The organism is Pontibacter chinhatensis, from assembly GCF_900113285.1.
GTDB lineage: Bacteria > Bacteroidota > Bacteroidia > Cytophagales > Hymenobacteraceae > Pontibacter > Pontibacter chinhatensis.
In genome coordinates this window covers 576,714-634,384 of record NZ_FOOT01000002.1, presented here as the reverse complement: position 1 = coordinate 634,384, position 57,671 = coordinate 576,714, and the positions used below count along the sequence as shown (strand labels likewise).

General features: G+C 53.7%; 47 protein-coding genes and 1 pseudogene (2 of these 48 cut by a window edge). 31 read left to right on the top strand and 17 right to left on the bottom strand.

Translation table 11 applies throughout. The features are described 5' to 3' along the window. Nucleotides 1–46, bottom strand: the 5' end (the start) of a protein-coding gene (locus BM040_RS07845; RefSeq protein ID WP_245756136.1) for a C40 family peptidase. The gene continues 581 nt to the left of window position 1, outside the view; the window shows 46 of its 627 coding nt (coding positions 1–46); the start codon lies at nt 44–46; the stop codon falls past the left edge of the window. A gap of 71 nt (nt 47–117) precedes the next feature. Between BM040_RS07845 and BM040_RS07840 the strand changes: the two genes are divergently transcribed. Then, entirely contained in the window at nt 118–1,521 is a 1,404-nt protein-coding gene (locus BM040_RS07840) for an FAD-binding oxidoreductase (RefSeq protein ID WP_092099947.1), read from the top strand. 103 nt (nt 1,522–1,624) lie between these two features. Here BM040_RS07840 and BM040_RS07835 read toward each other — a convergent pair whose 3' ends face one another. Continuing rightward, entirely contained in the window at nt 1,625–1,810 is a 186-nt protein-coding gene (locus BM040_RS07835) for a hypothetical protein (protein WP_139217779.1), read from the bottom strand. Nucleotides 1,811–1,933: 123 nt separating this feature from the next. Continuing rightward, complete coding sequence (locus BM040_RS07830) at nt 1,934–2,827, bottom strand: alpha/beta fold hydrolase (RefSeq protein WP_092099945.1); 894 nt, start codon at nt 2,825–2,827, stop codon at nt 1,934–1,936. Between the two features lie 718 nt (nt 2,828–3,545). On the opposite strand from BM040_RS07830, the gene BM040_RS07825 reads away from it, so the two are divergent. Both BM040_RS07825 and BM040_RS07820 read left to right on the top strand, forming a co-directional pair. Further along, entirely contained in the window at nt 3,546–4,898 is a 1,353-nt protein-coding gene (locus BM040_RS07825; protein ID WP_092099944.1) for a UDP-glucose dehydrogenase family protein, read from the top strand. A gap of 8 nt (nt 4,899–4,906) precedes the next feature. After that, nucleotides 4,907–5,869, top strand: a complete 963-nt coding sequence (locus tag BM040_RS07820; protein ID WP_092099943.1) for a UDP-glucuronic acid decarboxylase family protein — start codon at nt 4,907–4,909, stop codon at nt 5,867–5,869. An 85-nt stretch (nt 5,870–5,954) separates the two neighbouring features. On the opposite strand, the gene BM040_RS07815 is transcribed toward BM040_RS07820, so the two are convergent. Further along, nucleotides 5,955–7,193 (bottom strand): tetratricopeptide repeat protein, encoded by a 1,239-nt coding sequence (locus BM040_RS07815; protein ID WP_092099942.1) that lies wholly within the window; start codon nt 7,191–7,193, stop codon nt 5,955–5,957. Nucleotides 7,194–7,302: 109 nt separating this feature from the next. Between BM040_RS07815 and BM040_RS07810 the strand changes: the two genes are divergently transcribed. The 11 genes from BM040_RS07810 to BM040_RS07755 all read left to right on the top strand — a co-directional run bounded on the left by BM040_RS07810 (nt 7,303) and on the right by BM040_RS07755 (nt 20,109). Next, on the top strand, nt 7,303–8,217 hold the full coding sequence (locus tag BM040_RS07810) for a M20/M25/M40 family metallo-hydrolase (RefSeq protein ID WP_092099941.1): 915 nt from the start codon (nt 7,303–7,305) through the stop codon (nt 8,215–8,217). 1,154 nt (nt 8,218–9,371) lie between these two features. Next, on the top strand, nt 9,372–11,630 hold the full coding sequence (locus tag BM040_RS07800) for a sodium-translocating pyrophosphatase (protein ID WP_092099939.1): 2,259 nt from the start codon (nt 9,372–9,374) through the stop codon (nt 11,628–11,630). A gap of 92 nt (nt 11,631–11,722) precedes the next feature. Then, nucleotides 11,723–12,265 carry a hypoxanthine phosphoribosyltransferase gene (gene hpt, locus BM040_RS07795; protein WP_092099938.1) on the top strand — a complete coding sequence of 181 codons (543 nt, stop codon included), beginning with the start codon at nt 11,723–11,725 and terminating at the stop codon, nt 12,263–12,265. Between the two features lie 121 nt (nt 12,266–12,386). Then, nucleotides 12,387–12,983, top strand: a complete 597-nt coding sequence (locus tag BM040_RS07790) for an adenylate kinase (RefSeq protein ID WP_092099937.1) — start codon at nt 12,387–12,389, stop codon at nt 12,981–12,983. A 19-nt stretch (nt 12,984–13,002) separates the two neighbouring features. Then, nucleotides 13,003–13,995 carry a GTPase ObgE gene (obgE, locus tag BM040_RS07785; RefSeq protein ID WP_092099936.1) on the top strand — a complete coding sequence of 331 codons (993 nt, stop codon included), beginning with the start codon at nt 13,003–13,005 and terminating at the stop codon, nt 13,993–13,995. A 303-nt stretch (nt 13,996–14,298) separates the two neighbouring features. Next, a complete protein-coding gene (locus tag BM040_RS07780) occupies nt 14,299–14,877 on the top strand; it encodes a nucleotide exchange factor GrpE (RefSeq protein ID WP_092099935.1) in 579 nt (192 codons plus the stop codon). A 3-nt stretch (nt 14,878–14,880) separates the two neighbouring features. Further along, nucleotides 14,881–16,023: a molecular chaperone DnaJ gene (gene dnaJ, locus BM040_RS07775; protein ID WP_092099934.1), complete on the top strand. Its 1,143-nt coding sequence runs from the start codon at nt 14,881–14,883 to the stop codon at nt 16,021–16,023. A gap of 588 nt (nt 16,024–16,611) precedes the next feature. Beyond that, entirely contained in the window at nt 16,612–17,523 is a 912-nt protein-coding gene (locus BM040_RS07770; RefSeq protein WP_092099933.1) for an ABC transporter ATP-binding protein, read from the top strand. Next, nucleotides 17,516–18,877 (top strand): ABC transporter permease, encoded by a 1,362-nt coding sequence (locus BM040_RS07765; protein WP_092099932.1) that lies wholly within the window; start codon nt 17,516–17,518, stop codon nt 18,875–18,877. Before BM040_RS07770 ends, BM040_RS07765 begins: the two co-directional genes overlap by 8 nt. A 93-nt stretch (nt 18,878–18,970) precedes the next feature. Then, a complete protein-coding gene (locus BM040_RS07760) occupies nt 18,971–19,855 on the top strand; it encodes a ChaN family lipoprotein (protein WP_092099931.1) in 885 nt (294 codons plus the stop codon). 32 nt (nt 19,856–19,887) lie between these two features. After that, nucleotides 19,888–20,109, top strand: coding sequence for a hypothetical protein (locus BM040_RS07755; protein ID WP_092099930.1), 222 nt, complete (start codon nt 19,888–19,890; stop codon nt 20,107–20,109). Nucleotides 20,110–20,189: 80 nt separating this feature from the next. Here BM040_RS07755 and BM040_RS07750 read toward each other — a convergent pair whose 3' ends face one another. After that, the gene (locus BM040_RS07750; protein WP_092099929.1) at nt 20,190–20,537 is read right to left on the bottom strand and encodes a HesB/IscA family protein; all 348 of its coding nucleotides are present in this window, start codon (nt 20,535–20,537) and stop codon (nt 20,190–20,192) included. A 160-nt stretch (nt 20,538–20,697) separates the two neighbouring features. On the opposite strand from BM040_RS07750, the gene BM040_RS07745 reads away from it, so the two are divergent. Further along, on the top strand, nt 20,698–21,246 hold the full coding sequence (locus tag BM040_RS07745; RefSeq protein WP_092099928.1) for a DUF7935 family protein: 549 nt from the start codon (nt 20,698–20,700) through the stop codon (nt 21,244–21,246). A 224-nt stretch (nt 21,247–21,470) separates the two neighbouring features. Here the strand turns inward: BM040_RS07745 and BM040_RS07740 are convergent, their stop codons facing one another. From BM040_RS07740 to BM040_RS07725, 4 genes are all read right to left on the bottom strand, one after another. Further along, nucleotides 21,471–22,559, bottom strand: coding sequence for an aminotransferase class V-fold PLP-dependent enzyme (locus BM040_RS07740; RefSeq protein WP_092099927.1), 1,089 nt, complete (start codon nt 22,557–22,559; stop codon nt 21,471–21,473). Between the two features lie 18 nt (nt 22,560–22,577). After that, complete coding sequence (gene serA / locus BM040_RS07735; RefSeq protein WP_092099926.1) at nt 22,578–24,470, bottom strand: phosphoglycerate dehydrogenase; 1,893 nt, start codon at nt 24,468–24,470, stop codon at nt 22,578–22,580. A 133-nt stretch (nt 24,471–24,603) separates the two neighbouring features. Beyond that, nucleotides 24,604–25,740, bottom strand: coding sequence for an N-acetyl-alpha-D-glucosaminyl L-malate synthase BshA (gene bshA, locus BM040_RS07730; protein WP_092099925.1), 1,137 nt, complete (start codon nt 25,738–25,740; stop codon nt 24,604–24,606). Nucleotides 25,741–25,815: 75 nt separating this feature from the next. Then, complete coding sequence (locus BM040_RS07725; RefSeq protein WP_245756135.1) at nt 25,816–28,764, bottom strand: serine hydrolase domain-containing protein; 2,949 nt, start codon at nt 28,762–28,764, stop codon at nt 25,816–25,818. A 423-nt stretch (nt 28,765–29,187) separates the two neighbouring features. Here BM040_RS07725 and mutL point away from each other — a divergent pair, with 423 nt between their 5' ends. The 4 genes from mutL (at nt 29,188) to BM040_RS07705 (ending at nt 35,629) form a co-directional block, all read left to right on the top strand. Further along, nucleotides 29,188–31,047 carry a DNA mismatch repair endonuclease MutL gene (gene mutL / locus BM040_RS07720; RefSeq protein WP_092099923.1) on the top strand — a complete coding sequence of 620 codons (1,860 nt, stop codon included), beginning with the start codon at nt 29,188–29,190 and terminating at the stop codon, nt 31,045–31,047. Nucleotides 31,048–31,175: 128 nt separating this feature from the next. Continuing rightward, the gene (locus BM040_RS07715) at nt 31,176–31,955 is read left to right on the top strand and encodes a rhomboid family intramembrane serine protease (RefSeq protein ID WP_092099922.1); all 780 of its coding nucleotides are present in this window, start codon (nt 31,176–31,178) and stop codon (nt 31,953–31,955) included. Nucleotides 31,956–31,961: 6 nt separating this feature from the next. Next, on the top strand, nt 31,962–32,867 hold the full coding sequence (locus tag BM040_RS07710; RefSeq protein ID WP_092099921.1) for a rhomboid family intramembrane serine protease: 906 nt from the start codon (nt 31,962–31,964) through the stop codon (nt 32,865–32,867). Nucleotides 32,868–33,025: 158 nt separating this feature from the next. Beyond that, nucleotides 33,026–35,629, top strand: coding sequence for a BamA/TamA family outer membrane protein (locus BM040_RS07705; protein WP_092099920.1), 2,604 nt, complete (start codon nt 33,026–33,028; stop codon nt 35,627–35,629). A 1,004-nt stretch (nt 35,630–36,633) separates the two neighbouring features. Here BM040_RS07705 and mdh read toward each other — a convergent pair. Both mdh and tilS read right to left on the bottom strand, forming a co-directional pair. Then, nucleotides 36,634–37,572 (bottom strand): malate dehydrogenase, encoded by a 939-nt coding sequence (gene mdh, locus BM040_RS07700; RefSeq protein ID WP_092099919.1) that lies wholly within the window; start codon nt 37,570–37,572, stop codon nt 36,634–36,636. 167 nt (nt 37,573–37,739) lie between these two features. Next, entirely contained in the window at nt 37,740–39,074 is a 1,335-nt protein-coding gene (gene tilS / locus BM040_RS07695; RefSeq protein WP_092099918.1) for a tRNA lysidine(34) synthetase TilS, read from the bottom strand. Nucleotides 39,075–39,206: 132 nt separating this feature from the next. Between tilS and BM040_RS07690 the strand changes: the two genes are divergently transcribed. From BM040_RS07690 to BM040_RS07655, 8 genes and pseudogenes are all read left to right on the top strand, one after another. After that, nucleotides 39,207–40,889 (top strand): OstA-like protein, encoded by a 1,683-nt coding sequence (locus BM040_RS07690; RefSeq protein WP_092099917.1) that lies wholly within the window; start codon nt 39,207–39,209, stop codon nt 40,887–40,889. Between the two features lie 71 nt (nt 40,890–40,960). Beyond that, nucleotides 40,961–41,788, top strand: a complete 828-nt coding sequence (locus tag BM040_RS07685; RefSeq protein WP_245756134.1) for an outer membrane protein assembly factor BamD — start codon at nt 40,961–40,963, stop codon at nt 41,786–41,788. Nucleotides 41,789–41,799: 11 nt separating this feature from the next. Further along, entirely contained in the window at nt 41,800–42,129 is a 330-nt protein-coding gene (locus tag BM040_RS07680; RefSeq protein WP_092099916.1) for a DNA-directed RNA polymerase subunit omega, read from the top strand. Between the two features lie 9 nt (nt 42,130–42,138). Then, nucleotides 42,139–43,342: pseudogene (gene coaBC, locus BM040_RS07675) on the top strand (bifunctional phosphopantothenoylcysteine decarboxylase/phosphopantothenate--cysteine ligase CoaBC). Then, nucleotides 43,335–44,240 carry a type IX secretion system protein PorD gene (gene porD / locus BM040_RS07670; protein ID WP_092099915.1) on the top strand — a complete coding sequence of 302 codons (906 nt, stop codon included), beginning with the start codon at nt 43,335–43,337 and terminating at the stop codon, nt 44,238–44,240. Before coaBC ends, porD begins: the two are co-directional and overlap by 8 nt. 73 nt (nt 44,241–44,313) lie before the next feature. Continuing rightward, nucleotides 44,314–44,544: a hypothetical protein gene (locus BM040_RS07665; protein WP_092099914.1), complete on the top strand. Its 231-nt coding sequence runs from the start codon at nt 44,314–44,316 to the stop codon at nt 44,542–44,544. A gap of 837 nt (nt 44,545–45,381) precedes the next feature. Further along, nucleotides 45,382–47,079: a DNA repair protein RecN gene (gene recN, locus BM040_RS07660; RefSeq protein ID WP_092099913.1), complete on the top strand. Its 1,698-nt coding sequence runs from the start codon at nt 45,382–45,384 to the stop codon at nt 47,077–47,079. 88 nt (nt 47,080–47,167) lie between these two features. Beyond that, entirely contained in the window at nt 47,168–47,980 is an 813-nt protein-coding gene (locus BM040_RS07655) for an enoyl-ACP reductase FabI (RefSeq protein ID WP_092099912.1), read from the top strand. Nucleotides 47,981–48,420: 440 nt separating this feature from the next. Here BM040_RS07655 and BM040_RS07650 read toward each other — a convergent pair whose 3' ends face one another. Together BM040_RS07650 and BM040_RS07645 are read right to left on the bottom strand one after the other, a co-directional pair. Further along, nucleotides 48,421–48,792, bottom strand: a complete 372-nt coding sequence (locus BM040_RS07650) for a cupin domain-containing protein (protein WP_092099911.1) — start codon at nt 48,790–48,792, stop codon at nt 48,421–48,423. 24 nt (nt 48,793–48,816) lie between these two features. Beyond that, entirely contained in the window at nt 48,817–49,062 is a 246-nt protein-coding gene (locus BM040_RS07645; protein ID WP_092099910.1) for a Kazal-type serine protease inhibitor family protein, read from the bottom strand. A 187-nt stretch (nt 49,063–49,249) separates the two neighbouring features. On the opposite strand from BM040_RS07645, the gene BM040_RS07640 reads away from it, so the two are divergent. The 3 genes from BM040_RS07640 (at nt 49,250) to BM040_RS07630 (ending at nt 50,872) form a co-directional block, all read left to right on the top strand. Further along, nucleotides 49,250–49,675 carry a YtxH domain-containing protein gene (locus tag BM040_RS07640; protein ID WP_092099909.1) on the top strand — a complete coding sequence of 142 codons (426 nt, stop codon included), beginning with the start codon at nt 49,250–49,252 and terminating at the stop codon, nt 49,673–49,675. Between the two features lie 148 nt (nt 49,676–49,823). Then, nucleotides 49,824–50,234: a YtxH domain-containing protein gene (locus BM040_RS07635; protein ID WP_092099908.1), complete on the top strand. Its 411-nt coding sequence runs from the start codon at nt 49,824–49,826 to the stop codon at nt 50,232–50,234. A 218-nt stretch (nt 50,235–50,452) separates the two neighbouring features. Continuing rightward, nucleotides 50,453–50,872, top strand: coding sequence for a YtxH domain-containing protein (locus tag BM040_RS07630; RefSeq protein WP_175491016.1), 420 nt, complete (start codon nt 50,453–50,455; stop codon nt 50,870–50,872). 76 nt (nt 50,873–50,948) lie between these two features. On the opposite strand, the gene lysS is transcribed toward BM040_RS07630, so the two are convergent. Together lysS and BM040_RS07620 are read right to left on the bottom strand one after the other, a co-directional pair. Continuing rightward, entirely contained in the window at nt 50,949–52,493 is a 1,545-nt protein-coding gene (gene lysS / locus BM040_RS07625) for a lysine--tRNA ligase (protein ID WP_092099907.1), read from the bottom strand. A 344-nt stretch (nt 52,494–52,837) separates the two neighbouring features. Next, a complete protein-coding gene (locus BM040_RS07620) occupies nt 52,838–53,866 on the bottom strand; it encodes a hypothetical protein (RefSeq protein WP_092100327.1) in 1,029 nt (342 codons plus the stop codon). A 284-nt stretch (nt 53,867–54,150) separates the two neighbouring features. Between BM040_RS07620 and BM040_RS07615 the strand changes: the two genes are divergently transcribed. Further along, a complete protein-coding gene (locus BM040_RS07615) occupies nt 54,151–54,537 on the top strand; it encodes a hypothetical protein (RefSeq protein WP_245756133.1) in 387 nt (128 codons plus the stop codon). Between the two features lie 14 nt (nt 54,538–54,551). Here the strand turns inward: BM040_RS07615 and ggt are convergent, their stop codons facing one another. After that, entirely contained in the window at nt 54,552–56,276 is a 1,725-nt protein-coding gene (gene ggt / locus BM040_RS07610) for a gamma-glutamyltransferase (protein ID WP_217646731.1), read from the bottom strand. An 89-nt stretch (nt 56,277–56,365) separates the two neighbouring features. Next, nucleotides 56,366–57,671 carry the 3' portion of a carboxy terminal-processing peptidase gene (locus BM040_RS07605; RefSeq protein ID WP_092099906.1) on the bottom strand. Its footprint extends 803 nt past the window's final position, so the window shows 1,306 of its 2,109 coding nt (coding positions 804–2,109); the start codon falls outside the window, past its right edge — the gene reads right to left on this strand; it ends in the stop codon at nt 56,366–56,368.

Below are 57,671 nucleotides of genomic sequence, written 5' to 3'. Positions count from 1 at the left end.
ACAGGAAAAAGATAAAAAGTGCGGAAGTAGTAAAAAGCGATTTCAAAGTGTAATTTAGCGTTGCAAGTTGAACATATATTCACTGGCTAATTTAAGGAGAAGTCCAGCCTTTTTAAAATGAAATTTAATCCTATCACACCCGAAGCCCTTGAAGCCCTGTCAGCCATTGTTGGTCAGGAGCACGTGCTTCTGCCCGCAGCCGCCGATGACATGCTGCGCTACACCCACGACGAAACCGAGGACCTTCGCTACGAGCCGGAGGTGGTGCTTAAACCTGCTAACGCTGCTGAAATCAGCCGTATTATGCAGTATTGTAACGAAAACTACATTCCGGTAACACCACGCGGTGCCGGAACCGGCCTTAGCGGCGGGGCACTGGCTATACACAAGGGCGTTATACTTTCCACAGAGCGCCTGAACAGCATCATCGAGATTGATGAGCACAACCTGCAGGCCACTGTGGAGCCGGGCGTTATCACGCAAGTGTTCCAGGAGGCGGTAATTGCCCGCGGGCTGTACTATCCGCCTGACCCCTCCAGCCGGGGCAGCTGCTTTTTGGGCGGCAACCTGAGCGAGAGCAGCGGCGGACCGAGGGCCGTGAAGTATGGCGTAACCAAGGACTACGTGCTGAATGTGGAGGTGGTGCTGCCAACCGGCGAAATCACCTGGACAGGGGCCAACGTGCTGAAGAACGCCACCGGCTATAACCTGACGCAGTTGATGGTGGGCAGTGAGGGTACGCTGGGCATCATCACCAAAATTGTTTTCAAACTCATTCCATACCCGCCGCAGAACCTGGTGATGCTGGTGCCCTTCCGCAGTGAGGAGGAGGCTTGCGCCGCCGTTTCCAGGATTTTTATGGCGGGCATTGTGCCCTCTGCGCTGGAGTTTATGGAGCGTGAGGCTATTGTGTGGGCTACCCGCTACTTAGGCCAGGACCTGAGCCTGCCCGAGGACATCGCAGCGCACCTGCTTATAGAGCTGGACGGCAACGACATGGATTTGCTGTTTAAGGATGCTGAGCGCGTGTATGAGGTGCTGGAAACCTTCGACGTGGGCGATATCCTGGTGGCCGATACAGAAAAGCAGAAAAACGACCTGTGGCTGCTGCGCCGAAACGTGGCCCACGCCGTAAAAGGCAACTCTATTTATAAGGAGGAGGATACGGTGGTGCCGCGGGCGGCGCTTCCGAAGCTGCTTAGAGGCGTAAAGGAGATTGGGGCAAAGTATAACTTCAAGTCTGTTTGCTACGGGCACGCCGGCGATGGCAACCTGCACATTAACATTGTGAAAGGCGACATGAGCGACGATGACTGGAACAACAAGCTACCGGAGGGTATCAAAGAAATCTTCAAACTATGTGTTTCGCTGGGCGGCACGATTTCCGGCGAGCACGGCATTGGGCTGGTGCAGCGCCAGTACATTAACATCGCGCTGAACGAGGTGCAGTTAAGGTTAATGCGCGGCATCAAGGAGCTCTTCGACCCACGCGGCATACTTAACCCGGGCAAGATCTTCTAAGGCGAGCATACTTTAAGTATAAAAAGCAACAGGCGCAGTTTATAAAAGCTGCGCCTGTTTTATATAGTAAGTGCTAAGATGTGTCGGTGGCGGGTGGAGTGGATCATGCGCTGCGGCGGCCTATTTTAGGTTTAGGGCTCTCAGCCATGTCCTTATACTTAGTTTGTGCAAGTTTACTGTCCAGGCCGCGCAGTTGCTGCCATGACTGCATCAGGTTTACGTGCGACTCGTTCAGCGGTGCCCCTTCATGCGGGTGTTGGTCTTGATTAGGGTTTTGTGGGACTCTCATAGCATGTAATTTATTTTGTGGTTGGGTTTCCTGTTTTGTAGCGTTACTAGCTCTGTAAATGGCTTCATCTAAGTTATCTATAGGTTTGTTTGTTTTCATTGTTGCGTTTAAGTGGTTAATGGGTTAATTATCAATTAGTTCTTTCTTTTTTATTTCCTCTTTCACAAAGTTGCTGACATAACCGGCTATCTCGTCAGCATTTTCTTCCTGCAGGAAGTGGCCCCCGTCTTCAAACGGAATCACATAGCACTCATGGAAGAACTTCTTCCAACGTTGCAAGGCCTCAATCTTTACCAGCTTATCCCGCTCTCCCCAAAGTATAAGCGTCGGGATGTTGCGTATCTTTTTGCGCTCTTTCCAGAGTTCTTCGTACCACTTGCTGGCGCCCACCAACTCCCGGGCACAGGCTAGGTTGCGCACAGGCTCATCCGGATTCCCCAGGCCGTTCATGTAGTGCTTCTTGATAGGCTCCGGTAGTTCATCCGCATCCTTAAACAGTTCCTCTATAAGCGTGTTGTTGGATACATTGAGCTTGGAGTGCAGGAACTTGCCCAGCGGGCCCACCAGGTATTTGCTTGCCTTCGTGAAGGTCTGGTGCTTGGAGAGAGACCAGGTCCAGGAGTTGAGCATCACCACGCCCTGCACGTTTTCAGGATGCTTAATGGCATAGGCCAAACCAATAGGGGCACCAAAGTCGTGCACCAGCAGCGTGATGTCGCGGAGTTGCAGGTGCTCCATCAGCGCCTCGAAATTGGCCGCGTGCGCGCGTGGCTTGTAGCTCCAGTCCTTGGGCTTATCCGACAGGCCAAAGCCTATCATGTCCATAGCAATGCAGCGGTATCGCTTGCGGAGCTTTTTAATCAGGTCCCGGTACATAAACGACCAGGTAGGCGTGCCGTGCACCATCACAATGGCAGGGCCCTCGCCCTCATCAATATAATGCATTTTGCCTGCTTCGAGCTCCAGGAAATTTGGTTTGAAGGGGTACTCCTTCTTATCGAGCCAATCTGGTTTCATAGCTTTTGGGGTGATTGCTACTAAACTATACTTCGAAACGGGTGGTGGGTTGTTTCTTAACTCAAAAAAGAGGCACATTCAGAATAATTTCGAGGTTTAAACCTCAAAGGGATTAGATTTTATAGGTAAAGTATAAATCAGGTAGGGCCCTCAAATTAGGCGGATAGGACTGTTTGGGTGAAAAAAGGTGTAGCAGGCATAGCAGCATAGGTTAGTCCGCTGCTTGCAGGCCTGTGCAAAAGGGTGCTCGTGCGTCCTGTGTTGGAGCAGCTGCATAAATATTGTAATAATATCATTTAGAGGGGAACAATTGTCTTTTAAGGCACGTACCTTCTGCGTGTCCTGCCTTTAGGGGAAGTGTGGCTTGCCAGCCGGCGGGAGAGGAGTATGGAAGAGAGAGACGGATAAAACCTACAGCAATTGATGCACGCGCTGTAACTAAATCAAGCATTTTGTAAAAGGATTTCCCTTAGTCGCCTGGCACTCGGCCGGAGTAGCGGTGGCATTTATACTTTATAAGGTTGTGTTGAAACGGCGGATTTGCGACCTTGCATGGTTTTTTATCCCCTATTTAGCTTTAAAAGCAGGGCTGGGTAGCGGCTCAATTATACGTACATAGAATAACGATAGAGTATAGCGGCCTGCAACGGCTCCGTTCGCAGCGCCCTTTTTATTTATATAATATATAAAAGTAATTTACGCTTAAACTGAGATATTTATGAGAATAGCAGTAGTGGGCACGGGGTATGTGGGCCTGGTGACGGGCACGTGCTTTGCCGAGGTGGGCCTGGAGGTGACCTGCATCGACATCGACGAGCAGAAGATAGCCAACCTGCGGAAGGGCATTTTGCCCATCTACGAGCCGGGGCTGGAGGAGATGGTGGAGCGCAACGCCCAGAAGGGGCGCCTTAGCTTCTCCACGGACCTTGCGGAGGTGGTGGAGAGCTGCGGCTGCGAGGCCGTCTTCATCGCCGTGGGCACCCCGCCGGGCGAGGACGGCTCGGCCGACCTGAAGTACGTGCTGGCCGTGGCCCGCCAGATTGGCCGCTCGCTCAAGGGCTACACGGTGGTGGTGACCAAGAGCACCGTGCCCGTGGGCACGGCCCGGAAGGTGCGCCAGGCCATCCAGGAGGAACTGGAGGCCAGGGGCGAGCAGATTGACTTCGACGTGGCCTCCAACCCTGAGTTTTTGAAGGAGGGCGCGGCCATCGACGACTTTCTCAAGCCCGACCGCATCGTGGTGGGCGTGGAGAGCGAGCGGGCCGAGCAGGTGATGAGCCGCCTCTACAAGCCCTTTCTGATGAACGGCCACCCGCTCATCTTCATGGACATCCCCTCGGCCGAGATGACCAAGTACGCGGCCAACGCCATGCTGGCCACCAAAATCAGTTTCATGAACGACGTGGCCAACCTCTGCGAGCTGATGGGGGCGGACGTGAACATGGTGCGCCGGGGCATCGGAAGCGACGCCCGCATCGGCAACAAGTTCATCTACCCGGGCATCGGCTACGGCGGCTCTTGCTTCCCCAAGGACGTGAAAGCCCTTATCAAGACAGCTTCTGAGAACGGCTACGCTATGCAGGTGCTGCAGGCCGTGGAGCAGGTCAACGAGCGGCAGAAGTCGGTGCTCTTCGACAAGGTGCACGCCCACTTCAACGGGGAGCTTGCCGGCAGGACCTTCGCCGTGTGGGGCCTCTCGTTCAAGCCCAAGACCGACGACATGCGCGAGGCCCCCTCGCTGGTGCTCATTGAGAAGCTGCTGGAGGCGGGCGCGAGGGTGAGGGCCTACGACCCGGTGGCCATGACCGAGGCCAGCCACTCGCTCGGCGACAGCGTCGAGTACGGCAAGGACGAGTACGAGACCCTGATCGAGGCCGACGCGCTGCTCTTGGTGACCGAGTGGCCCGAGTTCCGCTCCCCCAACTTCAGTGTGGTGGGCAAGCTGATGAAGGAGAAGGTGGTCTTCGACGGCAGAAACATCTACGACGGGGCCGAGCTGGCCAAGAAGGGCTTCGCCTACTACGGAATCGGGGTGAAACAGCATACTAACCAGGAAAAAGCAGTAGTATAAGACACATCATGACCAAAAAAAGAGTACTGATAACGGGCGGGGCAGGCTTTCTGGGCTCCCACCTCTGCGATAGATTCATAAACGAGGGGCACCATGTGATCGCCATGGACAACCTGATCACGGGTAGCCTGGAGAACATCGAGCACCTGTTTAAGCTGGAGAACTTTGAGTTCTACCACCACGACGTGAGCAAGTTTGTGCACGTGCCAGGCCACCTGGACTACATCCTGCACTTCGCCTCGCCGGCCAGCCCTATTGACTATCTTAAGATACCAATCCAGACGCTGAAGGTGGGCTCGCTGGGCACGCACAACCTGCTGGGCCTGGCCAAGGCCAAGGGCGCGCGCATGCTCATCGCTTCCACCTCCGAGGTGTACGGCGACCCGCTGGTGCACCCGCAGACCGAGGATTACTGGGGCAACGTGAACCCGGTGGGGCCACGCGGCTGCTACGACGAGGCCAAGCGCTTCCAGGAGGCCATGACCATGGCTTACCACATGCACCATGGCCTGGAGACGCGCATTGTGCGCATCTTCAACACCTATGGCCCGCGCATGCGCCTCGACGACGGTCGTGTGCTGCCGGCCTTCCTGAGCCAGGCGCTGCGCGGCGAGCCGCTGAGCATCTTCGGCGACGGCAGCCAGACGCGCTCTTTCTGCTACGTGGACGACCTGGTGGAGGGCATCTACCGCCTGCTGCTGAGCGACTACCACCTGCCGGTGAACATCGGCAATCCGTCTGAGATCACCATTCGCGAGTTTGCCGAGGAGATCTGCCGCCTGACGGGCGTGGAGCTGAAGGTGGAGTACCAGCCGTTGCCTACCGACGACCCGCAGAAGCGCCAGCCGGACATCACGCTGGCCAAGCAGGTGCTGGACTGGGAGCCGCAGGTGGACCGCTCCGAGGGCCTGAAAAGGACGCTGGAGTACTTCAAGGAGAAAATCCTCAAACCAGCAGAGCAGCCTGCCTAAGCCGCCGCTTGAAAGTATAAAAGGAGAGGGAAGCCATACTTATGGCTTCCCTCTCCTTTTATACTTTATATTTATACTGTGCTGATTAACTTTTCCTGTTCTCCTTCAAAAAAGTCTTTGCCTCTTTATAATTGGCCGATTTTTTATCGCTGGCCTTCATGACCACAGAATAGTAGCTCTTGGCAGCTGCCTTGTCTTTTTGCTGCTTGGCAATGCGGGCCAGGTTGAGATAGGAATTGACAAAGTAGCCCGACTCGCGCTCGTTCGTCATCTCAGCATACTTGATTGTGTTTTTGTAGTAGTCTTTGGCCTTCTCGAAGTCGCGGTATTTGTGCTGGTTGATGTATCCCAGAATGTAAGAAGCATAGCGGCCGCTTACGGCCTCGAAGCCTGGCATTTGCTGCTCTAGTTTGGCTAGGATTTCCTCTGAAACGCGCTCAGCTTTGGTGAAATGGCCATTTACGAACAGCAGGCGGGCATAAAACCGTTGGAAATAGGCGTTATCAGGATATTTGAGAGCCAATTCTTCGGATACTTCCAGGGCTTCCTGCATCTTCTTCTCCTCGTTGGCCAGGATCTTCATCAGGAAGAGCTTCGACTCGGTACCGGTGTAGAAGCCGGTTTGGGATACGTAGGAAAGTTGCTTTAACCCCAGTCGCTTATCCCCGTTAGGGAAGAAAACAAGCACAGGGCGCAGCATAGGATAATTCTCAGGAATCCAGACGGCGTAGTAGTTGAACAGGGCCTCCCCGAAGAGGAACTCAGGGCTCAGGCCGTTGCCGGCTTTGGCCTTCTCCAGGTAGTCAAGGGAGCGCTTGCTGGCCACCGTGGCCTTGCGCCAGTTGCTGCGCTCAGAGTGCAGGCGGGCAGTGAACCCGTAAGACGCGGCCAAAAAGAAGGCGGCCTCCACATTGTTGTCGTCCTTGTCGTACATGGCCTCCGCCTTCTGGACGGTAGAGTCCATGTAAGCGAAGAACAGCTCGTCGTACTTCAGGGTCTGGATGTTGGTCGGTACAATCTTCCACCACTGGCTCAGGCCCATCAGGAAGTATGGCAGCGGGTGCTCGGGGTAGCGGCGGCGCAGCGACTTGAACTGTTTCTCGGCACGCTCATACTTGAAGTTGTACATGTTGTCGATAGCCCCCTCCAGCTCATACTGCACGTCCTTGTTCAGGAGCAGCATACCTTTTACCTTGGCTGCGGCCGGAAGTACTTCCACCTCAGACATGGTTACCTGTCGCATCGCCGTAGAGTCAGTGGACTTTTGTGCAAAAGCTAAGGCAGGGAAAAGGAGCGTGAAGATTGCTAAAAATACGTTCTTCATGGAGGGCCAAAAATTGTAAGTTTGTTCGTGCTGTTGGGCAGCAGGCTTTGCTAGTTCTAAAAGTACAACAATTCTAATGATAATGAATTCCCTAAAGGTAAAATAATTTATGAAATTACTCGAAACACTCTGCCGCATCCATGCCCCGTCGGGCAACGAACAAAAGCTGAAGGAATTCCTGCTTAATTATATATCAGAGCACAAATCGAAGTGGAAACAACAGCCTGTCATACTTCATGGTGAAGGGTTTCAGGACTGCATCCTGTTAGTTTTTGGTAAGCCCAAGAGTGCAATTTTTGCCCATATGGACTCTATAGGATTTACCGTTCGCTATGGCCAACAGCTGGTAAGGATTGGTGGTCCGGATCTGGAGAGCGGCTATGCATTGGTGGGGGAGGACTGCCAGGGAGAAATAGAGTGCACGCTGGCCTTTGATGAGGAGTCCGGCAGCATTAGCTATGATTTTGAGCGCGAGATAGAACGGGGCACAGAGCTGGTGTTTAAGTGCGATTTCAGGGAGACCGAGGAGACCGTGCAAAGCTGCTACCTCGACAACCGCCTGGGTGTATGGTCGGCGCTGCAGGTGGCCGAGACGCTGGAGAACGGTATCATCGCTTTTTGCTGCTGGGAGGAGCACGGAGGAGGCTCGGTGTCGTACCTGGCCCGCTACATACACGAGCAATACGGCGTTACGCAGGGCCTCATCTCGGATATTACCTGGGTGACGGAGGGGGTGCATGCCGGCAAGGGCGTCGTGATCTCAATGCGCGACAGCCTGATTCCGCGGCGCGCTTACGTGCAGCGCATCATAAGTATAGCCAAAGAGGCAGGTATAGCTTATCAGCTGGAAGTAGAGGGGGCCGGCGGCAGCGATGCCAAGGAGCTACAACGCAGCGCCTATCCTTGGGACTGGTGCTTTGTAGGCGCTCCCGAGGACAATGTGCATACCCCAAATGAGATCGTGCACAAGAAGGATATAGAAAGCATGGTGGCGTTGTATAAGGTGTTGATGGAGAGGTTGTAGGGGGAGGGTTCCCTCTAGGGAAGTATAGCGTGTTCAAATGCTATACTTCCCTGGTTATACTTTTATACTTGCTTCAGCCATATTTATACTTCGGCTATACTTTGGTTTTATACTTTGGCAGCACTTTATACTTGTCGCTATACTTTGCTATTACTGGCGCAAGCGTCCGCTTGTGCCTTTCTACAGTCATGGCGCAAGTCTTCAGACTTGTGTCCTGCTATGGCGTCAAGTTTGCAACTTGACTGGCTTGAAAAGCCATACTTATACTTCAGCATACTTTTATACTTGAGCTATACTTACTGGCTTATCCTTCCGCTAGCGCGAGCTTGTAGCTCGTGTCATTTTATACTTCAGCTATTCTTGCTAGCCTAAGTTCATCCTCAAGACTTACTTACCTATCGTTTCATTTCTTGCTTGGCTCCCTCCCAGGCCGGGAGGCCTCGACTTCGGGCATCGCGCTGTCTACATTTCCTGCCCTCGTACCTCGGGCTGCCTGCGGCACCGGAAATCTAGAAGGCGCTCAACCCAAAGGCTGGGATAAGGTCGATAGCCGCTGCTAATGCAACTTCAGCCAAGCCCCCCTTTGAAGGGGGTAGGGGAATGTTAATCGTCTGCGAAATTCCCCTCCTCTGGACTAGCCAAAACGGGAGTTTTGAGCTAGCGAGCGCAGCTCTTAGGGGTGGGTTTATACTTTGAAGGGGCAAGCTGCGACCTGTATACGCGATACCCCCAGCTATGAAAATTATACTTCAGCGGCAGCAAAAAAAGACTCCCCTCCTTAGACTACCGAGAACGCGAGTTCGAAGGTAGCGAGCGTAGCTCTGAGGGGCTGGGGGTGGTTGGACCCGGTACAGCCAAATCATTCTACCTGCTTCTAGATAGGAGGTAATATCTCCTCCTTAGCCTACAAAATAACACACCACCTCCGCTGAAATCAGTGTCTAGGCTAGTATTAAGAAGATACTGATAGGCCTCACACACAGCACCAGCTAGACTTAATTTATTGATGTTGCAACATGTTGTTTGTTAGGTAAATAAGTGCCAGAGGTTGTTGCAGGAAAGCTTGCCGGATATTTGGAAAAGTCTAACGAAACATTTTTCTTTAATATCTATATATACCCCTTATTAAATCCCTTAACCCTTAATCTAACTGAATGGAACCTATTCTTTACGCAATCCCTGGATTTGGAGTGGCGGCGCTGATATACACCTTCATCAGGTCGGCCTGGGTGACCAAGCAGCCGAGCGGTAATGAGCGTATGAAAACCATCGCCCGCCATATCGCCGACGGAGCCATGGCCTTTCTGAGGGCCGAGTACAAGGTGCTGGCCTACTTCGTTGTTATTGCTTCTGTATTTCTGTTTTACCTGGGATATACCGGAGAGAAGTCTCACCCGCTGATAGTGGGTGCTTTTATTATTGGCGCCGTGTTTTCAGCGCTGGCGGGCTTTATAGGCATGCGCATTGCCACTAAGGCAAACGTTCGCACGGCCGAGGCAGCCCGTAACAGTTTGTCCAAAGCGCTGGGGGTATCGTTTGCAGGAGGCTCCGTTATGGGCATGGGCGTGGCTGGTCTGGCGGTGCTGGGCCTGGGCTCCCTGTTCATACTTTTCTACTACCTGTTTGTGCAGAGCACGGGCGGCGACGTGAACGGCGTGGAGATGGAGATCGCCCTGGAGGTGCTTACCGGTTTTTCGCTGGGTGCTGAAAGTATAGCCCTGTTTGCTCGGGTGGGCGGCGGTATTTATACCAAGGCTGCCGACGTGGGCGCCGACCTGGTGGGTAAGGTAGAGGCCGGAATTCCGGAGGACGACCCGCGCAACCCTGCCACCATTGCCGACAACGTGGGCGACAACGTGGGTGACGTGGCCGGTATGGGCGCCGACCTTTTCGGCTCTTACGTGGCTACGATTCTGGCTACTATGGTGCTTGGTCGTGAAGTAGTGGCCGAGGATACTTTCGGCGGACTCTCCCCGGTTATACTTCCGATGCTTATAGCAGGTCTGGGAATAATATTCTCTCTGATAGGAATGGCGTTTGTGCGCGTGAGCGAGGGCGGCGATGTGCAGGCGGCCCTTAACCGGGGCAACTGGATCTCGGTTATACTTACGGCCGTGGGTTCATACTTTGCCATCACCATGATTTTGCCTGATAACCTGGTGCTCCGCAATTTCGAGTTCACGCAGATGGGTGTGTTTATGGCCGTGATCGTGGGCCTGGTGGTAGGTACGTTGATGAGTATTATCACGGAATACTATACGGCTATGGGCAAAAAGCCTGTAAACTCCATCGTGCAGCAATCGTCTACAGGCCATGCCACCAACATTATTGCGGGCCTTGCCGTGGGAATGCACTCCACAGTGTTGCCTATTATCGTGCTGGCAGGCGGTATCGTGTTCTCTTACGCGGCAGCCGGCCTGTATGGCGTGGCGATTGCGGCGGCAGGTATGATGGCGACCACCGCCATGCAGCTGGCTATTGATGCCTTCGGTCCTATTGCCGATAACGCCGGCGGTATTGCCGAGATGAGCGAGCTGCCGAAGGAAGTGCGCGGGCGCACCGATATTCTGGATGCGGTGGGCAACACCACTGCCGCCACCGGTAAAGGCTTTGCCATTGCTTCTGCCGCTCTTACTTCGCTGGCGCTTTTTGCTGCCTTTGTGGGCATTGCGGGCATCGAAAGTATAGATTTGTACAAGGCCCCTGTGCTGGCTGGCCTGTTCATCGGCGCCATGATACCGTTTATCTTCTCGGCGCTGGCTATTTCAGCGGTGGGCCGTGCGGCGATGGCGATGGTGCACGAGGTGCGCCGTCAGTTCCGCGAGATTCCGGGGATTATGGAGGGAACGGGCAAGCCGGAGTATGAAAAATGCGTGGCTATCTCTACCCAGGCCGCCATCCGGGAGATGATGTTGCCGGGAGCCATTGCGCTGCTGGTGCCTGTCATCATCGGTTTTGGCCTGCGGGATGTTTTCCCGGATACTTCCTCTGCCGAGGTGCTGGGCGGTACGCTCGCCGGTGTAACTGTTTCGGGTGTGCTGATGGCCATGTTCCAGTCCAACGCTGGCGGCGCCTGGGATAACGCCAAGAAATCCTTCGAAAAAGGGGTGGAGATAAACGGCGTGGTGGAGTATAAAGGCTCCGAGCCGCACAAGGCCTCCGTTACTGGCGATACCGTTGGCGACCCGTTCAAAGACACTTCCGGTCCAAGTATGAACATCCTCATCAAGCTCATGTCGATCGTGTCGCTGGTGATTGCGCCGCACATTGCCCTGGAGCAGGAACCGCCCATTCCGGAGCCGCCGATAGACATGGAGCCTATCAACATGAACGAAGTGCAGCAGGCGCCGGCTCATACAAGTATAAACGAGCAGACTACCCTGATGCTGAGTTTCGTTAGTGAAACAAAGTAATTGCCCGCAGCAAATATGAAGATAAGCCCGGCTTTAGGTTGGGCTTATTTTTTATTTATACTTACCTTTGTTCAGGATAAACCCAATACCACATGGAGCCGCGTACTATTCAGATACATGACTGTGAGTTCAGTACTTATATTTTTGAAGAAGAAATAATTGCCCGCATCAATATGCTGGCCGAGCAGTTAGACAGCGATTACGCTGAGAAAAAGCCCCTGTTCCTGGCCGTGCTCAACGGCTCGTTCATGTTCGTTTCTGACCTGCTCAAACGCGTTTCCGTACCATGTGAGATTTCGTTCATCCGCCTGGCCAGCTACCAGGACATGCACAGCACGGGCAAGGTGAAAGAAGTGTTGGGCCTGACGGAGGACATCAAAGGGCGCCATGTGATAGTGCTGGAGGATATTGTGGACACCGGCCATACGGTGCACGGTTTGCTGAGCCAGTTAAAAGAGCGCGGCCCCGCCTCGGTTGAGGTGGCCACGCTGCTGATGAAGCCCGATTGCCTGCAGCACCCGCTGGACGTAAAGTATGTGGCCCGCGCCATCCCGAACGACTTTGTGGTAGGCTATGGCCTGGATTACAACGGACTGGGACGCAACCTGCGCGATATTTACAAGATCGTATCGTAACTCCCGCAGGAAGGTGCCGTTTGCAAGCTCTTAGGCGGGCTCTGCGGTCTGCTTAACTCAAAACACTAAGTGCTTAGTTAGGATTTATACTTATATTTGCTTTTTAATTTAGCTATCAGATATGCTTAATATCGTTTTGTTTGGCCCTCCAGGTGCTGGTAAAGGTACCCAAAGTCAAAAACTATTAGATAAATACAACCTGATTCACCTTTCTACCGGCGACTTGCTGCGCTCTGAGATCGCAGCCGGAACGGCGCTTGGCCTTGAGGCTAAAAAGCTAATGGACAATGGCTTGCTGGTGCCAGACGAAGTGGTGATCGGTATGATTGAGAATAAGGTGAAGGAGCACCGCCAGGCGGCAGGCTTCATCTTCGACGGCTTTCCGCGCACCGTGCCACAGGCCCAGGGGCTGGACAAGCTGTTGCAGGACAACGATACGGAGATATCTGCCATGATCGCCCTGAAAGTAGACGACGAGGAACTGACCAAGCGCCTGTTGTTGCGCGGCCAGACATCCGGCCGTCCGGACGATCAGAACGAGGAGCTGATCCGCAAGCGCGTAAACGAGTACAATACCAAAACTAAGCCGGTGGCCGACTACTACGCTGGTCAAGGGAAATACTTCGCGGTGGATGGCATCGGTGAGATAGAAGAAATCTTTAATGCGCTGTGCCAGCACATAGACGCGCTGAAAGAGAAGCAGGAAGAGAATAAATAGGCTACAGGCCCAATCAAATTTGGCACAAAGCAATTTCATAGATTACGTTAAAATTTGCTCGCGATCCGGGCACGGTGGCGGAGGTTCCGCGCACCTGCACCGAGATAAGCGCACAGCAAAGGGTGGCCCTGACGGGGGCGACGGAGGCCGTGGCGGCCACGTGATACTTCGCGGAAACGCCCAGCTCTGGACGCTGCTGCACCTGCAGTACCGCAAGCACGTTATTGCTGCCAACGGCCTGAACGGCGGTGCCAGCCACTCTACCGGGGCACAGGGCCAGGACGAGATTCTGGAGGTGCCGCTCGGAACCATTGCCCGCAACGCCGAAACAGGCGAGGTGATGTGCGAGATAACCGAGGATGGGCAGGAAATTATACTTACGCCCGGCGGCCGGGGCGGCCTGGGCAACGCCCATTTTAAGTCGCCTACGAATCAGACGCCACGCTACGCCCAGCCAGGTGAGCCAGGTATAGAGGAATGGGTTATTCTGGAGCTCAAACTGCTGGCCGATGTCGGGCTGGTGGGTTTCCCAAATGCCGGAAAGTCTACGCTGCTTTCAGTGGTGTCAGCCGCAAAGCCCAAAATAGCAAACTACCCCTTCACTACCTTGGAACCTAATCTCGGCGTAGTGGCTTACCGCGATTACAAATCCTTCGTGATGGCCGACATCCCGGGGATTATTGAGGGAGCCTCTGAGGGGAAAGGCCTGGGTTTACGTTTCCTGCGCCACATCGAACGGAACTCCATGCTGCTGTTTATGGTTTCCTGTGAGAGTGCCGACATTGCCAGCGAGTACGGTGTGCTGCTAGGCGAACTAGAAAAGTATAACCCTGAGCTGTTGGACAAAAAGCGCATACTTGCCATCACCAAGTCTGACATGCTGGACGAGGAACTGGAAAACGAGATGCGCAAAACCCTGCCAGAAGGCCTGCCGACTGTGTTTATATCCAGTATAACAGGAAAGAACATTACGCAACTGAAAGACATGATCTGGGAGGCGCTTAATAGCTAGCGCACAACCCGGTAAAAGTATAAAATCAGGATCGGTAGGGGTTGCAAAGCCTGCTACCGATTTTTTTTAATAAGCGAGTTTTGAATGCGTGATTATGGGAGTCATTATTGAAGCGGATGTAAAGTATTATAGTTGCGCTTCCGCTTATGTCAGGCGCAGAAATTTAGAACCTCCAGATTTCAAATAAGCATTCACTCAGACACGCATACAACATTAGGCTGTGCCAGAATGGCACAAGCTCGTCTTTGGCAAGACAATTGAAAAGACAAAATAGACCATTCAACCAAAGTTTTTTAAGGCATTATGTCAGATAAAGATACCAAAAAGGAGCACGAGCACGAGGAACTGCAGGAAAACACTGCCAATGCAGCTACCGAAGAGGAACTGAACCAGGTGGATGAAACAGCTGAACAAGCCAATGCGGAAGCACAGCAGCAGGACTCAACAGCCGTCGAACTGGCTGAGATGAAAGATAAGTTCATCCGCCTGATGGCTGAGTTTGAGAACTTCCGTCGCCGTACTGCAAAAGAACGCCTGGAGCTGATTAAGACAGCTGCAGAGGACGTAATGACAGATTTACTGCCTGTGCTGGACGACATGGACCGCGCAAGCCAGTCTGTGGGGAGCGCCAAAGACATAGAGGCGGTAGCACAGGGGCTGGACCTGATTTTCCATAAACTTAAGAGCGTAACCATCCAGAAGGGCCTTAAGCCAATGGAGACAAAGGCTGGCGATGAGTTCGATAGCGACTTCCACGAGGCTGTTACGCAAATTCCGGCTCCGTCTGAAGAACTGAAGGGCAAGATAGTGGACGTGATTGAGAAAGGATACACGCTGAACGAGAAGGTAATCCGTTTCGCGAAAGTTGTAATAGGAGCGTAACCCATGGCTAAGAGAGATTATTACGAGGTTTTAGGTGTAAGCAAGAGCGCCACGCAGGAGGAGATAAAGAAGGCTTACCGTAAAATCGCCATTAAGTACCACCCCGATAAGAACCCCGACGACCCGACTGCTGAGGATAAGTTTAAGGAGGCAGCCGAGGCGTATGAGGTGCTGAGTGACCAGCAGAAGCGCCAGCGCTACGACCAGTTCGGCCACCAGGGCATGAACGGCGGCTTCGGAGGCGGCGGTGGCATGAACATGGAGGATATTTTCTCCCAGTTCGGCGATATCTTTGGCGGTGGCGGCTTCGAAAGCTTCTTCGGAGGGTCCAGCCGTGGTGGCGGGCGCCGTCAGCGCAAGGGATCTAACCTTCGTATTAAGCTGAAACTGAACCTGGAGGAGATTGCCAACGGCGTAGAGAAAAAGATAAAAGTTAAGCGCTATGTAGCCTGCAGCACCTGCGGGGGCAACGGCGCTAAAAACGGCACCGACATGCAAACGTGCGGTACCTGCCAGGGCTCTGGCCAGGTGCGCAAGGTGGTAAACACCATGCTGGGGCAGATGGTATCTACCAGTACCTGCCCTACCTGTAACGGCGAAGGCCGCATTGTAACCAGCAACTGCCAGGCTTGCCACGGCAGCGGTCGTGAACTGGCCGAGGAGGTGATCACGATTAACGTGCCGGGGGGTGTAATGGATGGCATGCAGCTGAGCATGAGCGGCAAGGGCAACGTGCCTGAGCGTGGCGGCGTGCCAGGCGACCTGCTGATACAGATAGAGGAGGAGCCGCACCCAACCCTGAAGCGCGAAGGCAACAATATCATCTACGACCAGTACATCAGCTTCATTGACGCTGCGCTGGGTGCCGAGGTAGAGGTGCCGACCATCACGGGCAAAGTGAAGATTACGCTGAAGCCGGGTACGCAAAGCGGTGAGATTTTCAGGCTGCGCGGCAAAGGCATCCAGGACATCAACGGCTACGGCAAAGGCGATCAGCTGATCCATGTGAACGTATGGACCCCGAAAGACCTGAGCAGCGACGAGAAAGCGGTGCTGGAAGGCCTGCGCTACTCGAAGAACTTTACGCCAAACCCAGGAAAGAACGAGAAGGGTTTCTTTGAAAAGGTGAAAGACTACTTCAACTAAGAACCCTCTGTAGAATACTTTAAAGCCTTGCCTCAGGTATACCTGGAGCAGGGCTTTTTTTATACTTTATACTTCGAGTTGGGCTTAACTAATCTCTTGCTCATGTAAACCCACCCCTACCCCTCCGAGGAGGGGAATAACCTGCTTTTTGTGGAAATCCCCTCTTGGGAGGGGTAGGGGTGGGTTAAAGTATACAGTTAACCCTCGCTCGCCTCTGGTGAGTGTGAGCTATCTCACGGCCTCTGGCCGCTGGAGTTTGTATGTTATACTTCTGCTTATACTTTATATTTTCTTTGTGAGACGGCTGGACGTCACCTAATAACGCACACTCGCAGAGGCGAGCGAGGGCTTAAGTCACGAAAAATGCTTGATTTATACTTTATACTTTCTTACCTAATCCTCTGACCTTACTGTAGAAGTATGGCTCGTGCGCGTTTTACCAGGTATTGAACAAGCACGAGGACAGGGCTGCCGGTTCCTGCAACTGCTGTTAGTCTGATTTATAGTTTCCTTTGTCGATTAAGTATAGGCAGGCAACGCACTGTGCGGCAGAATGAGTATATTTGGGTAAACTAAAGCGAAGCACCCTTGAGTATTCTGAAGATTGAAGGCGTAAGCAAGTTCTATGCTAACCATACCGCGTTAGACAACGTGAGCTTTGAAATTCCGCAGGGCTGTATCTTTGGCCTGCTTGGCCCGAACGGAGCCGGAAAAACCTCCCTGATACGCATTATCACCCAAATCACCGGCGCCGACAGCGGCAAAATATACTTTAAAGGTGAGCGCCTGCAGCCTGGCCACATTAAGGATATGGGCTACCTGCCGGAGGAGCGTGGCCTGTATAAGAAAATGAAGGTGGGGGAGCAGCTGCTGTACCTGGCGCAGTTAAAAGGCTTATCCAAGGAGGACGCAACTGCCCGCATCAAAAGCTGGATAGACCGCTTCGAGATACGCGAGTGGCTGGACAAGAACATTGAGGACCTCTCTAAAGGGATGCAGCAGAAGGTGCAGTTTATTGCCACGGTGCTGCACGAGCCCTCACTCATCATCCTCGACGAGCCCTTTTCCGGTTTCGACCCCATCAACGCTAACTTGATAAAAGACGAGATCCTGAGCCTGCGCGAGCGCGGCGCCACCATCATCTTCTCCACGCACCGCATGGAGTCGGTGGAGGAGCTGTGTGATAACATTGCCCTGATAAACCGCTCGCGCAAGGTGCTGGACGGGCCTGTGAAGGAAATCAAGGATACCTACAAAACCGATACCTACCAGGTGATAGGCAATGGCCAGCTCATGGTTACCTCCCCGGATTTCGAGGTGCTGGAGCAGCACAGCAACCACGGCATTTTCAGGGCAAGTATAAAACTGCTCAACAACACCTCGCCCAACGATTTGCTGCGCTACCTGATCCAGCGCGTGGAGGTGCACTCCTTTGTGGAGCTTGTGCCAAGTATAAATGAGATCTTCATCCAAAAAGTAAAGGAAACACACCATGCATAAAATCTGGCTGATTATACAGCGCGAGTACCTGACGCGCGTGCGCAAGAAGAGCTTCATCATCATGACGCTTCTCACGCCGCTGTTGCTGGCCACGTTCATGATTCTGCCTGGCCTGCTCATCAGCATGTCGGGGGAGGAGGAAACGGTGATGGTGCTGGACGAGAGCGGTCTGTTTGAAAATAAGCTGGAGAGTCGCAAAGACCTGGCTTTCATCCCCCTGCCCGATCTCACCCTGGACCAGGCCAAAACCATTTACCAGGAAACCGACAACACGGCGCTGCTCTACATCCCGAAAATGAGCATAGAAGATCCCAAGGGCTTTGTGGTGTACGGCAAGAAGAACATCAGCATCCAGACCCAAGTAAGCCTGGAGAACATGCTGGAGAAGGAGATTGAGAACCAGCGCTACCTTGCCTCCGGCCTGGACCGCCAGACGCTCGACAAGATCAAGGCCGACGTTAAAATAACGGCTGTTAACCTGAGCAACGAGGGCGAAAAAGGCAATAATGCCATCATCACATCCATAGCCGGCGTGGTTGGCGCAGTTATTATCTATTTCTTCATTTTCCTGTACGGGGTGCAGATTATGCGCGGGGTAATAGAGGAGAAGACCAACCGCATTGTGGAGGTGATGATCTCCTCGGTGAAGCCCTTCCAGCTGATGATGGGTAAGATTGTGGGTATTGCCGCTGTGGGCCTTACGCAGTTCCTGCTCTGGGTTATACTTTCGTTTTTTGCGGTAACGGCCGTTTCTGCTGCCTTTGGAGTGGATGCCGCTCCTTCGCCGGCTGCCCAGTATGCCGCAGGCCAGATGGCCGCACAAGGCGGTGGCCTGGAGGCTGATGACCCTACGGCCATGGCCAATGAGCCGGGCGAGGACGAGTTCGCCAACACCATCACCGACGTGAAGCAAAGCTTTGCCAGCCTCAACATCGGCCTGATTTTCTTTAGCTTCCTGTTCTACTTCCTAGGCGGTTACCTACTCTACGGCTCTCTGTTCGGGGCCATTGGCGCCGCCGTAGACAACGAGACAGACACCCAGCAGTTCATGATGCCGATCACGATTCCGCTCGTAATTGCCTTTATCATGTCGTACTCCATCGTGCTGAAGAACCCGGACGGACCGGTAGCCTTCTGGATGTCGATGATTCCGCTAACCTCGCCGATTGTGATGATGGTGCGCGTGCCGTTTGGGGTGCCCGCCTGGGAACTGCTGCTCTCCATGGGCCTGCTGGTAGCCGGCTTCATCTTCACCACCTGGATCGCCAGCCGCATCTACCGCGTAGGAATCCTAATGTACGGCAAGAAAGTGAATTACAAGGAGCTCTCGAAGTGGCTGTTTTATAGGGTATAAGTATAGCCAGCCATAGTTTAAAGTATAGCGATAGCCGGTGCCTTGGGTGCCGGCTATTTTTATTATCTTGAAGTATAAAATTAGATTTATCGGATGATGAAGTATAAACTCCTGACACTACTTTTACTGGTGATGACGACAGTAACCATGGCGCAGAAAAAGGACAAACCAGCTTACCAGCTGTTTACGGCGGAGGGCAAAAGTATAAACTATGGCAAGATGCTGAAAGAACTGCAGGAGGCAGAGGTTATACTTTTCGGGGAGCAGCACAACGACCCGATTGCGCACTGGCTGCAGCTGGAGGTAGCCAAGGACCTGCACCGGGAGAACCCGCAGCGGTTTGCCATCGGAGCAGAGATGTTTGAGGCCGACGTGCAACTGGTGCTGAACGAGTACCTGGCTGGGCAGGCCCCGGAAAAGAACTTTGAGCAGGAGGCCAGGCCCTGGCCCAACTACGTCACCGACTACAGGCCCGTGGTGCGCTTTGCCAAAGAGCAGAAGATTCCGTTTATCGCCACCAACGTGCCGCGGCGCTATGCGGCTATGGTAGCCGGCGGGGGCCTGGCCGCGCTGGAGAATGTGTCGGAGGAGGCCAAGCGCTACATTGCCCCGCTCCCCGTGACGGTGAATATGGAACTGCCCAGTTACAAGGGCATGATGGCGATGTTTGGCGGCAGCACGCACGGTAATACCAAAAGTATAAACATTGTGCAGGCACAAGCGCTTAAAGACGCCACCATGGCCCACTTTATACTTGGCCAGGTGCAGCAGGGGCGGCAGGTGCTCCACCTGAACGGCGCTTACCATTCCGATAACTTCGAGGGCATCGGCTGGTACTTAAAGCAACTGCGGCCGCAGGTAAAAGCCCGCACCATCACCACCGTACTGCAGGCCGACCTGGAGAAGCTCTCAGAAGAGAACAAGCAGAAAGCCGACTTCATACTGGTAGTGCCCGAAAGTATGACGAGAACGTTCTGAGTTAGAGAGTTTGGGAGTTAAAGCGTTAGAGAATGGAGTTCCTTTTATTTGACTTGATACAGTCCGGAATAGGGCGGCTGTACCTTTGGGTGAGGTACAGGAAGAAGGAGCGTATTGCGAAACTGCTGGCGGAAAAGTATGAAGGAAGTTATGCTAAGGCAGGTAGCTTGCTGTTGCTTAACTCCTTTGCCGTACTATTCGGGTTGCTGCTCTTTTTCTTTCTGGCAGGTATGATCTACGGCTCTTTTAAGTAAGCGGCACGGCATATAAACAACAAAGCCCGACTGCTTGCAGCCGGGCTTTGTTTATGTAAAAGAGAAAGAAGGTATCCTGGTTACGCAGAGAAAGAGCTTCCGCAGCCGCAAGTTGTGGTTGCCTGTGGGTTGTTAAAGGTAAAGCCACGTGCGTTCAGGCCATCCTGGAAATCAACCACCATGCCCATCACATACATGCCGTGCTTCTTGTCCATAATCAGGGTAACGCCGTCCAGTTCATACGTCTCGTCAGCATCTTTCGGCTTATCGAAGCCCAGCAGGTAAGAAAGACCGGAGCAGCCACCGCCTTGCACACCCACGCGCAGGCCATACTCAGCTGGTACGTTCTTCTCTTTCAGAATATTCTTAACCTCTTGCAAGGCTCTTTCGGTCAGGGTTATAGGTGCAGTTTTAGTTTCTGTTGCCATAGTATACTTCGGTTTATTTGTAGTCACAAACTTAAGCAATAATCTACAAACTTGCTTAGGCGCGCTACCCTTATACTCAGGTAAACAGGAAAAGCCCTGAAATGATTCATGTATCCAGAATTAAATTTTTGCGATATTTATACTTTCAAACCGACACCTTATGGCTAATTTTTTCGCTTTACTTATAGAGTTACTCAAGCTTGCCCTTCCCGCCCTGGTGCTGGTAGGAGGCCTATACTGGTTACTGCAAAAGCACTACGAGCGGGAAGACCGCCTGCGGGCCGAGCAGGCACAGAAAAAGGAAAACAGAAACACGGAGATCATCACCCCGATACGGTTGCAGGCCTACGAGCGCATTGTGCTGCTGCTCGAGCGTATCACGCCGAGCAACCTGCTGCTGCGCATCAGTCCGGCCGGACAAACAGCCGCCGAGTACCACCGTTTGCTGCTCTCCGAGATCCGCAGCGAGTTTAACCATAACATGTCGCAGCAGGTGTACATGAGCGAGCCGGCCTGGCAGCAGGTAAACCACGCCCGCGAGGAGGTGGTAAAGCTCCTTAACAAAACGTTTCAGGAACTACCCGAGGCAGCACGCGGCACCGACCTGGCCAAACGCGTACTGGAAACCCTGCTGGTAAACGAGCAGGACCCTACCGCACAGGCTATCAACACGGTGAAGCAGGAAGTACGAAAAGAGTTTGGGAGTTAGGGAGTTTAGGAGTTAGAGAGTTTAGGAGTTAGAAAGTTTGGAAGTTAGAAAGTTGTAACCCTTTGCGCCTCCATACTTTCTGCCGCAAGTTACGCTAGCGCTAAACTTGCGGCAGAAAACGGCAAAGTATAAAGCGAGAGCGGCTGGCACTATAAGTAGTACCAGCCGCTCTTGATTTATACTTCAGAAGAGTTAACTTTCTAACTTCCAAACTTTCTAACCTTCTAACTTCCCAGCTCCTTCAGTTTTTCCAGCAGTTGCTCCACTTGCTCCATGCTGTGGGCAGGGAAGTTAGCAATTCGGATTTGGGTCTCTTTATACTTGCCGTAGCCGCTGCCCACCTGCAGGTCGTACTGGGCCAGGTGCTTGTTTACCTCTGAGGCAGGCATAGTGGTGTTCGCCACGATGGTGGTTTTAGAGCGGTGTGCCGGCTGCTCCACGGCAGGCGCAAACAGCTTGCTCTGCTCCAGGAAAGTATAAATCCGCGCTGCTTTTGCTTCTGTCTCCTGCCGTATCTGCTCTGCGCCCTTCTGGTTCATATCAGTCACCACCTTAGCCAACAGGTAAATATTAAGCACGTTCGGCGTTTCCACCGTCTGGCTCTGCAAGGCTTTCTCGAGTAGGGAAGGCAAAGTATGGTACGAGCCGATCGAAAGGCCTTCTTCCTGCAGCTCACGGGCCTTGGCCAGGCAGCGGTCGTTTACCAGCCACACACCCAGGCCAGCGGGCAAACCGAAGCATTTCTGCACCGAGAAGTATACTGAGTCTACCCGGCTATAGTCGAAAGCAGGGTAGGGGAGCGAGGAAACTGCATCCACATAAACCAGGGCATCAGCCGGAGTCTTGTCGCGGATTTGGTCTATCTCCTCTACCGTCATGCTGGTACCGGAACTGGTCTCGTTCTGGATCAGGGCCACCAACTCGGTGGTTTCCGGTATGGTTATACTTTCCACGTGGAATCCTTGGCTAAAAGGAACCTCATGTACGTGCGCCTCGCGGCCAAGCTCCTGGGCGGTTTCATAGAAACGCTTTGAGAAGGAGCCGTTCACCAGGTGAAAGCTTTCCCTGCGCACATTGTTCTGGATGGCTCGTTCCCATACTTCCGTGGCGGAGGCCACAAATAAAACCTCATACTCATCCGGCAGTTGCAGCAGCTCCCGCAGGCCGCTCTCGGCGCTGGCGTAAATCTCCTGGAACTGCTTGCTGCGGTGCGAAATGCTACCGATCTTCTGGGTCATCGCCTCCTGCAGGTGCTGCGCCACGGTAGGGTACAGCTCCGACGGGCCGGGGGTAAAGTATACTTTGTTATTCATGACTGAAACCTCCACTGATTAATAAAGGATGCGGAACTTGATTGTGTGCGGCACCTGCTTCATGTCGTTTACCACCTGCTTGTCGTAGGCCTTGTCGATGTCGGTGATCACGTAACCCACGCGCTCGTTTGTCTTCAGGTACTGGCCCAGGATGTTCACATGGTTTTGGGCGAGCACCTGGTTGATGCTGGCCAGCACACCCGGCACGTTGGCGTGGATGTGGATGAGACGGTGCGCATTCTTGAGCTCCGGCAACTGCAGGTTCGGGAAGTTCACGCTACCATAAGTGTTGCCTGAGTTGATGTAGTCCATGATGCGGTTGGGCACGAAGTTGGCGATGTTCTCCTGCGCCTCAGAAGTGCTGCCGCCCACGTGCGGAGTGAGGATAACGTTCGGAAGGCCGCACAGCTCGCTCTCGAATGGGTCGCTGTTGGTGGCTGGTTCCTCGGGGAACACATCCACGCCGGCGCCGCTTACCTTGCCCGATTTTATACTTTGCACCAGTGCCTCAATATCCACTACGTGGCCGCGGCTCAGGTTCAGGAAAATCACGCCGTCTTTCATGGCGGCAAACTCTTCGGCACCTATCAGGTTCTTGTTCTCCGGTCTGCCATCTACGTGCAGCGTCACGATATCGGCCTTGCTCAGCAGCTCGTGCAGGGAATGGCACTTGCGGGCATTGCCCAGCTGCAGCTTCTCCACCACGTCGTAGTAGTATACTTCCATGCCCATGGCTTCGGCCAGTACCGACAGCTGCGCCCCGATGTTGCCATAGCCCACAATGCCCAGCTTCTTGTCGCGCACCTCAAAGCTGCCTTTCGCCGATTTGTCCCACTTGCCCTGGTGCATTTTGTTGCTTTTATCCAGCACATTACGGCTTAGAATCAGTATCTCGCCCAGCGCCAGCTCCACCACGCTGCGGGTGTTGCTGTAAGGGGCGTTGAATACGGTGATGCCGGCCTCCAAACAGGCGTTCAAATCAATCTGGTTGGTGCCGATGCAGAAGGCGCCCACGCACATGAGGCGGTTGGCGTGCTCCAATACCCTGCGCGTTACCTGCGTTTTGCTGCGGATGCCAAGTATGGAAACGTTCTTAATCTTCTCGCACAGCTCTTCCTCGCTCAGGGCTCCGCTGATTGTTTCTACCTGGTAACCCTCGTGGCGGAACAGCTCCACAGCCTGAGGGTGTATGTTTTCCAGCAGCAGCACGCTGATGCGGTTTTTAGGGTAAGATATTGCCATCGGTAACTTATTTTGATACAGGAATTCGTCAAGTGTGGGGGCGATGTGCTCGGCCTTGGCTACCACGTTGTCGCGTACCACATTCTCGGTGAAGGCGTAGAACTTGTTGGCTAGCCCGGCTTCTTTTATCTCATAGTCGGTGTAGCCGTCGCCCAGCACATACACGTCGCCGGGCAGGGCCAGCTGCTCCAGCAGCCGTATCTTGCCTTTGTCCAGGCACAGCGGGTTCGCCTCGTCAAAGCCCACCAGGTTGCCCTGGGCATCCACTTTAAAGGTGTTGGCATACACGTTTTCCTCCTTTATGCCATACTCCGTTACGATGGGCGTGATAAACTCCTTAAACCCGCTGGAGATGATGTAGATCTGGTCGGCGTACTGATGCAGGAAGTCGCGGTTGCGGCGGATGGACTCGGATACTTTCTCCCGGAGGCGGCTGATGAGCTGCGGCAGGTGGTTCTGGTGCGCCTGCAGCAGGGCCAGGCGCTCGGTCAGTCCTTTCGAGAAGGAGCTCTGGCCGGCCATGGCGCTGTCTGTGATCTCTTTGATCTGGTCCAGCAGTTGGCTGCGCTCGGGGTGGTTCTGAAGGGAGATGGCCCCCAGTTCGTCCAGGGCTTCTACCTGGGTAAAGGTGCTGTCAAAGTCAATGATAAAGTACTTGTCTTTGCTCATGATCGAAGTATGGCTGTGAAGACTGTAAGCCCGAAAGGTATAAAAAAAGAACCAGCCGCGCAGCTACGGACTGGTTCTTTTTGAGATTATACTTCGTTAAAAGCTAAATACTTGTAAAAGCAGCAAGTAGGAATTATAAAAGTGCCAACTGCTCCGTAATGATGCGCTGGTAGAATGCCTCGTACAGCGGCAGGATCTTCTCGATGTCGAAGTCATGGGCCCGCTGCAGGGCGTTTGCCTTGAACTGCGGCAGGCGTTCGTCATCAAGTATGTACAGTGTGTTCTGTACCATTTCGTCTATGGCACCCACCGGACTCACAAAGCCGGTCACCCCGTTTATGTTCAGCTCCGGTATACCGCCCGCGTTGGAGGAAATAACCGGTACCTCGCAGGCCATGGCCTCCAGGGCCGCCAGGCCGAAGCTCTCTTTCTCCGACGGCATCAGGAACAGATCGGAAATAGACAGCACCTCTTCCACAGCCTCCTGCTTTCCTAAAAAGCGCACATCGTTGTAAATCTGCAGCTCGCGGCACAGCTTCTCCATCTTGGGTCGCTCCGGGCCGTCGCCTACCAGCAGCAGGCGGCTTGGTATCTGCTCATGCACCTTGGCAAAAATGCGGATCACGTCCTCCACGCGCTTCACGCCCCTGAAGTTAGAAGTATGCACCAGCAGCTTCTCGTTGTTTGGCGCAATGGCCATCCGGAAGTGCTCCTTTTTCTGGCGCTTAAATTTCGCCAGGTCGATAAAGTTGGGGATTACCTCGATGTCTTTCTCTATCTGGAAAAAGTCGTAGGTTTCGGCGCGCAGGCTATCCGACACGGCTGTTACGCCATCCGACTGGTTGATGCTGAAAGTTACCACCGGCTCAAAAGAGGCGTCCTTGCCTACCAGGGTGATGTCTGTGCCATGCAGGGTGGTGATAACGGGGATGTTGATGCCCTTGGTACGCAGGATCTGCTTGGCCATATAGGCTGCCGAGGCGTGCGGAATGGCGTAGTGCACGTGCAGCACGTCCAGCTTCTCGAACCGCACAATGTCTACCATTTTACTGGCCAGCGCCAGCTCGTACGGCGGGTACTGGAAGAGCGGGTAAGTCGGGATGTATACTTCGTGGTAGTAGATGTTCTCGTTAAAGATATCAAGGCGCGCCGGTTGGCTATAGGTGATAAAGTGAACCTGATGCCCCTTCAGCGCCAGGGCTTTTCCCAGCTCGGTAGCTACCACGCCGCTTCCGCCGAAAGTCGGGTAACAGACAATTCCTATTTTCATACTTGTTAGGTGTATGGCAAAAAAACAAGTGCAGCCCCATTTTGTTGCTGCACTCGCTAAACTACTGATTTTATTTTATGTTTTGGGCGCCATGGCTTTGTAAATCACATCGTGTATCCTGGTGCGGATGTTATACTTTACCAGCTTGTTGTTGCTGGCGTCGGGGTATACCCTGTTCGACAGGAAGATGTAAATCAGCTTGTTCTCCGGGTCGGTCCAGGCGGCGGTTCCGGTAAAGCCGGTGTGGCCGAAGGTCTGTGGCGAGGCCAGCGCCGAGGTTGGCCCGTTGCCATCCAGGGCAGGCTTGTCCCATCCCAGTCCGCGGCGGCTTCCATCCGACTGCCGTGCCGCGAACTCCGATACCACCTCCGAGTTAAAATACTTGTGGCCGCCATAGAGGCCGTTGTTCATGTTCATCTGCAAAAGTATGGCCAGGTCGTTGGCGTTGGAGAACAGGCCCGCGTGGCCGGCCACTCCACCCATCATGGCGGCTCCCTGGTCGTGCACCGTTCCCCGGATCAGGTTCTTGCGGAAATAGTTGTCGTCCTCGGTAGGGGCAATGATCTCCCGCGGATGCCGGAGCAGCGGCGTATAGGTCAAGGTACTGAGGCCAAGCGGCGCGTAGAAGTTCTGGTTCAGGAATTCATCAATCGGCTGGTTTAGCTGCCTTTCGGCCACACGCTTGAGGATGTAGAAACCCAGGTCGCTGTAGGCGTAGCTGTACGTGCCGTTCTTCTGCTTAGGCATCAGCGGTGTCTTTACCGTCCACGACCAGAGCGTGTCTTCCATCGAGTGGATGGAGTATACGCCCGGAATTACCTCGTTCATGTAGGTGTCGTTCTGCGTGCTGGCGTAGAAGGTCTCCTTTAACTTGCGGTTGTCAATCGTTTTCTGCCAGGTCGGGATGCCCGGCTTCAGGCCCGCCTGATGCGCCAGGATGTCGCGCAGCACGAGGTTGGCTTTGTTGGTGCCTTTTACCTCCGGCAGGTAAGTAACAAGTTTCTCGTCCAGGTTGATTTTGCCCTGATCCTTGAGGAACATAACGGCCTGCAGGGTAGCGGCTACCTTGGTGATGGAAGCGATGTCATAAATGGTGTTTTTCGTTACCGGCTTCACGGCATCGTAAGTATAGTGGCCGTAGGCTTTGTTGTAGATCACGGTGCCGTCCTTCACCACCAGCACCTGCATGCCAGGCGTAGCAGCGTAAGCAATCGCCTCCGTGGCGATGTTGTCTATTTGTGCCAGGGTCTTGGAGTCCATGCCCACACTTTCCGGCACGCCATACTTCAGGCGGCCCAAGGTAGCGGTAGGCAAGCCCGTGCCGGCAGTATACTTGGCAGAGGCCGTAATAGGCAACTTGCCCTGTGCGGCGCGGGCGCCAAACAGCACCTGCGGCACCAGCGACTGCGATATGGGGTTGTCCTCGTAGCCGGCCACCAGCCAGTTATTGCCCTCAAACAGTTTCAGGCTATAGGCGTTGCCCATCACTGCTACGATCACTTTCTTGTTGGTGCGCTCGCGAAGGTACTGGATAAAGGCCAGTGTGCCGGTGCCTATGCCGTAGTTTCGGGCGGGGGTGCTGTTCATGCCGTGGATGCTCACCACCACCACGTCGTTTTCCTCCAGTTGCGGGATAATGTTGGTGAAGGCAGAGTCTGCGGCGTACCGGTTCGGGATCGTAAACTGCTTCACAGGAGCATACTCGCCCAGTGTCTCCTGAAACGTATTGCCCACCGAGGCGCCCACAGCAACAGAAGCTATACTTAAGGTATCCAGGTTGCGGAACGGGATCAGGTTGTCCTTGTTCTCCACTACCGTAATGGCGTGCTCATAGAGTTGCTCCTGCACCACGCGGCTGGCCGGGCGCTCCAGGTCCTCCTGCAGGTTCTCAAGTTTTACAGGCTTATACTTGTTCAGGCCGGCCCAGTACTTGGCGTGCAGGATCTTGCGCACGCGCTGGTCAATCTCAGCCTGCGTGATCTGGCCTTTCTTCACGGCCTTGGAGATCTTGTCCACCGCCGTAGGCACATCCTCCGGAAACAGCAGCACGTCGTTACCGGCCAGCAGCGCCTTCAGGTCCAATTCTCCGGGCTTATGGAATTTGCTCACGCCCTGCATGTTAAGGGCGTCGGTGAACACCAGGCCCTTATACTTCATCTTCTCTTTCAGCAGGCCGGTTACGATGGGCTTGGAGAGCGTAGACGCCTGGTTTTTGGTGGAGTCTACATTAGGCAAGTATAAATGCGCCACCATCACGCCCATCACACCCGCGTCGAACGACTGCTTAAACGGGTAGAGCTCTACCTCGGTCAGGCGCTTCATATCATGCTGAATCACAGGAAGGTTGTAGTGCGAGTCCACGTCGGTGTCGCCGTGGCCGGGGAAGTGCTTGGCCACCGCCATCACGCCATGGTCCTGCAAACCGCGGATGTAGGCCACGCCGTAGCGGCTCACGGTCTCTTTAGACTCGCCGAAGGAGCGGGTGCCGATAACGGGGTTGTTGGCGTTGTTGTTCACGTCGAGCACCGGCGAGAAGCTTACGTTCACGCCCAGGCGCTTCATTTTCAGGGCTATCTCGCGGGCCATCATGTACACGTAACGGTCGTCGTGCATGGCGCCCAATGTCATCTGGCGGGCAAAGTGCATGCTGCTGTCCAGGCGCATGTTCAGGCCCCACTCGGCATCCATGGCCACCAGGAGCGGCACCTTGGCCATACGTTGGAAGCGGTTGGTGAGCACAGCCTGGCGCATGGGGCCGCCCTGCATAAACATGATGCCCCCGATGCTGTACTGGCTCACCAGCGAGTCGATATGCTGCACATGGCGCTCATCCTTGTTGGAGTAGGCCGCTACCATAAACAGTTGCCCGATGCGCTGCGAAGGGGTTAAAGTAGTAAGCACACTGTCGACCCATTGCTGTTCCCGTGGGTGCACAATAATCTCCTCTGACGGGTTAAAAGACATCAGGGGCCCCATGACAAGAAAAACAAGAATCAACACACCTACACTAAAACTCTTCAACATCCTACGCTACTATTTATTAATTGGAACAAGTCAAAATTAAACCTAATTTTGCACAAGGCAGTTCAGGATTACAGACTAAAAACAGCTTGTTTCCCGGCTTTTCGGCGGCTGTCGCGATAAGAGGAAGGAGCGCCTTACAGCCTATCTGCAGCTCACGTGGCCACTAAGGGTAGCCTTACTGTGCTAACGCCACCAGCCCCGGCATCAATATAAAAGATCGCTATACTTTTAACACGATAAGGAAAGCGAAACTGTAAGCTGGTTTTCAGGCTTCTGAACAGAAGCAGTCTGTAATTTAATAATAAATTTAACTCTGAATTAGTTCTGCCTTTGTAAATTAAGTAGAGCAAATATTTGGCCACGATGGCAGAAACAGCCGGAAAGTAACAGAACCCATAAGTTTAGGAGGAATTAGAAAAGCGGATGCCCGATATCATACACTTACTGCCTGATTTTCTTGCCAACCAGATTGCAGCCGGCGAAGTGGTGCAACGGCCTGCCTCTGTGGTGAAGGAGCTGTTGGAGAACGCCATCGATGCGCAAGCCACCAGCATACAGCTGATCGTGAAGGAGGCAGGCAAACAACTGGTGCAGGTGGTGGATAACGGCCTGGGCATGACCGAGACCGATGCCCGCATGTGCTTTGAGCGCCACGCGACTTCTAAAATCCGCACGACCGACGACCTGTTCCGCATCCGCACCATGGGCTTTAGGGGCGAGGCGATGGCCTCCATTGGCGCGGTGGCGCAGGTGGAGCTTAAAACCAAGCCACACGGAGCCGAAACGGGCACGAAACTGCTGGTAGAGGGCTCGGAGGTAGTGGCGCAGGAGCCGGTCGTAACGCCGGAGGGCACTTCCATTGCCGTAAAGAACCTGTTCTACAACGTGCCTGCCCGTCGCAACTTCCTTAAATCCAATGCCGTGGAGATGCGCCATATCCTGGAGGAGTTCCAGCGGGTGGCCCTGGCTTACCCCGATGTTTCCTTCACGCTGCACCACAACGACACAGAGGTGTTTAACCTGCCGGCCACCAAGCTGAGCCAGCGCATTGTAAGTATACTGGGCAGTACCTATAAAAACCAGATGGCTTACTGCGAGGAAGACACAGGCTTTCTGGTAGTGAAGGGCTATGTGGGCAAGCCGGAGCACGCCAAGAAATCGCGGGGCGAGCAGTTCTTCTTCGTCAACAACCGCTTTGTGAAGAGCGGCTACCTGAACCACGCTGTGATGACGGCCTTTGAGGGACTGGTAGCCAAGGAGACCCATCCGTTCTACGTGCTCTTCATCGAGATTGACCCGGAGAAGATCGACATTAACGTACACCCCACGAAAACTGAGATTAAGTTTGAGGACGAGAAAACGGTGTACGCCATTGTGCATGCGGCCGTGAAGCGCGCCCTCGGTGCCTATAACATTGCCCCCTCGCTCGACTTTGAGCAGGATGTGAACTACGCCCCTTTGCAACCCATCAGCCTGAAGGGCGGCTTTAACAGCGAGTTTGAGCCAGACCGAAAAACAGCAGGAGGGAGCAGTGGCAGCACTTCTTTCCCGGGCTTTACGCCGCCTGCCACCACCCGCCGGGCCACCTCCAGGGGCTGGGAGCAACTCTACGAGCCCATACGCGAGACGGGGCAGGAGGAGCAGGCAAGTATGGCACCTGCCGAAACCAGCCTGCTGAGCGATGCCTTTGCAGCCCCGGACGCAGCGCCGGCCTCGGCCAAGAAGGCCATTCAGATACATCAGAAGTATTTACTCGTACAGGTAAAATCGGGGATGATGGTCATTGACCAGCAGGCGGCCCAGGAGCGCATCCTGTACGAGAAGTATATTGCCTCGCTGCAGAAGAAAACCGCTGCCTCGCAGGCGCTGCTCTTCCCGCAGACACTGGAGCTATCGGCTACCGATGCCGTGCTGATAAAGGAACTGGCAGCCGAGTTTAAGGACATGGGATTTCAGTTTGAGGACTTTGGCGGCAACACCATTATCCTGAACGGCATACCGGCCGATGTACAGGCCACTGATGAAAAAGGCTTGCTGGAAGAGTTGATAGAGCAGTACAAGAACAATTCGGCTACGTTGAAGCTTGAGAAGCGGGAAAACCTGGCCCGTGCCATGGCCAAGCGCCTGGCTGCGCGCTCGCAGGCGCGTATGAGCGACTTTGAGATGAACGCCCTGGTGGATAAGCTCTTTGCCTGCCAGGTGCCGAACTACACGCCCGGCGGCCAGAAAACACTGGTGATCATGGAGCTTGGCCAACTACACGATCTATTTCTGAAAGGGTAGAGTAAATACCAACAAGTTGAACGTTTAATCGTTGATTCAGAAGCGTAACGCACCTGGGTTAATTAATGAACCAAAGTATAAAACCAAGCCGTGCCGGGGCGGTTATACTTCCATAAAAGAAAAATCGCATGTTCAATATCACCCCTATGGTCAGGAATCTCCTGATCATCAACGTGGTTGTCTTCCTGCTGCAGATAAACGGCATCATCGACCTGCAGACGTTTGCGCTGCATTATTTCGGTTCCGAGCTGTTCCGGCCGGTGCAGCTGTTCACGCACATGTTTATGCACGGCGGCTGGGCCCACTTGTTCAGCAACATGTTCAGCCTCTTTATCTTTGGCCCCTTGTTGGAGCGTTTCTGGGGCTCGCAGCGCTTCCTGATGTTTTACCTGATTACGGGCCTGGGAGCCAGTCTTTTATACTCCGGCGTGCGTGCCTATGAGCTGCATGATCTGGAAAATGAAACGGCCATGTATATAGCTAACCCGGAGCCGATGGCCTTCTACAACTACATGGAGGACCACTACAACGGCCGCTACAACACGCAGTTCGCAGTAGAGTACCGCCGCAATCCGGATAACCCAACGTACATAGAAGAAAGTAAGGAGGCCGTGCGTTATGTGTTCGGGCAGGTATTCAACAGCCCGATGCTGGGTGCCTCAGGTGCCGTTTTTGGTATACTGATGGCCTTTGGCCTGCTGTTCCCGAACCTGGAGCTTTTCCTGCTCTTTTTGCCCATCCCGATAAAGGCCAAGTACTTTGTGCTGCTCTACGGGGGGTACGAATTGTATGCTGGCTTTAACCGGGTGCCCGGTGATAACGTAGCACACTTTGCACACCTGGGCGGCATGCTGTTCGCGTATATACTTGTAAAAATGTGGCAGCGCAACGATTACAGTAATTACTAAGGCATAATGAGTATAACCAACGATATAAAGAACGCCTTCCGGCAACCCAACAATACGCTTAAGCAGCTCATAATCATCAATGTGCTGGTGTTCCTGGTTTTCCTGATCATCGGCACGCCGCTTAGCTGGATGGGTTATGGCTGGATAGAGAAGTGGGCGCTCTACTATTTGTCCCTGCCGTCGCAGCCTATCGAACTGCTCACGAAGCCCTGGACGCTGATCACCTACTTCTTTACGCACGAGGGCTTCTTCCATATCCTGTTTAACATGCTGAACCTGTACTGGTTTGGCATGATGCTAAACGAATACCTGGGCAGCCGGCGGTTGCTGAGCCTGTACGTGCTGGGCGGCCTGGCCGGAGGTTTGCTTTTTATCCTGATGTATAACCTGCTCCCGGGCTTTACTATGCGTAGCGGCCAGCTGATAGGGGCGTCGGCCAGCGTGCTGGCCATCGTAGTGGCGGCGGCAACGCTGCTGCCGAATTTTACTTTTAACCTGATCCTGATTGGGCCTGTCAAGATAAAGTATATAGCGCTTGCGCTGGTGCTGATGTCGTGGGCGTTTGCGCATGAGAGCAGCGGAAACGCAGGGGGTAATATCGCCCACTTGGGTGGCGCACTGATTGGCTGGATATTTATAAAGCAGTTGCAGCGCGGCTCCGATATGGGAAGGCCCATCCTGGCGGTTACCGACTTTTTTACCAACCTGTTTAAGCGGAAGCCCAAGCTGCGGGTAACCCACAGCAGCTTTACAGGCGCCAAGCCGCAAGCCAACGGAAGCCGCAGCAGCAAGCCCGCCCGCCCGGATCAAAACGAAATCGACCGCATCTTAGACAAGATATCCAGCTCTGGCTATGAGAGCCTTTCAAAAGAGGAGAAGCAAAAGCTCTTCCAGGCAAGCCAGAAAGACTAAAGCGCAAAACGGCACCTGCAAAGGGTGCCGTTTTTTGTTGGCTCAAACCTGATAAGTAACAAAGTATGAGCCCCTGCGGTGCAACGGCAAGCGCAGCAGGAGTTGCAGGTAAAACCCTGTAGCAGCATATAAGTATAATGTGCAATCATACTTTACTTATGACATCAAGTAGAACAAAGTACAAAAAGTACAATATAAAGACACTTTTGTCTGTCCTCTTCCTGGCATGCTGTTACAACGCCACAGCACAGACTATAGCACCCCAGCAGGATAGCATCATCATCGCCATAGCCCCAGACTATAACGACGTAAGCAAGAGCCACCGCTTCTGGTTCGGCGACAACTACCGCGAGCTTTGGGCCACACCGGTTAAAATGAGGGTGCTACGGCTGGACGAGGAGCAGGGCGGCCTGACCGTGCTGAAGCGGGGTGGGGGCCAGCAGACCAAATCGCTGCGCCTGCAGGATGCCACCGGCAAGGAGTGGGTGCTGCGCACGGTGCAGAAAGACCCGGAGAAGGCGCTGCCTGAGAACCTGCGCGCCACAGTGGCCAAAGACATCGTGCAGGACCAGATATCTGCCTCACACCCTTTTGGCGCCCTCGTGGTGCCGCCCCTGGCCGAAGCGCTGAACGTGCTGCACACCAATCCCGAGATTGTGTACCTGCCTGACCATCCGGCCCTGCCAGACTCAGTGGCAGCGTATGCCAATGCCGTTTACCTGTTTGAGGAGCGTGAGCCCATTCGCCATGGCGTTGATACAGACAATACCGAGAAAGTACTGGAGAAGCTAAAGGAGGACAACGACGACCGGGTGAACCAACACGCTGTGCTGCGTGCCAGGCTGCTGGACATTGTGGTAGGCGACTGGGACAGGCATGAGGACCAGTGGCGCTGGCGTGATCTGGAGGATGAAACAGGCAAGCTCTACGACCCTATTCCCCGCGACCGCGACCAAATCTTCTTTAAAAACGAGGGAGTGATCCCGAAAATCGGATCCCGCAAGTGGATCATGCCCAAGTTCCAGGGCTTTGATCCGGAGATACGCAGCATAGAAGGGTTCAACTTCAATGCCCGCTACTTCGACCGCATGTTCATGAACCAGCTCAGCGAGGAGGACTGGCGGCGGGAGGTGCAGTATGTGCAGCAGCAGCTGACAGACGAGGTGATTGAGCAGGCCATGCGTCGCATGCCAGCCCCAATTTATGAACAGAGCGGTCCTGAGCTAGCCAGCATCCTGAAAGCCCGCCGCGACAACCTGATGGAGCAGGCCATGGTCTATTACAGGTTTCTATCCAAAGCCGTGGATGTGCCGGGCTCAGACAAGCACGAGGAGTTTGTGCTCAACTACCTGCCCAATGGCGATATCCACCTGCAAGTGTACAAGATAAAGAAGGAGCGCGACCGCGACCGTCTGCTGATGGAGCGCACCTTTTCTCCTGCCATCACGAACGAGCTGCGTCTGTATGGCCGTGGCGGCGAGGATATTTTTAATGTACAGGGCAGCGGCAAATCAAGTATAAAAGTGCGGATGATAGGGGGCGATGGCGTGGATGCCTTCAAGGCGGCGGATGACTTCCGAAACAAGGGCAAACTGCTGATCTATGATCGCGCTGATGAGGAAAATCTGATTCCGGATAAAGGTATGGCTAAAATCCGTACCTCCACCGACACCATCGTGAACAACTACGACCCGCGTAGCTTTAAGTATAACGTCCTGATGCCGCTCGGCACGGTAGGGTATAACCTGGATGATGGCGTGCTGCTGGGCCTTGGATTTAAGTATACCAAGCACGGTTTCAGGAAGGAGCCTTATGCGGCGCAGCACAAGCTGATGGTGGGGCATGCCCTGGCTACCAATGCCTTTTTCGGCAACTACGAGGGCGACTTCCCGCGCCTGATCGGCAAGTTTGATCTGGGCGTGGAGCTGGATGCCCGAGCCCCGAACAACGTCAGCAACTTCTTTGGCGTGGGCAACAACACTGAGTTTATTGATACCGGCAGCAAGCCCATCCGCTACTACCGCACCCGCTACGACTTTATAGAGGGGCAGGCGGTGCTTCGGCGCCAGCTCTCGCAGCGCTTCCAGGTATATGCCGGGGTAACAGGTCAGTTCTTCAGCATGCAGCCCGGCGACAACGAAGGGCGTTTCATTAACCTGTACCAGGCAGAGAACCCGGAGGAAAACCTGTTTAAGAGCAAGTACTACGGCGGTTTTGTCGGCGGATTTACCCTCGATACACGCAACGATGCCATACAGCCTTCCAGCGGTATTTACTGGTCTACACGTTTGCGTGGCCTTGCCCAGCTAAACGACGAGCAGGAAGAGTATGGGCAGCTGCAGTCGGAGCTGGGGGTATACTTCAGGCTGAGCGAAAGGTTGGTAGTGGCTAACCGCATTGGCGGCGGCACCACCTACGGCGATCCGGCTTTCTTCCAGCTTTTATACTTAGGCGGCACCAACAACCTGCGCGGCTACCGTAATTACCGCTTCGCCGGGGACCAGATGGCCTTCCACAACCTGGAGCTGCGCCTCAAGCTGTTCGACTTCACCTCCTTCCTGTTTCCGGGCACCTTCGGCCTGATCGGGTTTAACGATGTGGGCCGCGTGTGGTCGGATAATGGCGATGACGGCGGCGGGCTGCACCACGGCTACGGCGGAGGCATTTACGTGCTACCGGCACAGCTTATACTGTTGCACGGAGTAGTAGGGGTCTCCGAAGACGGTGTGTTGCCTTACTTTTCGGTAGGGTTCAGGTTTTAAGGTGATAGGTTCTTGAAGTGGCAAGTCCAACCGCCCTTGGGTAAGTATAAAACCCCACCCCAACCCTCCCCTAAGAACAGGGGAAGGAGCATTCAGCAGTGCCGGGTCCAACCACCCCTACCCCTCCTTAGCCAAGGAGGGGAGTCTGTAGTTACTGCTGCTGAAGTATAAGTATCATAGTCAAAGTATAAACACCCCTGTTGAGCGGAGTTCGCAAACGGCGAACTCTCGTTCTTGTTTGTCCTCAAGGGAACAGGTTATACTTGCTCCTTACCCAGTCATCTCGAGCAGCGCGAGAGATCTATCGGGAATACTTTTTGCTTTCTCCCGAAGGTCAAGAAGACAGCAATGGCAGCGGAAATCGTATTGCACCCTTTTTTGTCTCCGCAACTGATTACACCCCTGTGGTCCCCTCAAGGGGACAGCCTATACTCGTTCCATAGCAAAGGCAGCGGCTATCGAAAGATTCCCAGCCTTTGGGTGGATCGCCTCGAGAGGTTCCGGTGACGAGCGCAAGCGAGGCAGCCCGAGGCACGAGGGCAGGAAGCGAAAGCAGCGCGATGCCCGAAGGCGAGGCCTCCCGGCCTGGGAGGGAGCCAAGCTGGCTATGGAAAGGTGGGTTTGTGGGAACTAGAGGAACAGTGGAGTTTTGGAAGTATAGCTTGTTTCAATTGGAAGGAAGCGGTGGCTAAGCATAAACCGGCAAGAATAAGGTATAAAGAATGGCGTTTCAAGCCAGTTGGGTTGCAACCCCGCGCCAGCGGAGGGACAGGGAAGTTTAAAGGATAGCTGAAGTTATAAAATCCTGCAAATCCATTAATCCTGAAAATCCTGATTCAAACAAGTATAAAGTATAGCTGTCCAAGTTGGTCTGGTGACAAGCTCAACATCATCAATAGAGCACAAGTATAAATCCCTGTATCAGAGAAGAGTTATGGAGAAAACAAAAACGCCGCTCCTGCAAAGAAGCGGCGTTTTCGGTATCAACAAGTATACTTCTATACTTATTTGGCAGCGTTGATATTATCCAACGCGTCCATCACCTCTTTCACGTGGCCGCGAGATGTTTCCAGCAGTTGCTTCTCGTCGTCGTTCAGCTGCAGCTCAATGATCTTCTCGATACCGTTCTTGCCCAGGATTACCGGCACGCCCAGGTACACGCCGTCAATACCGTACTCGCCTTCCAGCTTCACACAAACCGGGAACACACGGCGCTGGTCGCGCACGATGGCCTCCACCATTTGAGCAGCCGCAGAACCCGGTGCATACCAAGCCGAAGTACCCATCAGTTTTACCAGCTCGCCACCACCGTTTTTGGTGCGATCTACAATGGCATTCAGCGTTTCCTCGTCGATTAGCTCTGTTACTGGGATACCGCCCACTGTAGTATAGCGCGGAAGCGGAACCATGGTGTCGCCGTGGCCACCCATCAGCACTGCCTGGATGTCTTTTGGAGATACGTTCAGGGCCTCTGCCAGGAAGGCACGGTAACGCGCTGTGTCCAGGATGCCGGCCATACCCATTACGCGGGTGCGTGGCAGCTTGGAAGTGATGTGCGCCGCATACGTCATCACGTCGAGTGGGTTAGAAACCACGATGATGATAGCGTTTGGCGAGTGCTTTACAATGTTCTCAGTTACCGACTGCACGATACCCGCGTTGGTAGAAATCAGGTCGTCGCGGGTCATGCCGGGCTTGCGTGGCAGGCCGGAAGTGATTACCACCACGTCAGAGTCAGCGGTTTTGCTATAATCGTTTGTTACGCCTACTGTGCGTGTGTCGTATAGGTTGATAGGGGCTTTCTGCCAGATGTCCAGCGCCTTGCCTTCCGCAAAACCTTCTTTAATATCCACTAATACTACTTCGTTCGCGATTTCGCGGTAAGCCAGCACATCGGCGCATGTAGCCCCAACGTTACCCGCTCCAACTACGGTTACTTTCATGGTCGGATATAATTTTGTTATAGTTTTAGAATCAGTTAACTCCGGTAAAATTAGAAAAATCTATTTGGAAAAACTTTGTTTTTGGACAAAAGACTATTAGATAAAAGACAAAGGATTTTTGGGTTTTCTACCATGGCGTCTTTTGTCCTTTGTCAAAATTTCCTTTGTCAAGAAGCCATAGGCTTCATCATAATCTCCACCACCCGCTGCGTTTTTTCGGTTACTTTAAACCGGTTATCCAGGCGCTGGTTTACTACCCAGGCCACCGACTGGTCCGAGATTAACAACAGTATACGGTCTTTAAGGTTGGCTGGTATTTTCTTGTCGATGAGGAAATCGCTGATCTTTTTCTTGCCGTTCATGCCCAGCGGCACAAACCAGTCGCCCTCCTGCCAGGCACGCAGCTTCAGCGGGAAACGGAGCTGGTCGGCATCCAAAGCGGCCACATGCGGTTTGGTGTTGAGTTTATACTTGCCGGCATCCACATACTTAATGCTAAAGTATAAATCGCCTGCCTGCACCTGCGTGTCGCCTTCCTGTATCAGTATACTTCCGAAGCTGCTCAGGTTGCGCGGCGTAATCACCAGCTGGTCGCGGTCCTTCACCAGGGTATGGGTAGGGGAGTCGAACTGCTTGCCCGACAGGCCATCGAGCGCCTCCACCAGCTCCAGCACCACGCTGTAGCTGAAGTTGAAAGGCCGCAGCAGTTCGTGCAGCACCACCGGCAGGCCCGTGGCGTTTTGCAGCGGCTTCAGCGACACGTACCAGGCATTCTCGGCCTCTTTTATACTTTGCTCGCGCAGGTTTTCGATGTAAGCCGCAACGATACTTTTGGCATGGCTCACGCGCTCGGCCGTGTGCTGCATCGTTTCCTCTAGGTTCGGGTTTATCTCCTTCAGCACCGGAATCACCTCGTGGCGGATCTTGTTGCGCTGGTACTTAGTCGTCTCATTGGAGGTGTCCTCGCGCCAGATCAGCTTGCGCTCTGTCACGTACTCGTAAATATCATCCTTGGTGATAGAGAGCATGGGGCGGATGATGTGGCCGTTTCGAGGAGGGATGCCGTGCAGGCCTGCAATGCCGGTGCCTTTGGTCAGGTGCAGCAATATGGTCTCGCTCAGATCGTTACTGTGGTGAGCCGTGGCGATGTAGTCGTAGCCTTCCTGCTGGCGTACCCGCTCAAACCACTCGTAGCGCAGGGTGCGGGCCGCCATCTGTATGGAGAGTTTCTCCTGATCGGCAAAGGCGCGGGTGTTGAAGTTCTCGGTAAAAAAGGGCACGTCATACTTTTTGGCCAGTTTTTTGACAAACAGCTGGTCGGCCTCGGCGTCCTCGGCGCGCAGCCCGAAGTTGCAGTGCGCCACCGCGAAATCATACTTGAGCTGGTGCAGCACCTCGCAAAGCACCACCGAGTCAATGCCGCCGCTTACGGCTACTAAAATTTTACTGTCGGGCTGGCATAGGCCGTGTGCCTGTATATAATCCGAAACTTTCTGAAGCATAGGAGAGGGGCTGGTAAATTTTTTCTACTTTTGAATTTATATTTGACAAAAGAACTTTTTGATAAAGGACAAAGGACGGATGCGTTCGCTGGTCTTTTGTCAGAGTGTCTTTTGTCTTTTGTCGGATAAAGAATGAACTACGCAAAAATACTGCTTTCTCTTGTCTTTACGCTGTTTGCGCTGGCAGTTTTCGGGCAGCAGGTGACGCCGCCGCGTCCCGTGCTGAAGCCGCAGAGCCAACAGCCGCCACGGCAGACGGAGCGCACGCCCGTGGACCTGCAGCAGGCCGACAGCCTGATTGGCGGTACGTTTAACGGGCAGCGCATCGACAAACTGATTGGCAACGTGATCTTCAAGCAGAAGGACGGCACGCTGTACGCCGACTCGGTGTACCAGTACAAAGAGAAAAACATGCTGGAGGCTTTCGGCAGCGTGCGCATCAACCAGGCTGATACGGTGAACATTACCGGCAAGCGCGCCACCTACAACGGCGACACCCGCACAGCCACCATTATTGGCGATGTGGTGATGCGCGACCCGCGGATGACCCTGACCACCCCCAGCCTCGTCTATAACCTGAACACCCGCACGGCCACCTATACCGAGGGAGGCGTGATTGTGGACCCGGAGAACCGCCTGGAGAGCCGCCGCGGCGCCTACAACACCGAAACCAAGATGTTTGACTTTGAGCAGAACGTGAAGGTGAAAACGGCCGACTACGACATCAAGGCGCAGAAGATGCGCTATAACACGCTCACCAAGGTCGTATACTTTCAGGGCCCCACCTTTATCGAGGGGCAGCAAGGCGACTTGTATGCCGAGGAGGGGACCTACAACACCATCACCAAGATTTCGAACTTCGGGCGCAACGCCTATATCCTCACCGACGAGTACCGGCTGGGTGGCGACAAGCTATACTATGACCAGAATACCGGTTATGGCTTTGCCGAGCGAAACGTGTCGCTGCGGGCCCTGAAGGACGACGTGACGATACGCGGCGCCATTGGGCGCTACTGGCGCGACAGGGGCGAGGCCAAAGTATACGGTAGCCCCGTGATGGAGACTATTATGGAAGGCGACACGCTCTTTTTGTCGGCCGACACGCTCTACTCGCAGGAGCCACGCGGGGAGCGCACGGCAAGTATGATTTACGCCTACAAGGATGTGAAAATTTTTAAATCAGACCTGCAAGGCAAGGCCGACTCGCTGAGCTACAACCGCACCGATTCCATCATGCACCTGAACGTGAACCCGGTGCTCTGGAGCGAGGAAAGCCAGATGGTGGCTGACACCATCCACATCCAGCTGCGCAACAAGACCATCGACCGCATGTACATGTACAGCAACGCCTTTATCTCCTCGGAAGACTCGCTGCAAAATTACAACCAGGTGAAAGGCCGCGACATGACCGCTTTCTTTGTGGGAGGCGACATCCGGCGGGTGAACGTGAACGGCAACGGCGAGAGCCTATACTTTGCACTGGAGGGCGATACGGTGCTGACGGGAATGAATAAGGCCATCTGCAGCGACATGACGCTGATGTTCGCGGAAAATAAACTCAAGCGGATTTCGTTTCTGGTGCAGCCCGATGCCAGTTTCATACCGCCGCACGAGTTAGGGGAGGACGACAAGCAACTGGAGGGCTTTACCTGGATGGCGGACATCAGGCCTACCAAGGAGCAGGTGCTGGCCAAGCAGCCTGTGCCGAAGGCCGGAGCAGCGCCTGCGCCCAAGCCCGCGGTAAAAGCCCCGCCGGTCGAAAAGACTACCAAGGCCAATGGAAGGAAGGCCAGACTTAGAAAAAACAGGCAGTGACGAAGAAAGACCTGCCATCCAACGGAATCTCTTTTGTAAATCAAATGGATATTGTATAATTTTGCCCGTTCATGAATAGAGGCTTTTTCCATAGTATCGCACTGTTTTGCCTGTTGCTGCTGGCCACCGGCTGTAGCAACTTTCAGCAATTGCTGAAGAGCAACGATGTCAGCAAGAAGTATCAGGCCGCGCTCGAGTATTATGAGCAGGAGGAATATTACCGCGCCTCTCAGTTGCTTGACCAGGTAACCGACCTGATGGTGGGTACAGAGGAGGCTGAGAAAGCCCAGTTCTACCGCGCCAAGTCGCACTACATGCAGGGCAACTACATCCTGAGCAACGCCTACTTCCGCACCTTCTACACTACCTACCCGCGCAGCCCGTTTGCCGAGGAAGCGATGTTCCTGCAGGCGCAGTCGCTCTACGAGCAGTCGCCGAGCTACCAGGAGGACCAGACGCCAACCCTGACGGCCATTGAGGCGTACGAGGAGTTTCTGGTGCGCTACCCGAACAGCGAAAGGGTGGAGCGCGTGAATATTGCGCTGGAGGAGCTCTATACCAAACTCGACCGGAAAGACTTTAACCAGGCCCGCCTGTACTATAAACTGCGCTACTGGCGCTCAGCGGCCGTGGCCCTGAACAACTTCCTGCAGGAGCACGCTTCCTCGCCGTATGCCGAAGAAGCCGCCTTCCTGAGGCTGGACGCCCAGTTCCGTTATGCCCAGGAAAGTGTGCCGGATAAGCAGGAGGAGCGCTACGACGTGGTGCTGGACTATTTCCAGGCCTTTGTAGATACTTACCCGGAAAGCCGCTACAAGCGTGATGCCGAGCGCATCTTTGAGGGCGTGCAGGAGGCACTGGGAACCATCAGAAAAACAGCAAACAATCAGAATTCATAAATTATATATACATGGCAGTAGTTCCATCATCAATCGTTACCCGCAACATGGCCGACTTTGCAGAGCAAACCGGCAACGTGTACATGTCTGTGGCAGTTATTTCTAAAAGAGCTAACCAGATTTCCGTGAAGCTGAAGGAAGAGCTGAACTCTAAACTGGCTGAGTTTGCCACCACCGTGGACAACCTGGAGGAAGTGTTTGAGAACCGCGAGCAGATCGAGATCTCCAAGTACTACGAGCGCCTGCCGAAGCCTACCAGCCTGGCTGTGGAGGAGTTCCTGGAAGGAAAGGTGTACGTTAGAAAGCCAGACGAGGAAACAGAGGAGGACATCAACCTGTAATACAGGCGGATGCTGAAAGGTAAAAAAATCATATTGGGAGTTAGCGGAAGTATAGCGGCTTACAAGGCTGCCCTGCTTATCCGGCTGCTCGTAAAAGCAGAAGCAGAAGTGCAGGTCATTATGACGGCTTCTGCTTCTGACTTTATAACCCCTCTTACGCTGGCCACCCTCTCCAAACGGCCGGCGCTTAGCCAGTTTGTGAAAGGCGAAACGGGCGAGTGGAACAACCACGTGGACCTTGGCCTGTGGGCCGATGCGTTGGTAGTGGCCCCAGCCAGCGCCAACACCGTGGCCAAGTTTGCCAACGGCCTCTGCGACAACCTGCTCAGCGCTACATACCTGTCGGCACGTTGCCCCGTGTTTCTTGCCCCTGCCATGGATTTGGACATGTACCAGCACCCGGCAGTGCAAAGCAACTTTACCAAGCTGCGCGGCTACGGCAACCGTGTGATAGAGGCGGGCTATGGCGAACTGGCCAGCGGATTGGTAGGGCAAGGGCGCATGGCAGAGCCGGAGGAGATTGTACAGGTGCTACAGAATTTCTTTTCAGGTGACAGAAAAATCGTTTAAGGGCAAGACGGTACTTATCACGGCAGGCCCAACCTACGAGCCGATTGACCCGGTGCGCTTTATCGGGAACCACTCAACAGGCAAAATGGGTTATGCCCTGGCCGAGTGCTTTGCCGCCCACGGAGCTGCGGTACAACTGGTTTCCGGGCCAACCAGCCTACACACCAACCACACCAACGTCGAAGTAAAGCGCGTAACCACCGCCGAGGAGATGTACAAGGCCGTGCTGAAACGGGCGGATGCCGCCGACATCTGGGTGTTTGCCGCCGCAGTGGCCGATTACCGCCCCAAAACAGTGGCCGATAAAAAGATAAAAAAAGCCGGCGACGAGCTGACGATTGAGCTGGTGAAGAACGTTGATATTGCAGCGGCGCTGGGCAAGGAGAAAGAGGAGTGGCAGTTTTCGGTGGGCTTCGCCCTGGAAACCGACAACGAAGCTGCCAACGCCCGCGAAAAGCTCCGCAAAAAGAACCTGGACATGATTGTGCTCAACTCGCTCAAAGATCCGGGAGCAGGCTTTGCGCACGATACAAATAAAATCACTATCATTGAGGAAGAGGCCACCCATACCTTTGAGCTTAAAAAGAAAAGCGAGGTGGCGCAGGACATTGTAGACTTAATCTGGAAGCGGACAAATGGCTAAAAAGGTACTTGCTTTGCTGATGCTGGTTTTCACCGCCTGGGCCGCCCGGGCGCAGGAGCTGCAGTGCGACGTAGTAGTCAACAGCGAGCAGGTACAGTACACCGACAGGCAACTGTTCACGGACATGCAGACGCGCATCTCCGAGTTTATGAACAACCGCCGCTGGACCGGTCAAGCTTACAGTGCCGATGAGCGCATCAAGTGCCGCATCCTCATCAACCTCACCGAGATGCCGGAGATCGGCACCTTCCGGGCCAACGTGCAGGTACTCTCCGTCAGGCCGGCCTATGGCACCGGTTATGAGTCCGTGCTTTTCTCCTTTATCGACAAAGACTGGACCTTTCAGTTTAACACAGCCCAGCCACTCGAGTTTGCCGAGAACAATTATACTTCCAACCTGTCGTCCATGCTGGCCTTTTATGCCTACATGATCATCGGGATGGATAACGACAGCTTTGGCCGTTTGGGCGGCTCCCCCGCATTCGACAGGGCCCGGGCTATCCTTAACCTGGCGGCCTCGCAGGGCTCCGGCTACCCCGGCTGGCGGGCCTTCGACAGTAACCGCAACCGCTACTGGCTGATTGACAACGTGCAGGATCCGCAGTTTCTGCCTTTCCGTGAGGGACTTTATACCATGCACCGCCAGGGGCTGGACCAAATGGCCGAAAAACCCGAAGAGGCGCGCCAAAACGTACTAACCATGTTGGCCAACCTTCAGCGCCTGCAGCAGCAAAAACCCAATTCTGCCATACTTTATGCCTTCTTCGATGCGAAAGCTGATGAACTGGCGAACATGTTTAAGGGTGCCACTCCAGCACAGAAGCAGCAGGCTTACACCATCTTATCCCAGGCAGACCCAACGAATACCAGCAAATACGAAGTTTTGCTAAAACGCTAATATTTTTAGAATTCCGCTAAAAGCATGTATCTTCACGGCCAGAAAATTGCCGTCGTGCTTTATACTTGCGCCCATGGGAAAACGCCAGTTCCGTATTTTCAGAAAAGACCTGCTTAGCCGCCGCTTCGAGCTGCTGCAAAGCCCCGCCGTGCAGGTGGTGCTGCGCAGCAAAGTAGTACTTGCTGGAAAGCTGAAAGAGCTGGACGAGAAAGGGGCAGAGCTGCAGGATTTGCGCTTCAACTACCACACTTTCCGGCTGGAGCAGGTGGAGGAAATGATCTACGACGTGGAGGCACCGTACTAAAAGTATAAAGTATGGGAGCGAAGCCTATCCAGGTATAAAGTAGAGGGTTCTAAAGTATAAAATGAAGTATAAAGTATAGAAAAAGAACTGCTGTTCCGGATTTGCCATCCGCGTGTTTGCCAGTAGTAAAAGCCTTTACTAAGCGGGTTACAAATCCGCGGCTATTATACTTTCGGATTGCATATCCGAAAGAGCGGGTATAAAACGAAGTATAAAGTATAGATGTGCAGCCGGGAGACCGTAAGTTTATACTTTAAGAACACCTCAGGCAAGTATAAAAGTATACTTTCCTCTCGCTATTGCTAAAAGAAAAAACCTTTCCCAGTTTTTCCAGGAGGCGCCTTGTGAGATCCGGTGCCCGTTTAGGGCATGCCGAGCGGAGCGAGGCAAGGAGGGAACACAGCGCTGAGTGGGAAAACGAGGCCTCCCGGCCTGGGAGGGCAGAAAGGTAGAGATGCAACTGTAGGTTTGTAAGGTTAGAGGATGAGCGGCTGTATGAAAGTATAGCTTAGCTCCAGTTGCAGCAAGCAGCGGCTATGAAAGTATAAACCGGCAAGTATAAAAAGGCACGAGCTACAAGCTCGCGCCAGCGAAAGTATAAATCACCAAGTATAAAAAGTATTGCCAAAGTATAAAGTATGGCTTTTCAAGCCACTCGGATTGCAAACTCGACACAATCGTAGGGCACAAGTCTGAAGACTTGCGCCATTAACGATAGCCGAAGTATAACTACAGTATAATCCCAAACACCGTACTTCAAAAAAAGAGCAGAAATAACGAACTTTAGCATAGGCAAAAACTCTTACATCTATTGCTATAGTCTTGCGTCCATAGTATATGCTGATAGATCTTAAAATAAAGAATTACGCCCTGATAGAGAAGCTCGAGATGAACCCCTCGCCGCTGCTCAACATCATCACGGGTGAGACAGGTGCCGGTAAGTCGATTATGCTGGGGGCTATTGGCCTTTTGCTGGGCAACCGCGCCGATACCAAGCTGCTCTTTAACCAGGGGGAGAAATGCGTGATTGAGGGCGTGTTCGACATCTCAAGCTATCACCTGCAGGAGCTCTTCACCAAAGAGGACCTGGACTTTGATAACCAGTGCATCCTGCGCCGCGAGATCAGCCCGAGCGGCAAGAGCCGTGCCTTTGTGAACGACACGCCCGTGACGCTGGATGTGCTGCGCAAGATAGGGGAGAACCTGATGGACATTCACTCGCAGCATGACACCCTGCAGCTTGGCGATACAAGCTATCAGCTCAACATCCTGGATATTTACGCGGGCAACACGGCGGCGATGGGCAACACGACCTTCGATATTTACGCCGGAAACCTCTCGTACCTGCATGCCTACAACCAGAGCTACCGCACCTACAAAAAGCTTGAAAGCGACTATAAAAAACTGACCGACCAACTGGCGCAAGCGCAGAAGGAGCACGATTACCATGCCTTTTTGCTCAATGAGTTGGAAGAAGCCGGCCTGCAGGAAAACGAGCAGGAGGAGCTGGAGGAGGAACTCAAGCAGCTGGAGAACGCCGAGGATATCAAGCTCAAGCTGACGCAGGCTGTGCAAAGCCTCACCGACTCTGAGTTCAACATCACCTCCGCCCTGAAAGACACGGTGCATACCTTGGGCCAGCTGGCCACCTTCTCGAGCAAGTATGAGGAGCTGCGCACCCGTGCCGAGAGCTGCATGATTGAGCTCAACGACATTGCCGGGGAACTGGAGGATGCCGAGCGCAACACCGAGGCCGACCCGCAGCGCACGCTGGAGGTGCAGGAGCGCCTGAACCTGATTTATACCTTGCAGCGCAAGCACCAGGTGCAAACCAATGCCGAGCTGCTGCAACTGCAGCGGGAACTGGAGGAGAAGGTAGGCAGCGTGCTGAACCTGGATACGGCCATCACCAACACCGAGAAAGCCATGAAGGAAGCCGAGAAAGAGGTGCTGGAGAAGGCCTCTATACTTTCAGAGCGCCGCAAAGCCTCTTTTGCTACCTTTGAGAAGGAGCTCTACAGCCTGCTGGCTGAGCTGGGGATGCCGAATGCTCGCATCGTGATTCAGCACAACGCCGTAGCGCCTTCCGCCACCGGCACCGATGACATCAGCATCCTGTTCAGTGCCAACAAAGGGGCGCAGCCGCAAACGCTGATCAAAGCTGCCTCGGGTGGTGAGTTCTCGCGCCTGATGCTAAGTATAAAGTATATGCTGGCCGATAAAACTGCCCTGCCAACCATCGTGTTCGACGAGATTGACACGGGTATTTCCGGGGAGGTAGCCGTGAAAGTGGGTAAGATGATGCAGCAGATGGCGCAGAAGCACCAGATCATTGCCATCTCGCACCTCCCGCAGATTGCCGCGCAAGGCGACTCACATTACTTCGTGTACAAGCACGACACCGAGGACCGCACCATCAGCCGCATCAAGAAGCTTAACGATGAGGAGCGCATCAACGAGATCGCCCACATGATTGCCGGTGCCAACCCAAGCGATAACGCCTATCAAAGTGCAAAAGAGTTGCTGTCCTTGTAGACAGGAATTGCTATATTGCTGCTTCGTTTATACTGTCTGATAATTTTGTATTTATAAACGCGAAAAATAGCAATAAACAACTATAGAGATGGCCAACAATCTGCTTAAAGGAAAGAAAGGAATTATTTTTGGTGCCCTGGACGAGAAATCAATCGCCTGGAAAGTGGCCGTACGCGCTAAAGAGGAGGGTGCGGAGTTCGTGCTGACAAATGCCCCTATCGCTATGCGCATGGGCGAGATCAACAAACTGGCAGAGCAGTGCAACGCGCAGATCATTCCGGCCGACGCCACGTCTGTTGAGGATCTGGAGAACCTGTTCACGAAGGCGCAGGAAATCCTGGGCGGCAAAATCGACTTTATACTTCACTCCATCGGCTCAAGCCCGAACATCCGCAAGGGGAAGTCTTACGGCGACCTGAACTACGACTGGTTCCAGAAAACGCTGGACATTTCGGGACTGTCTTTCCACAAGGTGATGCACGTGGCCGAGAAGCAGGACGCCCTGAACGAGTGGGGCTCTGTGGTGGCGCTTTCTTACATCGCGGCGCAGCGCGTGTTCCCGGATTATACCGACATGTCGCATGCCAAGGCCTTGTTGGAGTCTATCGCCCGTAACTATGGCTACCGCCTGGGCAGAATGAAGAAAGTGCGCGTAAACACGATCTCTCAGTCTCCGACTAAAACCACGGCTGGGACTGGCGTGGGTGGCTTCGATGCCTTCTACGACTATGCCGACAAGATGTCGCCGCTGGGCAACGCCTCAGCCGAGGATTGCGCTAACTATACTATCTCCCTGTTCTCTGACCTGACCCGCATGGTAACCATGCAGAACCTGATGCACGACGGCGGCTTCAGCAGCATGGGTATCTCCGAGGATATCGTGGACATGATCAGCAAGTAATCTAAAATTTCGGAGGTGTGAGGATTTGAAAATAATCCCTACTTCTTAAAGTATAAAAAAGTCCCCTGCTAAAGTATAGCAGGGGACTTTTGTTTAATAGCTGGTTTATACTTTGAGGTGAGTCTCTTCCTTGCACCTTTGCTCTCGCTCACATCCCGTGAGGGTGCATTATGGGGTAGCCTCTGGCTACTTTATACTTCAACGATCAACCCACCCCTACCCTCCCAAGAGGGGAATTATTTTACAGTTACAGGAATTCCCCTCTTGGGAGGGTAGGGGTGGGTTTACACCTTCACCTAAAGAGCAAACGCAACCTGGGTATAAAGTATAAACCTCATACTTCACCACGCGTTGGGACTCCACCGGATGCCGCTCACTCGCGGGTCGCGAGCGAGTGTTATACTTCCCCGGAGCATCTTCACATTTCCCAATTCCCAAATCTACGCCTCCTCGCGGTGCACGGCGTTGAAGTCGAAGGCTGGGATGCAGATGGACCAGTACTCGGTTTCGTGGTCGTAGGGGTTGGCGTAGCGGATGCGGGCGCCTGCCTTTATCAGGATAGACTCGCCAGCCTTTACCTCCACTTTCTCGCCATCTATCTCTATCTCCTTCTTCCCCTTCGTAACGATAGTGATCTCGTCAAACTCCGGCGTCTGGTGCGGCTCTCCCCAATGCGGTGGCGCCACCATATGCGCCAAGCTGAAAGCGCTGGTATGGGTAGAGACGTTGCCGAAATGCTCTTCTATCAACTTACCGTCGGTAGTGGGCACCCGGAAGGGCTTGGTCTGTTTAAAGTACTTCTTGTCGCTCATAGGATATGGCATTAAAGGTATAGCCTACTGCTTGTCGTCGCAGGCACCTTTTGTATACGAGGTAACGCCTGCGTTGTCGGCCATGCAGGCGTTGCCGTAGGTTTTGCCATCGCAGCCGCACACAGGGTCGTACTGCATGGTGCAAATAGCGTCAGGGTTAATTTTAGTAGGGTCGATGCAGGAGGCGGAGGCATCTGGGGTTTGGTTGTTAACGCAGCCAGCCAGGGTGGTGGCAAATAGCAGCGCAGAGGCAGCAATTACTTTTTTCATAGTTTAGGTTTGGTTAAAAATATCTACGTATATGGCAGAAAGGGGCTTCTGTATCAACCTGTATCGGCTCGTCCCGTATGTATCTGCGAGTACAAAAATATAGAAATTTAAACGGACACAGCCTGTCTTTTGGTATGATCTGTTTAAAGCGTATACTTCCACTTAACAAATGCAAAATATGAGAACTATGAATCAGATCGATAAAGACAGCGATAAAATACTGGTGGCTACCCTGGCGGGTATTGGGTTAGGCGTAGCGGCGGGAGTGCTGCTGGCTCCTAAAAATGGACGTGATACCCGCGACGAGCTGATGCGACAGCTTAACCGCGCCAGCGACGAAGTGAACAGCAGCGTGAAGCGATGGACCTCAAACCTGAAGGGGAGCGGAAAGAACACCGGCACCAAACCCCAGGAAGAGTATGACCTGGTGATGCACGGATCCTGGGAGGACGTAAAACGCCAGATGAAGCAGAACTACGGTGAGCTGACCGAAGAAGACCTCCGCTACGACAAGGGCCGCGAGCATGAGCTGCTGGACCGGCTACAGGCCAGAATGGGCAAAACGCGCGACGAGATAAAGCGCATGCTCTCCGACATGAACTTTAGCTGGTAAGGCAGCACCTTCCGTCTTAAAGTAAAAATTTTTCTGGATTTTTAGGTAACTATAATAGAATCTCATAGTATATATATAACTTAATGCTGTATAAGCCGTTATTATACTGATAAAGTAGATTTAAAATAGATTATTAACATAAAAGACTATGAAAGACAATAGCGGAAAAGTTTTGCTGGCCATGCTGGCTGGTGCCAGTGCAGGTGTGATAGCAGGTTTGCTGATGGCTCCTGACACAGGTGAGGTTACCCGTAGCAGCATCAAAAAATGGGCTGGCAAAATGAGCAAAGACCTGGAGAAGAATCTTCAGGATGGCCTGGAGGAGATAAAGAAGATGAGCAGCGAAAAGTTCGGCAAATCGGGCGAAGGTAGCAGCGCAGCCGGTGACAACACTGGTGCCAACAAGAGCGCCAGCACTGGCTCCACAGCTACAGGCGGTACATCTTCGTCTTCAGGTAGCACGACTTCCTCTACGGGCAGCCAAACAAGCACAGGCGGCTCATCTACTACAGGAGGAGGCTCAGGCAACACTACTGGAACCACAGGCGGTAACGCATAAGCGGAAGCCTGTCTTTTATTAGGGATAGCGCCTTAACCTGAGCTGTGGCAGTAAGCCAGGCTCGCTGAGGAGGTTGAGGCAAGGCCCGCAAAAACGCCTGTTCCGAAAGGAGCAGGCGTTTTTGTTTGCGCTAACCTATAACAGCCTGCTTGCGTTAAGGTAGGTATAGTTTTGCCTTCTGAGGAAGGCTTTTATGTTTAAATAAATCAGAATCAGCTATGAGAACGCACATGGAATGCCGCTCGCTTGGAGAGAACAAATCAAATTATACTGCTCAGGAGTCAGTGCGACAAATAAGGCAGCAGAGCCCGGAACACAAGAAAAGCAAAGGGAAAAATAGCAGCGGAGGCAGTGGTGCGGTAGCCCTTGGCTTGCTGGCCGGTGCCGCTGCCGGTGCCTTGGCTGGCGTTTTACTGGCTCCCGATAAAGGCACCACGATGCGCCGAAAAGTATCCGATCAGGCCACAAAGCTGGGAGGCCAGGTAAACAAAGGCTACACCACTACCAAGGATAAGGTATCTGACTGGACAAGCAAACTGAAGTCCGGCAACCAAACCGATGGAAACGCCAAGAGAAGCCCTTATGAGGATACCGGTAGCAGCACGCGCAACGCCAATGATATCCCGCCGGCTATGTAGAAGCCACTTGAAAGTATAAAACAATAGCGGCCTGCTATACTTTAGCAGGCCGCTTTTTATGTATAGGAGACTAGTGTTACTGCTGCTCTTCTTCTTTTTTATCGTGTTTCTCCGGCTTCATCTGTGGGAAGAACAGCACATCCTGTATGGAGTTAGAGTTGGTCATGATCATCGACAGACGGTCGATACCAACGCCTAAGCCGGCGGTTGGCGGCATGCCGTACTCCAGGGCGCGCAGGAAGTCCTCGTCCAGGGCCATGGCCTCCACGTCGCCGCGGCGGGCAAGCTCCAGCTGCTCCTCAAAACGGGAACGCTGATCCACCGGGTCGTTCAGCTCCGAGAAAGCGTTGCAGATTTCCTTACCGTTACAGATTGCCTCAAAGCGCTCCACCAGGCCTGGCTTGCTGCGGTGCTTCTTGGCCAGCGGGCTCATCTCCACCGGATAATCGGTGATAAAGGTTGGCTGAATCAGGTATGGCTCGGTTGTCTCACCAAAGATCTCGTCGATGAGTTTGGCCTTGCCCATGGTAGAGTCGGTGCGGATGCCCAATTTCTCTGCTGTCTGGCGCAGTTCGGCCTCCTCCATGTTGGAGATGTCGATCTTGGTGAAGTGCTCGATGGCCTCAAACATAGTATAGCGCTTCCAGGGGCGGGCAAAGTTGATAACATTCTCGCCTACCTGTACTTCCGTTTTACCGTGCAGGGCAAGGGCTACTTTCTCCACCATTTCCTCCACCAGCTCCATCATCCAGTTGTAGTCTTTGTAGGTCACGTAGAGCTCCATCACCGTAAACTCCGGGTTATGGAAGCGGCTCATGCCCTCGTTGCGGAAGTCTTTGGCAAACTCGAACACGCCATCAAAACCACCCACAATCAGGCGCTTTAAGTATAACTCGTTGGCGATGCGCAGGTACAGCGTCATGTCCAGCGTGTTGTGGTGCGTTTTAAACGGACGGGCCGCCGCGCCACCGTGGATAGGCTGCAGGATAGGCGTTTCCACCTCCAGGTAGCCTTTCTCGGACAGGAAGTTGCGCATGGTGCTCACCAGCTGCGTACGCTTCTTGAAAGTCTCGCGCACGTGCGGGTTCACGATCAGGTCTACGTAGCGCTGGCGGTAACGCAGCTCCGGGTCGGTGAAGCCGTCGTGCACAATCTCATTGCCATTCTCATCGATCTCGCGCTTTACAATCGGTAGCGGGCGCAGCGATTTGGCCAGCACCGTCAGCTCGTTTACGTGCACGGAGATCTCGCCCACCTGCGTTACGAAAGCATAGCCTTTTATCCCGATAAAGTCACCGATGTCGAGCATCTTCTTGAACACAGTGTTGTACAGGTCCTTGTTCTCGCCCGGCGCAATGTCGTCGCGGGAGACATAGATCTGGATACGGCCGGTGCTGTCCATCAGCTCGGCAAAGGAGGCCTTGCCCATAATGCGGCGGCTCATCAGGCGGCCGGCCAGCGTTACTTCCTGGTAGTTGTTCTTCTCCTTATCGTAATTCTCCTTTATCTCCTTGGCAGTTGCCGTAACTTCAAATGTCTCAGATGGATACGGGTTGATGCCCATTTTCTCCAGCTCTTCGCGCTCATGGCGGCGGCGCAATTCCTGTTCGCTCAGTTGCATGCGATTTATACTATAAGTGATGTCTAAAAATCAAGCTGCAAAATTCGGAAATAATCGGCAGCTTTTAAAGAGGACCGGTGATTTAAAGTGATTTAACGGATTTATATGATTAACGTGTTCTTGTTTTAGGTGTGTACTGGAAGTTGATGATGATATTGAGCTTTTGTTGAAGTATAAAGAAGTATAAATTCCAGTATTGTGAAAGAGTCTCACTTCGAAAGTATGGGAGCCTTATAAAAAGTATGAAATCATGATTATCTGTTTATTCCGCTTCATCACCGGTCAATAAAAAACTCCTGCAAGTATACACCTGCAGGAGTTTAAAGAAAGAAGGAAAGTATAACTTAGGCAGCCTGGCCCAGATCGTAATCCTCTTTGCCAAGCAGCGGCTTTATCTGTTGCTGCAGCCTTGCCTCTACAAACGAGCGTTGCAGGTAAGCAGGCAGTTCCTGTACGTACTCCTCATACTTCTGCAAGCCCATAGCCTGAGCCACAAAGCACTCATGGATGCCGTTGAGATAGCCGACAATCTGCAGCAGCGACTCGTGGAACAGCTTAAAGTCGATCTCGGCCTGCACAAAGCGCGCGATCTCGCGGTGCGTGCTCGAAATGCGCAGGCGTGCCATCAGGTCGAACACGGTGGTATAGCCCATGCGCCAGGTAAGCTGCTGCCAGTGCTGCGGCCCGAATTTCTGCAACACATCGCCTGTTTTGCTGCTGCGGATAGCCGTAGCCAGGTTAGCCTGCACAGCCTGTCGTACCGCTTTGGCCTTCATGCGCCGCGTGGTGCGCAAAAACTGCCCTATCTGCGACTGCGCCTCCAGTTCCTTGCCCGCTATCTGCAGCCCGGGTTTGTAGTGCGCCAAGGGCAGGCGGTGCACGTTAAAGTCATCGTAATGGCCGGAGGCGTAAAAGCCAATGGCCCGTGGATAGGCGTTCTTCACAACCAGCCGACCAGCCTCGCGCAGCACCCACCCTTCGTTGTTGGTTTTCAGGCCGCGGGTATACAGGAAGGCCTGAAGGCCGGCGTAAACGGCGTAATAGGCCTGTGGGAACGTCCAGTGCAGGGCATTGCGCATGTACTCCTCGTCACCCAGCTCGGCAGTGGCCCGCAGCGCGTACTCGGTACTCCAACTGTTCAACAGTAGTTTCTTTATCGCCTCCAGGTCCTGATCGGTCAGCTCCGGCCGCTGCTCATGCAAAATAGGCAGTTGCCCCGGCGCCATGGTGCCGGAGTTCTGAATGTGGTAATTTATCGCAAAAAAGTAATTCAGAAACACTTGTGCAGGTATGGATTTCTGCGATAGTTTATCGGTGTTTTGTGCCTCCTCCGGATAGAGGGAAAGCACGTTTTCTTCATCTCTCTCTTTCATGTATACAGAACAATCCGGAGGCTTTATCAGTTGCAAAAAAGCAGGAAAAAGCATGCTTTTCAATCATTTTAAAACGCTGAAAATCAATAAGTTGTAATTGTGACTTTGGTTTTTATTTCGGATGCAGCAAAGTATAAAAAAGGTGCGTTGAGGGTGCTTTTTAGAGGCCTCCTAAAGACGATTTTACCAGCTCTGACTACGGTGGGAGAGGGAGGTTCTGAGGCTAGAAAGTATAACCAAGCAGGGCTGTTGGCGGTAAACAAAGTATAAAATTTATACTTCAGATGAACATCGTAGACAGACCAGACATAGCCAACAACACACATGCCGCTGTTCTGATAGGAGCGGGCCTCACCAGTTATTTTCTGAACGAGAACAGGCCGAAAACGGCGCTTATCCCGCCGCTAACCGGAGGGGCCTTGCTACTGCTCAGTTCAGGTATAAAAGCAGGCAACCAGAATGTGGCGCACGCGGCGGTAGGAATGACCTCGCTGCTGAGTGTGATGACAGGTATACTTTTGTCCAAAGCCATTGCGCCGTCGCAGGAGGCGAAGCAAAAATTTAAGCCCGAAGTACTCCGGCGCAGGGCCAGTGTCTTCGGGCTTATGACTTTAACGGGTTTAGCCGCTGTAGGTGTGTATGTGGCCGGCTTTATCCAGAAGCGGAAGTAGGCCGAAAGTATAGTTTAGAAACCGGCTGCCACATCGTCCCCACGCGGATCGGCACCACCTTCCAGCTTCCCATCAGGCAGCACTAATATGGCGTCCACGCGGCCATACTGCCCGCGCTGCCGTAAAGTATAGCCTTTGCTTTGCAGTGCAGCGCGTACCGGAGCGGGTATAGCGTCGGCGGTGTGCTGTATCTCGTCGGGTAGCCATTGGTGGTGGAAACGGGGTGCGGCCACGGCCTGCTGCATGGTCATGTCATGCTCCAGCACGTTCAGGATGGTCTGGAAAATGGAGGTGATGATGGTGGACCCGCCGGGTGTACCCACGACCATAAACAGCTTACCGTCTTTCTCCAATATGGTGGGCGTCATGGCACTGAGCATGCGCTTGTTTGGCTCTATGGCGTTGGCTTTGCCGCCCACCAGCCCGTACATATTCGGTACACCCGGCTTTGAGCTGAAATCGTCCATTTCGTTGTTGAGCAGAAACCCAGCCCCTTCTACCACCACATAGGAGCCGTAGCTGCCGTTAATGGTGGTGGTGATGGAGACAGCGTTGCCGGCCGGATCTACAATGCTGAAGTGGGTTGTTTCCTCGCTTTCAAACACGGGCACCTGACCAGCTTTTACTTCGGAAGAAGGGGTGGCCTGTGCCAGTGTCATGGTGCTCATGCGGCTTTTCAGGTAGTCCTCATCCAGCAGTTCCTCAACCGGCACGTGCACAAAGTCCGGGTCGCCCAGGTAGGTGGCGCGGTCGGCGTATACGCGGCGCTCGGCCTCCGTCATAATCTGAATGGTTTCCGTGCTCTGCCAGCCATACTTTCTAAGGTCATAGGGCTCCACCATTTTAAGCAATTGCATCAAGGCCACGCCACCGCTCGACGGCGGGCCTATCGAGATAACTTTATAGCCTTTGTAATTCCCAATCACGGGTTTGCGCCAAACGGAAGTATAGTTGGCCAGGTCCTGATGGGTCATGATACCGTTCCCGCGCTGCATCTCTTTCACGATTAAATCGGCCGTTTCGCCGGCGTAGAAGCCCTCACGGCCTTTGTCGCGGATGCGCTCCAGTGTGCGGGCCAGGTTAGGGTGGCGGAGGGTGTCTCCAGCCTTCCACTCCTGCTCACGCACCAGGTAGGGGAGGTGCTTGTTGTTTTTAAGAAATGCCTCTTTTGTGTTGTTCAGGCCCCGGGCTTCCCGCTCGGTCAGTACCACGCCATTACGGGCCAGGTCTACGGCTGGCTGCACCAGTTCTGCCCAGGGCAACGAACCAAACTTCTCGTGTATCTTCACCATGCCATCTACCGAACCCGGAACACCCGCCGCCAGGTGTCCTCTGGTGCTCAGGCCCTCTACCACATTGCCAAGGCTGTCCTGGTACATGGTTTCAGAGGCCTTCGCCGGGGCTGTTTCCCTGAAGTCGAGGGTAGCCACTTCGCCGCTGGCGCTTCTGGCCACCATAAAGCCGCCACCACCAATGTTCCCTGCCTCCGGAAAAGCCACTGCCAGTGCAAACTGCGTTGCGATGGCCGCGTCGTAAGCATTGCCGCCCTTGCGCAGGACTTCGGTGCCGATGCGCGAGGCGTCGGGGTGGGCGGATACCACCATGGCTTGCGCGGTTATCAGGCCTCTTGCGGCTGCTGTGGGTGCTTCCTTGACTGGTTTGGTAGCGCAGCTATTTAGCAATGCTGGCAGCAGGAAATGCAGCAGGAACCATGCTTTAGGGATGGCTTTGAAGTGCATAAGTATATGGTTGATGTTTGGATGCTTAAGATATAAAAAAACGCCAGCTATCTGCAATAGCTGGCGTTCTTGTTAAGGTATGCGCTGTCTTATTTCAAATCTTCCTGAATGATGGCAACTGCTTCCTCCAGGTGCACATCCTGCTCCAGGCTCTTGATGAACTCCTTGTTGCGGGCCAGTTTAGCCGTGTCGCTGCCAAGGGCTTGCAGGTCCTGCTGCAGGCGCTTCACGTTGAGCACCGGCAGTTGCTTCTGCGCCTCCTCCAGGCGCTTGGCCTCAGCTTCAGCTTTTTTCTCCTCTGCTTTATACTTTTCCAGTTGCAGGGAGCGGGTGGTGTTATCCGCCTGCTTCTTCAGGCGCTCGGCGCTCTGCTTAATCAACTGGAAGCTCTCATTTTTGGCCACACGTTTCTGGCTGCTTGCCTTCACCTGCGTCACGTTCAGTTTACCACTATTCCATGGTTTATACTTGGCAGGGGCAATTTCGTCGAAAGGCAGCGCGTAATCCTGCTCCTTCTCGCCGAACTCCAGGTAAGCGTAAGCATCCGGAAGCGTTACATCCGGCGTTACGCCGCGCAGCTGCGTGGTGCCGCCGTTGATGCGGTAGAATTTCTGGGTTGTCAGTTTAAGGGCGCCGAATGGCTTGTAAGGGTTAAACTGCGCCGGCAGGGCCTCATCCAGCTCAAAGAACTGCTGCACAGTGCCTTTGCCAAAAGTTGGGCTACCCACAATAACGGCGCGCTTGTAGTCCTGCATGGCGGCGGCAAGAATCTCGGAGGCAGAGGCGCTGTTTGAGTTTACCATAATCACCAGCGGGCCACCGTACTGCACCTGCGTGTCGCGGTCGTCAAGCACAACGGCTTTGCCAGAGGCAGTTTTTACCTGCACCACCGGGCCTTGCTCGATAAACAGACCAGCCATTTCCACGGCATCGGCCAGTGAGCCACCGCCATTGTTACGAAGGTCCAGAATCAGGCCTTTCATGCCAGCACTTTTCAGTTTCTCCACTTCCTGCTTCACATCGGCACCGCTGAAGCGGCCGTTTTTGTTTTCGAAGTCGGCGTAGAAACCTGGCAGCTTAATGTAACCAATCTTATCCTTGTCCTCAATCAGGGCAGACTGGGCGTAAGTCTCCTCAAACACAATCACGTCGCGGATAATCGGGATAACCTTGGTAGAGCCGTCTGGCTTTTTAACTGTGAGGCGTACTTCGGTGCCTTTTTTACCGCGAATTAGCTGAATGGCGTCATCAATGCGCATACCTTCCACCAGCACAGGGTCTTCAGCGCCCTGGGCTACTTTCTGGATGGCGTCACCCGGCTTCAGCTCGCCCTGCAGGTACGATGGGCTGCCCGGCACTATCTCCATCACGCGTATCTGTCCGTCTTTTTCCTGC

Excerpts from the sequence above, each read along its gene's own strand:
- BM040_RS07615 (WP_245756133.1), top strand. The coding sequence starts at position 54,151 with ATGAACATCGTAGACAGACCAGACATAGCCAACAACACACATGCCGCT.
- BM040_RS07765 (WP_092099932.1), top strand. The coding sequence starts at position 17,516 with ATGCATAAAATCTGGCTGATTATACAGCGCGAGTACCTGACGCGCGTG.
- BM040_RS07825 (WP_092099944.1), top strand. The coding sequence starts at position 3,546 with ATGAGAATAGCAGTAGTGGGCACGGGGTATGTGGGCCTGGTGACGGGC.
- bshA (WP_092099925.1), bottom strand. The coding sequence starts at position 25,740 with ATGAAAATAGGAATTGTCTGTTACCCGACTTTCGGCGGAAGCGGCGTG.
- BM040_RS07725 (WP_245756135.1), bottom strand. The coding sequence starts at position 28,764 with ATGTTGAAGAGTTTTAGTGTAGGTGTGTTGATTCTTGTTTTTCTTGTC.
- BM040_RS07630 (WP_175491016.1), top strand. The coding sequence starts at position 50,453 with ATGAGAACGCACATGGAATGCCGCTCGCTTGGAGAGAACAAATCAAAT.
- BM040_RS07810 (WP_092099941.1), top strand. The coding sequence starts at position 7,303 with ATGAAATTACTCGAAACACTCTGCCGCATCCATGCCCCGTCGGGCAAC.
- BM040_RS07745 (WP_092099928.1), top strand. The coding sequence starts at position 20,698 with ATGGCTAATTTTTTCGCTTTACTTATAGAGTTACTCAAGCTTGCCCTT.
- BM040_RS07780 (WP_092099935.1), top strand. The coding sequence starts at position 14,299 with ATGTCAGATAAAGATACCAAAAAGGAGCACGAGCACGAGGAACTGCAG.
- BM040_RS07685 (WP_245756134.1), top strand. The coding sequence starts at position 40,961 with ATGAATAGAGGCTTTTTCCATAGTATCGCACTGTTTTGCCTGTTGCTG.
- ggt (WP_217646731.1), bottom strand. The coding sequence starts at position 56,276 with ATGCACTTCAAAGCCATCCCTAAAGCATGGTTCCTGCTGCATTTCCTG.
- BM040_RS07690 (WP_092099917.1), top strand. The coding sequence starts at position 39,207 with ATGAACTACGCAAAAATACTGCTTTCTCTTGTCTTTACGCTGTTTGCG.
- BM040_RS07645 (WP_092099910.1), bottom strand. The coding sequence starts at position 49,062 with ATGAAAAAAGTAATTGCTGCCTCTGCGCTGCTATTTGCCACCACCCTG.
- lysS (WP_092099907.1), bottom strand. The coding sequence starts at position 52,493 with ATGCAACTGAGCGAACAGGAATTGCGCCGCCGCCATGAGCGCGAAGAG.
- BM040_RS07635 (WP_092099908.1), top strand. The coding sequence starts at position 49,824 with ATGAAAGACAATAGCGGAAAAGTTTTGCTGGCCATGCTGGCTGGTGCC.
- BM040_RS07740 (WP_092099927.1), bottom strand. The coding sequence starts at position 22,559 with ATGAATAACAAAGTATACTTTACCCCCGGCCCGTCGGAGCTGTACCCT.
- recN (WP_092099913.1), top strand. The coding sequence starts at position 45,382 with ATGCTGATAGATCTTAAAATAAAGAATTACGCCCTGATAGAGAAGCTC.
- BM040_RS07665 (WP_092099914.1), top strand. The coding sequence starts at position 44,314 with ATGGGAAAACGCCAGTTCCGTATTTTCAGAAAAGACCTGCTTAGCCGC.
- BM040_RS07835 (WP_139217779.1), bottom strand. The coding sequence starts at position 1,810 with ATGAGAGTCCCACAAAACCCTAATCAAGACCAACACCCGCATGAAGGG.
- mutL (WP_092099923.1), top strand. The coding sequence starts at position 29,188 with ATGCCCGATATCATACACTTACTGCCTGATTTTCTTGCCAACCAGATT.
- tilS (WP_092099918.1), bottom strand. The coding sequence starts at position 39,074 with ATGCTTCAGAAAGTTTCGGATTATATACAGGCACACGGCCTATGCCAG.
- BM040_RS07840 (WP_092099947.1), top strand. The coding sequence starts at position 118 with ATGAAATTTAATCCTATCACACCCGAAGCCCTTGAAGCCCTGTCAGCC.
- serA (WP_092099926.1), bottom strand. The coding sequence starts at position 24,470 with ATGAGCAAAGACAAGTACTTTATCATTGACTTTGACAGCACCTTTACC.
- BM040_RS07830 (WP_092099945.1), bottom strand. The coding sequence starts at position 2,827 with ATGAAACCAGATTGGCTCGATAAGAAGGAGTACCCCTTCAAACCAAAT.
- BM040_RS07680 (WP_092099916.1), top strand. The coding sequence starts at position 41,800 with ATGGCAGTAGTTCCATCATCAATCGTTACCCGCAACATGGCCGACTTT.
- BM040_RS07755 (WP_092099930.1), top strand. The coding sequence starts at position 19,888 with ATGGAGTTCCTTTTATTTGACTTGATACAGTCCGGAATAGGGCGGCTG.
- BM040_RS07655 (WP_092099912.1), top strand. The coding sequence starts at position 47,168 with ATGGCCAACAATCTGCTTAAAGGAAAGAAAGGAATTATTTTTGGTGCC.
- dnaJ (WP_092099934.1), top strand. The coding sequence starts at position 14,881 with ATGGCTAAGAGAGATTATTACGAGGTTTTAGGTGTAAGCAAGAGCGCC.
- BM040_RS07620 (WP_092100327.1), bottom strand. The coding sequence starts at position 53,866 with ATGAAAGAGAGAGATGAAGAAAACGTGCTTTCCCTCTATCCGGAGGAG.
- mdh (WP_092099919.1), bottom strand. The coding sequence starts at position 37,572 with ATGAAAGTAACCGTAGTTGGAGCGGGTAACGTTGGGGCTACATGCGCC.
- BM040_RS07705 (WP_092099920.1), top strand. The coding sequence starts at position 33,026 with ATGACATCAAGTAGAACAAAGTACAAAAAGTACAATATAAAGACACTT.
- BM040_RS07820 (WP_092099943.1), top strand. The coding sequence starts at position 4,907 with ATGACCAAAAAAAGAGTACTGATAACGGGCGGGGCAGGCTTTCTGGGC.
- hpt (WP_092099938.1), top strand. The coding sequence starts at position 11,723 with ATGGAGCCGCGTACTATTCAGATACATGACTGTGAGTTCAGTACTTAT.
- BM040_RS07640 (WP_092099909.1), top strand. The coding sequence starts at position 49,250 with ATGAATCAGATCGATAAAGACAGCGATAAAATACTGGTGGCTACCCTG.
- porD (WP_092099915.1), top strand. The coding sequence starts at position 43,335 with ATGGCTAAAAAGGTACTTGCTTTGCTGATGCTGGTTTTCACCGCCTGG.
- BM040_RS07760 (WP_092099931.1), top strand. The coding sequence starts at position 18,971 with ATGATGAAGTATAAACTCCTGACACTACTTTTACTGGTGATGACGACA.
- BM040_RS07710 (WP_092099921.1), top strand. The coding sequence starts at position 31,962 with ATGAGTATAACCAACGATATAAAGAACGCCTTCCGGCAACCCAACAAT.
- BM040_RS07750 (WP_092099929.1), bottom strand. The coding sequence starts at position 20,537 with ATGGCAACAGAAACTAAAACTGCACCTATAACCCTGACCGAAAGAGCC.
- BM040_RS07715 (WP_092099922.1), top strand. The coding sequence starts at position 31,176 with ATGTTCAATATCACCCCTATGGTCAGGAATCTCCTGATCATCAACGTG.
- BM040_RS07650 (WP_092099911.1), bottom strand. The coding sequence starts at position 48,792 with ATGAGCGACAAGAAGTACTTTAAACAGACCAAGCCCTTCCGGGTGCCC.
- BM040_RS07815 (WP_092099942.1), bottom strand. The coding sequence starts at position 7,193 with ATGAAGAACGTATTTTTAGCAATCTTCACGCTCCTTTTCCCTGCCTTA.
- BM040_RS07800 (WP_092099939.1), top strand. The coding sequence starts at position 9,372 with ATGGAACCTATTCTTTACGCAATCCCTGGATTTGGAGTGGCGGCGCTG.
- BM040_RS07790 (WP_092099937.1), top strand. The coding sequence starts at position 12,387 with ATGCTTAATATCGTTTTGTTTGGCCCTCCAGGTGCTGGTAAAGGTACC.